Annotated in this window: 60 protein-coding genes and 8 pseudogenes (1 of these 68 only partly in view); 29 read left to right on the top strand and 39 right to left on the bottom strand. The window is 60.9% G+C overall.

Annotated elements, in window-relative coordinates; translation table 11 throughout:
• Positions 1-1,225 precede the first annotated feature (1,225 nt).
• The 6 genes and pseudogenes from NKJ15_RS17145 to NKJ15_RS17120 form a co-directional block, all read left to right on the top strand.
• Positions 1,226-1,477 (top strand): annotated as a pseudogene (locus NKJ15_RS17145) (Tn3 family transposase); the annotation flags it as partial.
• A gap of 245 nt (positions 1,478-1,722) precedes the next feature.
• Positions 1,723-1,974, top strand: coding sequence for a type II toxin-antitoxin system Phd/YefM family antitoxin (locus tag NKJ15_RS17140; protein WP_352773274.1), 252 nt, complete (start codon positions 1,723-1,725; stop codon positions 1,972-1,974).
• Positions 1,967-2,362: a hypothetical protein gene (locus NKJ15_RS17135; protein ID WP_352816357.1), complete on the top strand. Its 396-nt coding sequence runs from the start codon at positions 1,967-1,969 to the stop codon at positions 2,360-2,362. Before NKJ15_RS17140 ends, NKJ15_RS17135 begins: the two co-directional genes overlap by 8 nt.
• Before the next feature lie 492 nt (positions 2,363-2,854).
• Entirely contained in the window at positions 2,855-3,049 is a 195-nt protein-coding gene (locus NKJ15_RS17130) for a PIN domain-containing protein (protein ID WP_352618553.1), read from the top strand.
• Positions 3,046-3,282, top strand: a complete 237-nt coding sequence (locus NKJ15_RS17125; RefSeq protein ID WP_352816355.1) for a PIN domain-containing protein — start codon at positions 3,046-3,048, stop codon at positions 3,280-3,282. Before NKJ15_RS17130 ends, NKJ15_RS17125 begins: the two co-directional genes overlap by 4 nt.
• On the top strand, positions 3,279-3,530 hold the full coding sequence (locus NKJ15_RS17120) for a hypothetical protein (RefSeq protein WP_023722511.1): 252 nt from the start codon (positions 3,279-3,281) through the stop codon (positions 3,528-3,530). Before NKJ15_RS17125 ends, NKJ15_RS17120 begins: the two co-directional genes overlap by 4 nt.
• Here the strand turns inward: NKJ15_RS17120 and NKJ15_RS33020 are convergent.
• The 5 genes from NKJ15_RS33020 to NKJ15_RS17100 form a co-directional block, all read right to left on the bottom strand.
• On the bottom strand, positions 3,428-4,021 hold the full coding sequence (locus tag NKJ15_RS33020; protein ID WP_502906920.1) for a Y4oE-related protein: 594 nt from the start codon (positions 4,019-4,021) through the stop codon (positions 3,428-3,430). The two genes, NKJ15_RS17120 and NKJ15_RS33020, sit on opposite strands and share 103 nt — an antisense overlap.
• An 848-nt stretch (positions 4,022-4,869) precedes the next feature.
• Complete coding sequence (locus NKJ15_RS17115) at positions 4,870-5,955, bottom strand: MBL fold metallo-hydrolase (protein WP_352816353.1); 1,086 nt, start codon at positions 5,953-5,955, stop codon at positions 4,870-4,872.
• Positions 5,943-6,494, bottom strand: a complete 552-nt coding sequence (locus tag NKJ15_RS17110; RefSeq protein WP_352816351.1) for a hypothetical protein — start codon at positions 6,492-6,494, stop codon at positions 5,943-5,945. The genes NKJ15_RS17115 and NKJ15_RS17110 overlap by 13 nt, the downstream gene beginning before the upstream one ends.
• A gap of 38 nt (positions 6,495-6,532) precedes the next feature.
• Positions 6,533-6,982, bottom strand: coding sequence for a (2Fe-2S)-binding protein (locus NKJ15_RS17105; protein ID WP_352542524.1), 450 nt, complete (start codon positions 6,980-6,982; stop codon positions 6,533-6,535).
• Between the two features lie 13 nt (positions 6,983-6,995).
• Positions 6,996-9,185, bottom strand: coding sequence for a xanthine dehydrogenase family protein molybdopterin-binding subunit (locus NKJ15_RS17100; RefSeq protein WP_352816349.1), 2,190 nt, complete (start codon positions 9,183-9,185; stop codon positions 6,996-6,998).
• Between the two features lie 223 nt (positions 9,186-9,408).
• On the opposite strand from NKJ15_RS17100, the gene NKJ15_RS17095 reads away from it, so the two are divergent.
• From NKJ15_RS17095 to NKJ15_RS17075, 5 genes are all read left to right on the top strand, one after another.
• On the top strand, positions 9,409-10,290 hold the full coding sequence (locus NKJ15_RS17095) for a LysR family transcriptional regulator (protein WP_352816347.1): 882 nt from the start codon (positions 9,409-9,411) through the stop codon (positions 10,288-10,290).
• Positions 10,291-10,962: 672 nt separating this feature from the next.
• Positions 10,963-12,282, top strand: a complete 1,320-nt coding sequence (locus tag NKJ15_RS17090; RefSeq protein ID WP_352503774.1) for a DUF2130 domain-containing protein — start codon at positions 10,963-10,965, stop codon at positions 12,280-12,282.
• A 187-nt stretch (positions 12,283-12,469) separates the two neighbouring features.
• The gene (locus NKJ15_RS17085; RefSeq protein WP_352473191.1) at positions 12,470-12,817 is read left to right on the top strand and encodes an ArsR/SmtB family transcription factor; all 348 of its coding nucleotides are present in this window, start codon (positions 12,470-12,472) and stop codon (positions 12,815-12,817) included.
• A gap of 1 nt (position 12,818) precedes the next feature.
• The gene (locus NKJ15_RS17080; RefSeq protein WP_352542528.1) at positions 12,819-13,325 is read left to right on the top strand and encodes an SRPBCC family protein; all 507 of its coding nucleotides are present in this window, start codon (positions 12,819-12,821) and stop codon (positions 13,323-13,325) included.
• 6 nt (positions 13,326-13,331) lie between these two features.
• Complete coding sequence (locus NKJ15_RS17075) at positions 13,332-13,784, top strand: MAPEG family protein (RefSeq protein WP_352473188.1); 453 nt, start codon at positions 13,332-13,334, stop codon at positions 13,782-13,784.
• 855 nt (positions 13,785-14,639) lie between these two features.
• Here NKJ15_RS17075 and NKJ15_RS17070 read toward each other — a convergent pair.
• The 7 genes from NKJ15_RS17070 to NKJ15_RS17040 all read right to left on the bottom strand — a co-directional run bounded on the left by NKJ15_RS17070 (position 14,640) and on the right by NKJ15_RS17040 (position 23,097).
• Positions 14,640-15,518 (bottom strand): SMP-30/gluconolactonase/LRE family protein, encoded by an 879-nt coding sequence (locus tag NKJ15_RS17070; RefSeq protein ID WP_352816344.1) that lies wholly within the window; start codon positions 15,516-15,518, stop codon positions 14,640-14,642.
• Positions 15,519-15,553: 35 nt separating this feature from the next.
• On the bottom strand, positions 15,554-16,516 hold the full coding sequence (kce, locus tag NKJ15_RS17065; protein WP_352542531.1) for a 3,5-dioxohexanoate:acetyl-CoA acetone transferase: 963 nt from the start codon (positions 16,514-16,516) through the stop codon (positions 15,554-15,556).
• Complete coding sequence (locus NKJ15_RS17060) at positions 16,513-17,460, bottom strand: 3-hydroxyacyl-CoA dehydrogenase (protein WP_352816342.1); 948 nt, start codon at positions 17,458-17,460, stop codon at positions 16,513-16,515. The genes kce and NKJ15_RS17060 overlap by 4 nt, the downstream gene beginning before the upstream one ends.
• Before the next feature lie 10 nt (positions 17,461-17,470).
• On the bottom strand, positions 17,471-18,277 hold the full coding sequence (locus NKJ15_RS17055) for an SDR family oxidoreductase (RefSeq protein ID WP_352542533.1): 807 nt from the start codon (positions 18,275-18,277) through the stop codon (positions 17,471-17,473).
• A 13-nt stretch (positions 18,278-18,290) separates the two neighbouring features.
• A complete protein-coding gene (locus NKJ15_RS17050) occupies positions 18,291-20,363 on the bottom strand; it encodes an ABC transporter permease (protein WP_352816340.1) in 2,073 nt (690 codons plus the stop codon).
• A complete protein-coding gene (locus NKJ15_RS17045) occupies positions 20,360-21,898 on the bottom strand; it encodes a sugar ABC transporter ATP-binding protein (protein WP_352542535.1) in 1,539 nt (512 codons plus the stop codon). The genes NKJ15_RS17050 and NKJ15_RS17045 overlap by 4 nt, the downstream gene beginning before the upstream one ends.
• A 71-nt stretch (positions 21,899-21,969) precedes the next feature.
• A complete protein-coding gene (locus NKJ15_RS17040) occupies positions 21,970-23,097 on the bottom strand; it encodes a sugar ABC transporter substrate-binding protein (protein WP_352542536.1) in 1,128 nt (375 codons plus the stop codon).
• Between the two features lie 230 nt (positions 23,098-23,327).
• Here NKJ15_RS17040 and NKJ15_RS17035 point away from each other — a divergent pair, with 230 nt between their 5' ends.
• Positions 23,328-24,008 (top strand): GntR family transcriptional regulator, encoded by a 681-nt coding sequence (locus NKJ15_RS17035; RefSeq protein ID WP_352473177.1) that lies wholly within the window; start codon positions 23,328-23,330, stop codon positions 24,006-24,008.
• Between the two features lie 41 nt (positions 24,009-24,049).
• On the opposite strand, the gene NKJ15_RS17030 is transcribed toward NKJ15_RS17035, so the two are convergent.
• The 8 genes and pseudogenes from NKJ15_RS17030 to NKJ15_RS16995 form a co-directional block, all read right to left on the bottom strand.
• The gene (locus NKJ15_RS17030) at positions 24,050-24,229 is read right to left on the bottom strand and encodes a hypothetical protein (RefSeq protein ID WP_352542537.1); all 180 of its coding nucleotides are present in this window, start codon (positions 24,227-24,229) and stop codon (positions 24,050-24,052) included.
• Positions 24,230-24,460: 231 nt separating this feature from the next.
• Complete coding sequence (locus tag NKJ15_RS17025; RefSeq protein ID WP_352542539.1) at positions 24,461-24,967, bottom strand: nucleotidyltransferase domain-containing protein; 507 nt, start codon at positions 24,965-24,967, stop codon at positions 24,461-24,463.
• Positions 24,968-25,563: 596 nt separating this feature from the next.
• Positions 25,564-25,794: a tyrosine-type recombinase/integrase gene (locus NKJ15_RS17020; RefSeq protein WP_352542561.1), complete on the bottom strand. Its 231-nt coding sequence runs from the start codon at positions 25,792-25,794 to the stop codon at positions 25,564-25,566.
• Between the two features lie 110 nt (positions 25,795-25,904).
• Positions 25,905-26,033, bottom strand: a pseudogene (locus tag NKJ15_RS17015) (phage integrase N-terminal SAM-like domain-containing protein); the annotation flags it as partial.
• A 146-nt stretch (positions 26,034-26,179) separates the two neighbouring features.
• A complete protein-coding gene (locus NKJ15_RS17010; protein ID WP_352456374.1) occupies positions 26,180-26,896 on the bottom strand; it encodes a pentapeptide repeat-containing protein in 717 nt (238 codons plus the stop codon).
• Between the two features lie 1,502 nt (positions 26,897-28,398).
• The gene (locus NKJ15_RS17005; RefSeq protein ID WP_352542932.1) at positions 28,399-28,617 is read right to left on the bottom strand and encodes a hypothetical protein; all 219 of its coding nucleotides are present in this window, start codon (positions 28,615-28,617) and stop codon (positions 28,399-28,401) included.
• Positions 28,618-28,651: 34 nt separating this feature from the next.
• Positions 28,652-28,897: a hypothetical protein gene (locus NKJ15_RS17000; protein WP_352542936.1), complete on the bottom strand. Its 246-nt coding sequence runs from the start codon at positions 28,895-28,897 to the stop codon at positions 28,652-28,654.
• Between the two features lie 244 nt (positions 28,898-29,141).
• Positions 29,142-29,303: a hypothetical protein gene (locus NKJ15_RS16995; protein ID WP_167522729.1), complete on the bottom strand. Its 162-nt coding sequence runs from the start codon at positions 29,301-29,303 to the stop codon at positions 29,142-29,144.
• Positions 29,304-29,527: 224 nt separating this feature from the next.
• Between NKJ15_RS16995 and NKJ15_RS16990 the strand changes: the two genes are divergently transcribed.
• The 6 genes and pseudogenes from NKJ15_RS16990 to NKJ15_RS16965 all read left to right on the top strand — a co-directional run bounded on the left by NKJ15_RS16990 (position 29,528) and on the right by NKJ15_RS16965 (position 32,786).
• Complete coding sequence (locus NKJ15_RS16990) at positions 29,528-30,199, top strand: Crp/Fnr family transcriptional regulator (protein ID WP_029356805.1); 672 nt, start codon at positions 29,528-29,530, stop codon at positions 30,197-30,199.
• Between the two features lie 222 nt (positions 30,200-30,421).
• A pseudogene (locus NKJ15_RS16985) lies at positions 30,422-30,885 on the top strand (DUF4062 domain-containing protein).
• Between the two features lie 517 nt (positions 30,886-31,402).
• Positions 31,403-31,672, top strand: a complete 270-nt coding sequence (locus tag NKJ15_RS16980) for a hypothetical protein (protein WP_352542933.1) — start codon at positions 31,403-31,405, stop codon at positions 31,670-31,672.
• Positions 31,627-31,884, top strand: coding sequence for a hypothetical protein (locus NKJ15_RS16975; RefSeq protein WP_352816374.1), 258 nt, complete (start codon positions 31,627-31,629; stop codon positions 31,882-31,884). The genes NKJ15_RS16980 and NKJ15_RS16975 overlap by 46 nt, the downstream gene beginning before the upstream one ends.
• Before the next feature lie 225 nt (positions 31,885-32,109).
• Entirely contained in the window at positions 32,110-32,538 is a 429-nt protein-coding gene (locus NKJ15_RS16970) for a putative toxin-antitoxin system toxin component, PIN family (RefSeq protein WP_352816335.1), read from the top strand.
• The gene (locus tag NKJ15_RS16965) at positions 32,535-32,786 is read left to right on the top strand and encodes a hypothetical protein (RefSeq protein ID WP_023722511.1); all 252 of its coding nucleotides are present in this window, start codon (positions 32,535-32,537) and stop codon (positions 32,784-32,786) included. The genes NKJ15_RS16970 and NKJ15_RS16965 overlap by 4 nt, the downstream gene beginning before the upstream one ends.
• 192 nt (positions 32,787-32,978) lie before the next feature.
• Here NKJ15_RS16965 and NKJ15_RS33015 read toward each other — a convergent pair whose 3' ends face one another.
• Positions 32,979-33,245: a Y4oE-related protein gene (locus NKJ15_RS33015; protein ID WP_502906918.1), complete on the bottom strand. Its 267-nt coding sequence runs from the start codon at positions 33,243-33,245 to the stop codon at positions 32,979-32,981.
• A gap of 215 nt (positions 33,246-33,460) precedes the next feature.
• Between NKJ15_RS33015 and NKJ15_RS16960 the strand changes: the two genes are divergently transcribed.
• The 4 genes and pseudogenes from NKJ15_RS16960 (at position 33,461) to NKJ15_RS16945 (ending at position 34,997) form a co-directional block, all read left to right on the top strand.
• Entirely contained in the window at positions 33,461-33,715 is a 255-nt protein-coding gene (locus tag NKJ15_RS16960; protein ID WP_352507621.1) for a type II toxin-antitoxin system VapB family antitoxin, read from the top strand.
• Positions 33,715-33,816 (top strand): annotated as a pseudogene (locus tag NKJ15_RS16955) (type II toxin-antitoxin system VapC family toxin); the annotation flags it as partial. The gene NKJ15_RS16960 and the pseudogene NKJ15_RS16955, both read left to right, overlap by 1 nt.
• Positions 33,817-34,184: 368 nt before the next feature.
• Positions 34,185-34,628 (top strand): annotated as a pseudogene (gene adh / locus NKJ15_RS16950) (aldehyde dehydrogenase); the annotation flags it as partial.
• 3 nt (positions 34,629-34,631) lie between these two features.
• Positions 34,632-34,997 (top strand): DUF779 domain-containing protein, encoded by a 366-nt coding sequence (locus NKJ15_RS16945; protein ID WP_352542776.1) that lies wholly within the window; start codon positions 34,632-34,634, stop codon positions 34,995-34,997.
• Positions 34,998-35,031: 34 nt separating this feature from the next.
• Here NKJ15_RS16945 and NKJ15_RS16940 read toward each other — a convergent pair.
• A pseudogene (locus NKJ15_RS16940) lies at positions 35,032-35,205 on the bottom strand (coproporphyrinogen III oxidase); the annotation flags it as partial.
• Between the two features lie 448 nt (positions 35,206-35,653).
• Positions 35,654-35,791 (bottom strand): annotated as a pseudogene (locus tag NKJ15_RS16935) (exopolysaccharide biosynthesis protein); the annotation flags it as partial.
• A 5-nt stretch (positions 35,792-35,796) separates the two neighbouring features.
• Between NKJ15_RS16935 and NKJ15_RS16930 the strand changes: the two are divergent.
• The 4 genes and pseudogenes from NKJ15_RS16930 to NKJ15_RS16915 form a co-directional block, all read left to right on the top strand.
• Positions 35,797-35,948 (top strand): annotated as a pseudogene (locus tag NKJ15_RS16930) (EAL domain-containing protein); the annotation flags it as partial.
• Between the two features lie 156 nt (positions 35,949-36,104).
• Entirely contained in the window at positions 36,105-37,187 is a 1,083-nt protein-coding gene (locus NKJ15_RS16925) for a sensor histidine kinase (protein WP_352542777.1), read from the top strand.
• A 148-nt stretch (positions 37,188-37,335) separates the two neighbouring features.
• Entirely contained in the window at positions 37,336-37,557 is a 222-nt protein-coding gene (locus tag NKJ15_RS16920) for a spore coat protein U domain-containing protein (protein ID WP_352816333.1), read from the top strand.
• A 226-nt stretch (positions 37,558-37,783) separates the two neighbouring features.
• On the top strand, positions 37,784-38,236 hold the full coding sequence (locus NKJ15_RS16915; RefSeq protein ID WP_352816331.1) for a Csu type fimbrial protein: 453 nt from the start codon (positions 37,784-37,786) through the stop codon (positions 38,234-38,236).
• Positions 38,237-38,343: 107 nt separating this feature from the next.
• On the opposite strand, the gene NKJ15_RS16910 is transcribed toward NKJ15_RS16915, so the two are convergent.
• The 15 genes from NKJ15_RS16910 to NKJ15_RS16840 all read right to left on the bottom strand — a co-directional run bounded on the left by NKJ15_RS16910 (position 38,344) and on the right by NKJ15_RS16840 (position 50,499).
• A complete protein-coding gene (locus tag NKJ15_RS16910; protein ID WP_352542754.1) occupies positions 38,344-39,036 on the bottom strand; it encodes a hypothetical protein in 693 nt (230 codons plus the stop codon).
• A gap of 649 nt (positions 39,037-39,685) precedes the next feature.
• Entirely contained in the window at positions 39,686-39,949 is a 264-nt protein-coding gene (locus tag NKJ15_RS16905) for a DUF982 domain-containing protein (protein ID WP_352816329.1), read from the bottom strand.
• A gap of 292 nt (positions 39,950-40,241) precedes the next feature.
• Positions 40,242-40,400, bottom strand: coding sequence for a hypothetical protein (locus NKJ15_RS16900; RefSeq protein WP_352816328.1), 159 nt, complete (start codon positions 40,398-40,400; stop codon positions 40,242-40,244).
• Positions 40,401-40,408: 8 nt separating this feature from the next.
• Entirely contained in the window at positions 40,409-40,525 is a 117-nt protein-coding gene (locus NKJ15_RS33010; RefSeq protein ID WP_352923083.1) for a DUF982 domain-containing protein, read from the bottom strand.
• A gap of 212 nt (positions 40,526-40,737) precedes the next feature.
• Positions 40,738-40,965: a hypothetical protein gene (locus tag NKJ15_RS16890; protein WP_352542756.1), complete on the bottom strand. Its 228-nt coding sequence runs from the start codon at positions 40,963-40,965 to the stop codon at positions 40,738-40,740.
• A gap of 289 nt (positions 40,966-41,254) precedes the next feature.
• Entirely contained in the window at positions 41,255-41,509 is a 255-nt protein-coding gene (locus NKJ15_RS16885) for a DUF1344 domain-containing protein (RefSeq protein ID WP_352542757.1), read from the bottom strand.
• 303 nt (positions 41,510-41,812) lie between these two features.
• Positions 41,813-44,467, bottom strand: coding sequence for an ABC transporter permease (locus NKJ15_RS16880; RefSeq protein WP_352816326.1), 2,655 nt, complete (start codon positions 44,465-44,467; stop codon positions 41,813-41,815).
• Positions 44,464-45,141 (bottom strand): ABC transporter ATP-binding protein, encoded by a 678-nt coding sequence (locus tag NKJ15_RS16875; RefSeq protein ID WP_352542759.1) that lies wholly within the window; start codon positions 45,139-45,141, stop codon positions 44,464-44,466. Before NKJ15_RS16875 ends, NKJ15_RS16880 begins: the two co-directional genes overlap by 4 nt.
• The gene (locus tag NKJ15_RS16870) at positions 45,134-45,796 is read right to left on the bottom strand and encodes an ABC transporter ATP-binding protein (protein ID WP_352816323.1); all 663 of its coding nucleotides are present in this window, start codon (positions 45,794-45,796) and stop codon (positions 45,134-45,136) included. Before NKJ15_RS16870 ends, NKJ15_RS16875 begins: the two co-directional genes overlap by 8 nt.
• 1 nt (position 45,797) lies before the next feature.
• Positions 45,798-46,364: a hypothetical protein gene (locus NKJ15_RS16865; protein ID WP_352816322.1), complete on the bottom strand. Its 567-nt coding sequence runs from the start codon at positions 46,362-46,364 to the stop codon at positions 45,798-45,800.
• A gap of 145 nt (positions 46,365-46,509) precedes the next feature.
• A complete protein-coding gene (locus NKJ15_RS16860; RefSeq protein WP_352816320.1) occupies positions 46,510-47,928 on the bottom strand; it encodes a sensor histidine kinase in 1,419 nt (472 codons plus the stop codon).
• Between the two features lie 41 nt (positions 47,929-47,969).
• Positions 47,970-48,647 (bottom strand): winged helix-turn-helix domain-containing protein, encoded by a 678-nt coding sequence (locus NKJ15_RS16855; RefSeq protein ID WP_352542763.1) that lies wholly within the window; start codon positions 48,645-48,647, stop codon positions 47,970-47,972.
• A gap of 119 nt (positions 48,648-48,766) precedes the next feature.
• Positions 48,767-49,276 carry a cytochrome b gene (locus tag NKJ15_RS16850; RefSeq protein ID WP_352542764.1) on the bottom strand — a complete coding sequence of 170 codons (510 nt, stop codon included), beginning with the start codon at positions 49,274-49,276 and terminating at the stop codon, positions 48,767-48,769.
• A gap of 131 nt (positions 49,277-49,407) precedes the next feature.
• Entirely contained in the window at positions 49,408-50,202 is a 795-nt protein-coding gene (locus NKJ15_RS16845) for a COG4705 family protein (RefSeq protein ID WP_352542765.1), read from the bottom strand.
• Between the two features lie 39 nt (positions 50,203-50,241).
• Positions 50,242-50,499, bottom strand: a complete 258-nt coding sequence (locus NKJ15_RS16840) for a hypothetical protein (protein WP_352542766.1) — start codon at positions 50,497-50,499, stop codon at positions 50,242-50,244.
• Between the two features lie 255 nt (positions 50,500-50,754).
• Here NKJ15_RS16840 and NKJ15_RS16835 point away from each other — a divergent pair, with 255 nt between their 5' ends.
• The 3 genes from NKJ15_RS16835 (at position 50,755) to NKJ15_RS16825 (ending at position 53,729) form a co-directional block, all read left to right on the top strand.
• Positions 50,755-51,387 carry a methyltransferase family protein gene (locus NKJ15_RS16835; RefSeq protein ID WP_352816317.1) on the top strand — a complete coding sequence of 211 codons (633 nt, stop codon included), beginning with the start codon at positions 50,755-50,757 and terminating at the stop codon, positions 51,385-51,387.
• Positions 51,388-51,673: 286 nt separating this feature from the next.
• Positions 51,674-52,348: a response regulator gene (locus NKJ15_RS16830; protein ID WP_352542768.1), complete on the top strand. Its 675-nt coding sequence runs from the start codon at positions 51,674-51,676 to the stop codon at positions 52,346-52,348.
• Positions 52,338-53,729 carry a sensor histidine kinase gene (locus NKJ15_RS16825; RefSeq protein ID WP_352542769.1) on the top strand — a complete coding sequence of 464 codons (1,392 nt, stop codon included), beginning with the start codon at positions 52,338-52,340 and terminating at the stop codon, positions 53,727-53,729. The genes NKJ15_RS16830 and NKJ15_RS16825 overlap by 11 nt, the downstream gene beginning before the upstream one ends.
• 24 nt (positions 53,730-53,753) lie before the next feature.
• On the opposite strand, the gene NKJ15_RS16820 is transcribed toward NKJ15_RS16825, so the two are convergent.
• Positions 53,754-54,482, bottom strand: partial view of an ABC transporter permease gene (locus tag NKJ15_RS16820; protein WP_352816314.1) — the 3' portion only. 150 nt of this gene lie beyond the right edge of the window; 729 of the gene's 879 nt are visible here — the last part of the coding sequence; its start codon lies beyond the right edge, outside the window; it ends in the stop codon at positions 53,754-53,756.

Below are 54,482 nucleotides of genomic sequence, written 5' to 3'. Positions count from 1 at the left end.
TCACGCTTCGCTGCAGGACTTCAGAGAGCATTGAGTAAGGCCGCAGCGATCACTGAGACTATCATCCGCAAGCCGATCTGCGCATAGCAGCCGAGGGGAGTTATGGCCTTCTCTTTTTCATCAGAGCGCGGACTTTAACAATCATCGCTGCATTAGACCTCAATTGAGAGGCATGTATTTTGCGCATGTATCTGTCGGCGATCACCTTGTAACGAAGGGACAATCGCACCACGCGGTCGTACGTTGCGTCTTCTCCCGCGCACAATTGCTGCGCTTTTCTTGCTAAGGTACTCGGGGCGCCAGGCTGGACCGCTAGTTTTGCGGCCCACCCCAAATTACATCTGATTAGCGCGCTCTGTTCGGCCTTGATCATTGGATCGACTGCGGACCTAGCCTGAGAACTAAGAACCACAGATGCGACCAGAACCGCGATAAAAAGCCGCTTCACAGTTGCCTTCAAACGCTGCATAGGCAGCCCAGTGATTAAACATTGACTCCAAGTTTATAGCGCGCCGCCCGTTATGCGCAGCCGCCCACTCCGTTATTTTCGCCCCTGTTTCTGCCGGAAACATGTGATGACTTTGGAGACCATCGCCATCACAACCAGAACTCCGAATAGAATAAGAATCGGAAAATCGGTAGATTGCCGACAAGGTTCGTCATCTGGCGCGCAGTACGACAGGGCGGCCGCGGAATTCATCGTGGTTAGCAGCGCGGAAGTGGAAAGACCGAGTAACTTCATACGCAGGTTTTTGGGAATATCGGCCTGCACCGGTCGGGCCGAGCCCGCGGTGCCGCATTTACTCGCAGCTATGGCGTACCTGATCAGCCACCATGCCCGCGGGACCCAACATAGCCTCGTTGAGCCCGGTGTAGCCATCTGTTTTGTCAACCTCGTTTATAGTGGTGACGGCCGCGGGCTAATGGAGCCGATCGCTGACAATGCCACGGATTCGGGGCGCGCTCTCAACCGGCGCGTGGAAGTGAAAGCCGTGAAATAGTGCGAACGCGAGCAGATTCGGCCATGCGCTGCAGGTATTATAGCCCCGGCTGCCTTAGCCATGGATGATGAGCTTCCGGAGGAATATCCGCTTGTTCGGCAATAGCAGAAGTTCTGTCTATGGTTAATCGGTCCTTAGGCTCATCTACATCGTTCCAGCGCACGTCACGGCGGTCAGCCGCTCCGATACGATCGATGGCTGGCGCGACCGGCGCGGCGACGGCGGCGGTCCGCGCCTCCGGCCTCAACCTCATCGTTAGCGCGATCGTGCATTGGAATACGGTCTATATCGAACGGGCCGTCACCCACTTGCGCAAAATGCACCGCGAGATCCCGGATCATCCGCTCAAGCACGTCTCGCCGCTGAGCTGGGAACACATCAATCTGACCGGCATCTATACCTGGGATACAGAACATCAGATGCGTGAAAGCTTCCGGTCGCTCAGACTTCCGGCTCGGTTACGCCACGCCGCATGACGTTCATGCTCCGTTCAACCTCGTGTCGCTGGGAACTGTTCTTGCTCCGACCCCAGGCTGGGAGGCATGGAAGGATTGGGACGGCCACACGTTCCAGACCAACCGCGCCGCACTCAGCAATGAACGGACAATGCCGCTCTTTCGAGCGGGTCGATGCTGATAGGAAAGGTGGCGCGTGGGCGCCACCATTCTTGCTTTTCTTACGTGAATTACCTATTGTAGGTACTTTAAAAGGAAGTACGGCGATGAAGCAATTCACATTCTCCGACATGAATCGCGTGTCAGGCGAAATCCTCGAAACGGCATTGATCGAGCCGGTGGCCCTGACCAAGCGCGGCAAGGAAAAGCTCGTCATCCTGTCCGCTGCTCAGTACCACCAGCTCGTCGGCCAGCCGCATTCGGTCGCCTATACGATCGAGGACGCACCGGATGAAGTCCACAATGAACTCATGACAGGACTGGATGCCATAATTTCCGGCGACACGCCCGATGCTTAAAGCTGGCGATCTGCTCCGATATTATTACCTATGGGCGCGGGAAGCAGACGCCGGCGAGGAATCCGGACGCAAGGCGAGGCCGGTTTGCATCGTTGTCCGGACGCTAGCAACGCCCGCAGCCTTGTTTCTCTTTCCGCTGACTTCGCAAAAACCCCACCGGTCGCGCCCGCATCTCGCCATCAGCGAAATCGAATGCCGCCGCGGCGGCCTCGACTATCCGTCATGGCTGATCCTGGACGATTTTAACCGGGTGCCGGTCGATGAAGCCTATGATCTGGTGACGACGACGCCGATCGGCGCGTTCAGCCCCGCATTTGTCCGCAAAATTGCTGGCGTGATCAAAGAGACGGCGGCGCAGCGTCGATTGCGCGGTATCGTTCGCAAATAGCCGGACTGATTTCTTGGCGGGCCTCCGGTCCTTACCCGCATCGAACGGGCCAGCACCGGAGCGCGGGGCGCCCTACGCCCTCTCCTCGCGCCCCACCCTCCCCTTCTGACGGTGTTTTCTCAAGAGGTGGACATTGTTGTCGTTGGCCGCCTGCAATTCCTCGAAATGCTCCCGAGCAGCCCGTCGACCCAACAAACGGGCGATCGACAGGACGGCTCGTTCAACCATATCTCGTGCCGACATGTCAGCCCTGTAATCGTGACTTGCGCTGTCGTTCCCAGGTTTGGCCTCGTCCACCATGGCATGCCCGCTCTTCTGTATAGATCGAGGGCATTGAGCGGCGTGATGATCGGCAAGACAAGTTCAGTTGCCGCGCGGCCGTAGTGTGGCGTGCAAATACTTGCGCGCTGCGATTTGGGATCCCGAAGCCGGGCCAAATTACCAAAAGCTCGGTCCTCTTGCAATATCGCACGCGATATCCAATATGCCTGCATGAGACTGCTTCTCGATACGGCGACCATGGTGGCGGCGATCCGAAGTGACGCTGGTGCCTCGCGCCAACTGTTGGTGGCGGCTTTGGAGCGCCGGCTGACGCTCATCGCTTCGGTGACGTTGATGATCGAGTACGAGGCGGTCATGACGAGGCCCGAGCACCTTGGGCTTCTGGCCTGTCGGCTGAGGATGTGAACGCGTTGCTAGATGCCGTGGCGGCCGTCGCGGAGCCGGTTCGCCTTCTCTTCCTCTGGCGACCCGCCGCTCGCGACCCGGACGACGACATGGTGCTGGAAGCTGCGGTAAACGGACGGGCGGATGCTATAGTGAAGTTCAACCTACGCGACTTCGGCAAAGTGGCCGAGCGCTTCGGTATCTTGGTCCTGTCGCCGGGCGAGGCGCTGAGACGATTGGAGAGAAAGACATGAGGAGAAGCAATTTCGCACTGCGGCTTCAGCTCTCGCTTCTGGATGAGGCGCGCAAGGTGGCGGAGAGCGAAGGCGTGCCGCTCAACCAGTTCATTAATGTGGCAGTCGCTGAGAAGCTTTCGGCGCTGCGCACGGAAAGCTACTTTCAGGAACGCGCCGCCCGTGCCGACCTTCCCAAGGCGCTGCACATCCTGAAGCGGGCGGGCAAAGGGAAGGCGCCGATCAAGGGCGATGAATTGCCGGAGTAATGTACCCCGAGGGGTAGAGCGGTACGGCTCGTACCGGAGTTTTGCCTGCGTCCAAAGCGGCCGCCGGGCGGAGGACTGCCAGTCAAGGCTGGCGCAGCACGCGCCACAGCGATGCGGCTCTGGCCTTGACGGGCTGGCTTCGGTCCGGCGTTCTCTCGACAAGCAGGCAGTTCCCTCGCCGGACATGATTTCCCTATCGGGAAAAGCCTGGACGAACCTTCTCCGACTCTGCTCCCACTTCGGCAAAGATAGGCGAATACCCGAAACCAGAACCGGTACTCCCGTATCCGCCCGTAGCAATACGCCGACACCGCGCACCAGGCGATTGCGGTTGCGGCTGTCTTTCCCCACAGGGCAGTCGCTGCCTCTGCAGCTTCAGGCACGGTCCGTTTCTGCACGGCGGCATCGCGGTTGAAGGCATCCAACAGATTGGGATCGCTCACCGCCCGATGGTGAGATGCCGCAAGAGGGCTCTGCGCTGGCAATTCCATGGCGGTTGAAGGGTGACGTGAGGCAGACGCTTCACTGCAAGCTGAGGGGTTCTCGGCTGAAGCCGGAAGTTGGGTTGGACGGGATCTTAATATCGCGCCTCCATTTTTCAGCCGCGGAAACAGCAGCCAGCCCGCCGCCTCAGGATCTTAGGACGCTGCTCGCCGTGAAAAGAACTGTTCCGGCATGTTCTGCCGGGCGATGCGCACCAGATCGCTAAGCGCCGAGCGGATTTGCGGCCAGGGGAACTCGGAGCATCCCCCCAGGCCTTACCCTCGTGCAACACGGCCTCAAGCTTGCCCGCCACGCCGGCGACAGTCGTGGCAGGCGTCGTTGAGAACGCTTCCAGCAGATCCTTCGCCCGGTCGCCAGCCTCGCACTCGGCCTTGAGCGCGGCGGTGTCCGCTCCAAGCGGCCGACATCCTTTGCCCGCAGCTCAAGCGCCGGCAAATCTCCGCCGCCAGCCTCGCGCCGAAAGACTGTGTGAGATATCCGGGCTAGATATGCGCCACATTGATGCGCGCCTGCCTTGGGTGACTCCGAAGGCTGTGACAATCCACTTTGGTCTGCTACGTCGGTCCAGCATAGCTGCAGAAACGACTTCATGTCCAAGTTCACGCAGCTTGCGCGCGAAAGGCGTGATCTCACAGCCTCCATGCCAGCCGCCCGCCACGATAACAACGTTCGCCATCCGTCAACTCCTCGTCAATGCCCTGCCGTGGGGCACGTCAAGCCCTGCCGCCGTGCAATTGCGAAGGCTTTTGCTGTGGATAGGTTCTGACGTTCGACCATTGCCAATACCTGCTCAGGTTCACAGGCCGTGAAGGTTGAATCCACAAACAGTATTGCGTTACAGCCCGGAGATATCCGGCTTGCCCTGGACGACGAATGTTTCGAGCATCGCCCAGCAATTGTCGCGCAGGTAGGTTTCGGTCCCGGCGAGCCTGTCGCGCCATTTCGTTAGCAGCCCATCATGCATCTGGGAGACCAGGGCCTGCTCATAGCCCTGATGAAGGTCCCAGGCTGTTTTGCCACTGCGCCCTGGCGGATGCTGCTTCAGGAAGGCGGGAAAGGACAGGCTCGCGTAGGCCTGTTCGGCCGCCTCGACGAGGTCCTTCACCAGTTCGACCTGGGTCTCGACATCCGCGCGGTTTCCAGGACGACTGACGTGGCCGGCGACCAGCGTCTCGAAGTCGTAGGCAAGAACAGTGCGGTGTGCTTCGACGAAGCCGGGAATATCGACGGCGACGCCGAGATTCTTGTAGGGCATCCAGCCGGGATAAACGACGTCGATGAACATCAGGGTCTTCTGGCGTGGCGCGAAGATGAAGATGTTGTCGATCGAATGGTTGATGCCCTTGTAGGCCAGTTCGAGGCGTTGGTTTCCCTGCTCAAGGGTATAGGTCGTTTCGAAGGTTACAGTTGGAGCCGGGCGCCGCTGGTCCTTCCGCGATGAGAGCAGTTCGGCTGTCCGGGCGTGGGCGACGATCGTAACGTCCTTTGCAAACAGATGCGCGCCGGCGATATGGTCGACATGTTCGTGGCTGTAGACCAGATGCGTCACCGGCTTGTCCGTGACGTCCGCGATAGCCCTAAAGTAGTTTTCCCCAAGGCTGGGTGGCGCATCGCAAGCGATCACCCCGGTCGAAGAGACAAGAAACATGGTGCTGTAGGCACCATCCGTAACCCAATAAAGCCCATCGCCAATCTGCTGGACAAGGTAGCCTTTGCCAGGGTCGACCACAGGTCCCGCACCAGGCGTCGTAGTCGTGCTGCTGGCCGCAAGGGCGGGATGAATGCCGCACCCGCACAACCCGGCCCGGGCGGCTGTCGCACCGGCCACATATTGCAGGAAGTGGCGGCGATCTCGGTCGGCGGCGCCTTTGTTCAGTGTGTTGCGATCCGGCAGATCCTCAGGGTTGGCTATTTCGGACACTCAGCTCCGCTCCTCATCCAGGTTTCGGCATCCATCACGAATTCCTCATAGGGGATCGGCGGGGTCGTTCGTGCTTGCCCGGTCCGATCGGTACCTGGTGACCAGGCCCATCTCACAAGCGCCGATCTGAGATGGTTGATGACCTGATCGCCAGTGCGGTTTCCGTTGTGCCGCGGGTCTTTCAAATGTTCGCAGAGCTCATTTGTCGAAAGGCCGTCCCAGCCCATGCTGAGTGGCGCGAGGCGCCAGTTCTCGTCGGCGCCGGGGACGCCGCTGGCCGCATTGTTCGATTTTCCATGACAGGATGAACATGGCAGGCCCGCCGCACCATGATCCGCGGGTCCACGCGCCACACGAAACAGATGTCGATGCCGGTCGTCGCCCTGGCGCGGATAGTCAGTCAATGTGTGGCAATTCTGGCAACGCGGGCTTGTCATGACGCGGGCGACCGTCGCGAAGGCGTCGGCTGAGGCCGTACTGCCGCCGTTCGTTTGCGACCACAGCGGCTGCACGAACGCCGAGACGGCGGCAATCGTCACGCCGACGAGCGCTCCCAGCGCAAGCCGATGGCCAGTCATCACGCATCACCCGCAGCGCGATGCACCGCGGCGCGGATGCGGGCATAGGTGCCGCAGCGGCACAGATTGGTGATTGCCGCATCGATGTCTTCATCCGTCGGATGCGGCTTGTCGTTGATCAGCGCGGCGGCGGCCATGATCATGCCGGACTGGCAATAACCGCATTGTGGAACCTGCTCTGCGATCCAGGCCTGCTGCAAGGGATGCGAGCGGTTATCCGAAAGTCCCTCGATCGTCGTGACATGTTTGTCCTCAGCCTCACCGAGCGAAAAGGAACAGGAGCGCACGGGCTGGCCATCGACATGCACTGTACAGGCGCCGCAGGCAGCGATGCCGCAACCGAATTTAGTGCCCGTCAGGCCGAGGTGATCGCGCAATGCCCAAAGCAGCGGCATGTCCGGCTCGGCGTCGACCGTGACCGCGCGACCATTGACGGAAAATCGTGTCATTGCGTTGCTCCCGTCAGATCCGCTGGTAGCCGCTGCGCGAAATCGGCAGGGCTCGGATGCGCTCGCCTGTCGCGGCGAACACGGCGTTGCAGAAAGCGGCGTGCGTCGGCACGGGACCAATCTCCCCGACGCCTGTCGGCTTGGCGCCGCTCTCGACGAACTGAGTCGTGATGACAGGCGTCTCGGACACGTGCAGCGGGTCAAACTGATCGAAATTCGTCTGCTCGATCTCGCCGTCTGCGAAGGTTACCTCGGTGCGCAGGCCGGAAAGTCCCCAGACCACGCCGCCCTCGATGTTGGATTTGGCAATGCCTGGGTCGAGGGTCTGGCCGATATCGACGGCGCTCCAGACATGGTGACACTTGATGGTCTTGTCCTTGACGGAGAGTTCGACGACTTGCGCGATATAGCCGCCGAATGCTTTGGCGAGCGCCAGACCGCGGAATCGCCCCGCCGGTAATGCAGCCTGCCAGCCGCACAGCGCGCCGACAGCGTTCAGCACCGCGACCGCGCGGGGATCGGAAGCGGCAAGTCTCAGCCGATACGAAAGCGGGTCGGCATTGGCGCGGTGCGCCAACTCGTCGATGACGCTTTCCAGGACGAAATTGTTCGGTCCGTGGCCGGTCGTGCGCCAGACGGAAACCGAGAGCGGCGTGTCGACGCGATGTTGTTCGACCGCATAGTTCGCAATGGCGTAAGGCGTCTCAGTCAGGCCCTCGACGGCCATGCCATCGTATGCCGCCGGCGGCATGATCGGCCGCGCCCAGTCGCCCTGTGCCTTGATGACACCGCGCGGGAATATGTAGAGCATGTGGGACGGCGAGACGACATGATGCGTCATCGCCGCCGGCAACCCGTCATTGCCGAGAGACGCCTTCACCGCATGGACCATTGGCGGCCGGTAGGCGTCGTAGCGGAAATCCTCTTCCCGACTCCAGATGACCTTGACCGGGCGGCCGGCGGCCTTTGCAACCAGGATCGCGATCTTCGCGAAATCCGCGAGCAGCCGCCGCCCAAAGCCGCCGCCCAGCAACGTTCTGTGGATGATTATCTGGTCGTCGGCGAGACCCAGCATCTGCTTGGCGACAGCGTGGGTGATCTCGACGCCCTGTGTCGGGATCCACAACTCGCAACGATCGTCCGTCACATGGGCCGTGCAGTTCATCGGCTCCATCGTCGCGTGCGCCTGCACCGGGATTTCGAAGATAGCCTCCAGCGGGCTGTCGGCAGCCGCCAGAACGGCAGAAGCGTCGCCCGCTTTGACTTTCGTGTCGAACGACGCGGATTTCAGCAGCGCGCTATATTCGGCCCTTTGGCCACTGGTTGAATATCCGGCGAGTGGACCCGGCTTGAATGTAAGCTCTGCGCCATCGAGAGCGCGCTTCGCCGTCCAGTAGTCATTGGCAACGACAGCGAGGCCGGACGGAATTTCGACGACGGCAAGCACACCGCGCTCAGCCTTGATCGCCGTTGGGTCGAAGGCCGCCAGCGATCCCCCTTGCGAAGGAGCGCGGCGGATGGCGGCCACCGCCATGCCGGGCACTTTCACGTCGATGCCGAAAATCGCCGAGCCATCGACTTTCGAGGGTATGTCGACGCGTGGCTGCGGCTTGCCGATCAGTTCCAAGCTGCTTGTCGGCCTGAGATGAGGATCCTTTGGGATATCGAGCCTTGCCGCGTCAGCGGCAACCGAACCAAAACTCACCACCCGGTCAGTCGGATCATGATGGATGCGGCCCTGGTCGACGCGAAGGCTCGCAGCGGCAACCCCCAGACGCGTCGCGGCCGCGGCGACGAGCATCTCGCGTGCGGCGGCGCCAACGGTGCGCATGATCGGGAAGAAGGTCGAGATCGATTCGCTGTTGCCGGTGAACATCCATTGATATTGCGGGTGCCGGTATGCGGGATCGAAATCGGCCCATTCAAGCGCGACGCGCGACCAGTCGGCGCCGAGTTCGTCGGCGAGCACCAAAGGAAGGGTGGTTTGGATGCCCTGTCCCATTTCCGACTGGGAGAGCATGATCGTCACCATGTCGTCTGGATCGATGCGCAGCCAGGCATTGATGAATTTGTCGGGGAGTGAAGATGCGGCCCGCGCTTTGACGGTGACCTGCGCCGACAGGAGCAGAGCGCCGGTCGCGACCAGCAATTGCCTTCGATCCAGCGATCCGACCTTGGTCGGTGCGCCCAGTGGACTATCCATCAAGTTCAGCGATCCCTTCTTGCGACCGGCCACTGCCACGACCGAACCTCTCGCCTTCGATCATAGGATGAGTCATTATTCGTTCAACTGAAATCGCTGGATATGTGATATGAACAATTCGGATATCATGGCCGAACAGGATGGCTGGTGCAGCAAGTAGGAGATGCAGTTGACTAGCAAAGCCAACACCGATCAGCAGAAACTGCGCCGGCTCGACTTCACCATGCTGACGATCTTTCGGGATCTCGTTCGATTGCAAAAGACAACGCTTGTTGCGGCTACGCTGGGTGTCAGCCAGTCTGCCGTCAGCCATGCGCTGGCTCGGCTACGGGGACTCTTCGACGATCCCCTGTTCGTCAGGCGCCCGAACGGTCTGGAACCGACACAGCGTGCCTCACAGCTTCTCCCACAAGTCGAAGTCATTCTTCGACTTGCCCAGGATGCACTCAAGGTTCCCACGCACTTCGACGCCGAAACATCCACGCGCTCGTTCCGGCTCGCCGGCAACGACCTTGTCGGCGCCGTGATTGCCCCGCCGCTGATAAGGACGTTGCGTGCCGAGGCACCTGGATGCCGGGTGGCGTTTCAATTCGCTGTCGGAACCGAAAGCCTGAACGCCCTGCGCACCAACGAAATGGAGATGGCGATCGGGCGCGTCTGGGATCTGCCCGACGAGTTCCGGGCCGTGCCAGTCTTCGAAGAAGACTTTGTCGTTGTTGTCAGGAAAGACCATCCGGTCGCTCACGACGCGGCGATGTCGCTCGAAGAATACCTATCGCTCGATCACATCCTCGTCTCATTCAGGGGTGGATTTCATGGGATGGTCGATCAGGCTCTGAAGAAGCGCCGGCTTCGGCGCCGGGTTGTCGCCAGCGTCCCGATGTTCATGACGGCCATGGGCGTTGTGGCGAGCGGCGATCTCTCTTCAACGGTCCCGGCCCGGCTCGCCGCCAAATACGCCGATCAGTTCGGGCTTGCGGTCCTGAAAACGCCACTCGCCATTGATCCGTTTACGTTCAGCCTCGTGCGGCATGCACGATCGACGTCGGACGTTGGCCTGGATTGGTTGTCGGCAAGGATAATCGAGAGCGCCTGCCCGCCCTGACCCAAAAAGGAATAAGAGGAAACCATGGCCTTGTTTGGGATTTGACGCACACCGGACTCTTGGTCACGCTGGACCGATGACAAGGGGCGTGCTGCTGGACCTCGCAGGCGTCAACCATGGTGGTAAGACCGCTATACTAGGCGAGGTCGACGCCGTCGCGCAGTTGCGGCAGTCCGGTTTGGCCGACGCATAGTAAGCAATGCCACGCGCTCTGCTGGTTTGTCTACGCTCTTATAGCCGTGCAGTACGAAAACTACAACAACTTGAACATGTTAGTGGCAGCGCAATCGTACAAAGACCGGCATTGGGAAACAACAGTAAAGGTCGCCTGACAAACTCCTAATTTGTAGGTCACAGGTTCGATTCCTGTGGGATCACCACTCAGTCACAGCAAATATGGCCCAAGCTAAATTAGAGCAAGGCTAGGCGATTCCGTTACCGGCCATTCTGGTCGGTGACCCACGAGCTTTCAAAGCAGCCATCAGCATAGGCCCGACCGAAAACTCCCGGGCCCTCGCCTTCTCAGTCAGCACGCGCAGATACATCGCCGATCACATGGACTTCATGGAGCCGCAGAAAATTGGTTCACTTTTTGTTCTTTTCCGAAAACGCGTGGCGAGATATATAGTCTGGCGTGTCCTTTAACTGATTCCTCAGGGAGGCAGCGCGCAGATGACCGTCCAGCCCATCAATACCATGCTGCAGGGGGACAGGATTCTCAATGAACCGACAATCAGCTGCCCAAGCTGCAAGACGGAAATCAAGCTCAATGAGTCGCTCGCGGCCCCTTTGATTGCCGCCACGCGTGAAGAATACGAAATGCGCCTGGCGCAGAGCAAGGCATCGATGGCTGCCAGAGAAGAGGAGCTCAAGCGCCAGCAGGCCGAGATCGTCGCCGCCAAAGAGGACATCGCCAACCAGGTGGCTGGGCAAATCAAGCTTGAGCGTGCCGGAATCGCGGTCGAGGAAGCCCGCAAGGCAAAATTGCTGCTTTCGGTAGACCTGGAGGACAAGGATACGAAGCTTGCCGAGCTGGAGGCGACGTTGAAGGCGCGCGACGAAAAGCTCACCGAGGCCCAGCAGCAACAGGCGGAATTCCTGAAAAAGCAGCGTGCGCTTGACGACGAAAGCCGGGAGATGGCGCTGACCATCGAAAGGAAGATCCAGGAGGGGCTGGACGCCGTTCGCGTCAAGGCGAGGTCGGAAGCGGAAGACGGGCTCAAAATGAAGGTCGCGGAAAAGGAAGAACAGATCGCAGGCATGCAGCGTCAGATTGAGGAGCTGAAGCGCCGTGCGGAACAGGGTTCCCAGCAGCTGCAGGGTGAAGTTCTGGAGCTTCAGCTGGAAGCCCTCATTGCCGGCCGGTTCCCGATGGACGTCATTGAACCGGTTGCCAAGGGTGAGTTCGGCGGAGATGTCCTGCACCGCGTCGTCGGACCGGCCGGCCAGCCATGCGGCGCCATTTTGTGGGAATCGAAACGCACCAAGAACTGGAGCCAGGGTTGGTTGGGGAAGCTCAGGGCTGATCGGCGGGCCGCAAAGGCGGACATTGCGCTTATGATCTCGGAAGCTCTGCCTGCCGGTGTGGAAACCTTCGATCTTCTGGACGGGGTCTATGTCGCCCATCCCAAATGCGCGATGCCGATCGCAATCATGCTGCGACAATCACTCATCGAGCTGGCGAACTCCCGCCTCGCCCAGGACGGCCAAGCCACTAAAATGGAGCAGGTCTATGGCTATCTGACCGGTCCGCGGTTCCGCCATCGCGTCGAGGCCATCGTCGAAAAGTTCTCTGATATGCAGGAGGACCTGGCCAAGGAACGCAAGGCCACAACACGCCTGTGGGCCAAGCGGGAGGCTCAAATACAAGGCGTAATCGAGTCGACCGCGGGGATGTACGGCGACTTGCAAGGCATCGCTGGAAAGGTGATGCAAGAAATTGACGGCTTGCAGGTCCTGGCCATTGAAACATCTCCGCCCGGTGCCGAATAGGCAATCGGTATGCAGCTCAACAGGAAAACGATTGGCAATCTGGAGCGGCTTCCCCAGACATACCCATCGGACTCCTCGGATAGGGTAAGCAAAAGAAGCCCGCCCACCCGAGGCAATCGTCGTGCCTAGCCGACAGCCTCTTATCTAAGGTCTTGACTCGTTAATCGCCATATGGCTATATAGTCATATGGCAATATATGGACCCACCGGCGACCGTCTGAGCAAGGCATTCTCGGCCCTCTCCGATCCCACGCGACGCGCGATCCTGGCCCGCCTTGCGACGGGCGAAGCCACGGTGTCGGAACTGCTGGCACCATTCGAACTCAGTCAACCCACGATCTCCAAGCATCTCAAGGTGCTGGAGGATGCGGGTTTCATCGAACGCGGACGTGATGCGCAGCGGCGACCGCGCAAGCTGGTGACAACGGCTCTCAAGGATATTGCCGACTGGGTAGAGCCGTTTCGCAGCCAATGGGAAGACAGGCTCGACAATCTGGATCGCCACCTCGAAAAAATGGGCAAAAAGGAGAAGTAGCATGCTGGCAGGGATCGCGAACACCGACCTGATACTCGACCGGGACAAGCACACGATCATTCTGACGCGCGTGCTTGCTGCGCCCTGTGAACAGGTCTTCGAGGCATGGACGCGGCCGGAGCATGTGGCATGCTGGTGGGATCCATCAGGCGAACCGCTCGCACAATGCGAGATCGACCTGCGTCCGGGAGGGGCCTTCAGGTTCGTCAACCGGCACCCCCCTGGCGCCAACCAGTTCGCTGGCGTCTATCGCGAGATCGCACCGCCGCGTCATCTCGTCTTCGAAGCAATGGGGGCGATCGGGCGTGTCATTCTCGACGAGACTGGCGGCAAGACGTTTCTGACGGTGAGGATCGAGTGCGGCTCGGCGGAACGGTTGGAGCAATATCTGAAAATGGGCATCGACACCGGAACGGCCAAGACATTGGACAACCTTGCCGCACATATTGGCGCGATGGCACAACGGACATCCAGCTCTCCGTCAACTGCTCCGAGCAGCGGCGAGTAATATTAGATGCAACAATCAATCTGGACAGCGGCAGATGCGGCTCTGGTGGCGTATGCCATCACCTGCGTCGTTCTATGCCTTAATCTTCTGATGCTCTGGGCTTCCAGCGGGGCGATCCGCGCGAAGGGTGGCGTGGCAATCAATCCGGAGGATGGGGCTCGCTATGGTGTACCCGTGTCAGAAATTGACCCGCCAACTGTCGCGCGGCTCCTGCGCGCACACCGCAATGCCGAGGCCACGATCTATCCATTTCTGCTGCTGGGCCTGCTCTTTGTTTTCACGGGAGGAAAGGCAGCAATTGCAATTCCCATTTTCGCAATTTTTGTAGTCGCCAGGATCGTACATTCGATAGTCTATCTGAAGGCCATGCAGCCTTGGCGCACGATCGCTTTTGCAGTCTCCCTGCTCGCAATCGTTGTCCTGATGGGCGCCGTAGTCCACGATTTGCTCTTTGCCTGAGGTAGAACCGTATGTCAGTACCGAAAGCTCCAATCCTGTCGTTCACGGACGTCGTCGCCATCGAGGCCTGCGTGTCGACTAGCGAAAGACTGACGAGGACGTCTGTTTGGGGTCGAACTTGCCTATTGGGAGAGCGGACATTCGCGGACCGCCACACTGCTATAGTCAATGCTATGGATCGACTCCAGCACCTGGTGCACGCGCGGCGGCCGTGATGATTTTGTCGGGATCGTCGGTCCAGACGAAGGGCTATGACTGCAGCTTGTGGTCGATGACGAAGCGGTTGATAGCGGAAACCAACCTGCCCTCAACACAGGACTGGTGATAGCCGGCGCACCGCCTGTCGTGCTGCCGCCATCGGTGCTCTTCGTTTTCTGAAGCGCTTTTTCGTGGACTCAATCGTAAGAGCATCGTCAGGGCGACCTGCGGTTTTCCACTATTATGATCGGCTCGTGCCCGAATTTTCTACCAACGTCGCCGCGATTCGAGTATTAGGTTCGACTTATGGAGCGTCGACACGCCATCCGAAGGATCAAGGACGGGCTTTGGGAGGTCTATGACATAGACAATGAAAAGGTTGTCTTCGTGGACAGCGTAGCTCTGACCAATTTGCGGGACGAAGAGGCACTCGATGCATTGGAGTTGCTAATGGGTGGATTTCTTGTTGCGAGCAGGTTTCCAAGGCTCGCTTGATGGTTTCTCCAGGAACGCGCACGTCAGGCGAAAGCGCCTCAAGCCTCTCATTGTGGGTTCCATCAGAACCGCAGGGCACGAGTTTCCAGCGCCGGTTGCCCTGCGGCGGGAGGTTGGGGTGGCACCAAGCAGGCAGGAAGGACATCGCCATTACGCACCGATTTACGCGGCAAATCTTGGCTCGGGAACTCCCGTCACGCCGAGGCCGGTGATGGCAAAAAGGCTGCCTCGTAAAACTCCGTCGCCCGGAAAGCGCGGCAGCGGCGGCTTGGCCATCGAAGTGACGTACAGGGTGTCGAGCCTCGGCCCGCCGAACATGACGCTGGTGATGTTCTTGACGGGCATGTCGATGATGCGATCAACGCTGCCGTCGGGCGCGTAACGCACCAGCCTGCCGTCATAGACCAGCGCGTTCCAAAGGAATCCTTCCGCATCGACGGTCGAGCCGTCAGCCGCCCCGCCCCGGCTGGTATCGACACGCGTGAAGGTGCGCCGGTTGGTGGCGGCACCGGTTGCGATGTCGTAGTCGTAGGCCCAGATCTCGCCGGTCCAGGTGTCGGCGAAATAAAAGGTGCGGTCGTCCGGGCTCCAGCACGGACCGTTCGAGCAGATGATGCCGGAATCTATTCTGGTAACCGAGAAATCCGGATCGAGCCGGTAGAGTCCGCCGGAGGGTCCCTCTTCCATCGTGTCCATTGAGCCGGCGAAGAAGCGGCCGCGCCGGTCGACCTTGCCGTCATTGAGCCGGTTCATCGGCCTGTCCGGCTCCGGATCGTGAATCGGCGTCACCTCGCCGGTGGCGAAATCAAGCAGATGGAAACCGCGCTGCAGCGATACCACCGCGCCACCTCCGTCCTTGCGCAATGCCATCGAACCGATCTTCATCGGCACGTCCCAGCAACGGATCTCGCTCCCGTCGGCGGTTGCCCGAAACACACGCCCGTCGAAACTGTCGATCCAGTAGAGGCGCTCCTGTTCAACGTCCCACAGCGGTCCCTCGCCCAGCGTGGTCTTCACGTCCACCACGACTTCGATCTTCATGCCGTCCTCCTCTGTTCGAACCTTGCAGAAACCGGTCAGAACGCGACCTGATCGCCGCCCTTCAATGACAGGATTTCGCGGGCCTCGTCGGGCGTTGCCACTTCCATGCCGAGGCCTTCGACGATCTTGCGGGCGAGCACCACCTGCTCGGCATTCGACTTGGCAAGCCTGCCCCTACCGGCCCAAAGACTGTCTTCGAGCCCAACGCGAATGTTGCCGCCAAGCGCTGCCGATTGTGCCGCGATGCGCAACTGGCTGGCGCCCGCACCCAGCACCGACCAGCGGAACTGGTCGCCGAACAGGCGATCGGCGGTGCGCTTCATATGGGCGACGTCTTCCGGGTGCGTGCCGATGCCGCCGAGCAGGCCGAACACCGACTGCACGAAGAACGGCGGCTTCACCAGCCCGCGATCGGCGAAATGGGAGAGGTTATAGAGATGGGCGATGTCGTAGCACTCGAACTCGAAGCGCGTCCCATTGTCGTAGCAGGTTGCCAGTATGTATTCGATGTCCTTGAACGAGTTGCGGAAGACCAGATCACGCGTCGCTTCCAGATGCGGCTTTTCCCAATCGAACTTGAACGTCTCGTATTTGTCGGCGAGGTGATAGAGCCCGAAATTGATCGAGCCCATGTTGAGCGAGGCGACCTCCGGCTTGAATTGGGCGGCGGGGCGCACACGCTCCTCCACCTTCATGTACGGACTGCCGCCGGTGGTGATGTTGATGGCGGCATTGGTGCCTTGCTTGACGCGCGGCAGGAAACGCGCGAACGCCTCTGGCGTCTGGTCGGGCTTGCCGGTCTGGGGGTCGCGGGCATGCAGATGCAGGATCGCCGCACCCGCCTCCGCCGCCGCGATCGCCTCGCGCGCGATCTGGTCCGGCGTGATCGGTAGATAAGGCGACATAGTCGGCGTGTGGATCGCCCCCGTCACCGCGCAGGTGATAATGACCTTGCCGCTGGGTTGCTGGGCGCCGGGCTTGCGGCTTGTTTGCGTCATTGTCCAAACTCCTGATCCGACTTTTTCTTGTGCGCCGCCAGCGCCATCAGCCGGCGGTCGCGCCAGACCTGCCGTTCGCCGAGTTCTTCCCGCGGCAGGCGCTTGCGGCGCTCGGCCTCGATCGTCTCCATGACCTCGCCGGCCCAGTCGACGCGGCGCAGCATCTGCGGGAAGATGTTGGAATAGATCGCCTGATAGCGCTCGACATAGTCGCGCACACCACCGGGTGCATTGAGGTCGACCGTCTCGAACGGACCCATGAACGACCAGCGCAGCGCCAGCCCGTCGCGCAGGCCAGTGTCGACGTCCTCGACGCTGGCATAGCCGTCGGCGACGAGCCGAAACGCCTCCTCCAACAGCGCGCCTTGCAAGCGGTTCATGATGAAGCCGTCGAGCTCGCGCTTCATCACCAGTGGCGCATGGCCCGCCTCGACAAGAAACGCGCGGGTCCTTTCCACCGTTTCGGCGGAGGTCCATGGCGCCGGCACCACCTCCGCTGCCGGGATGAGATAGGGCGGATTGATCGGGTGCACGACGAGGCAGCGATGGCGCCCCTCAAGATGATCGGTGAATCTCGACGGCAACAGCGCCGAGGTGGAACTGGCGATCACCGCCTGCGGACCGGAAAGTGCGTCGATGCGGGAGAACACGTCACGCTTCACCTCGAGGTTTTCCGGCGTGTTCTCCTGGACATGGACGGCATCGGCCAGGGCCTCGCCAAGCTCCTCCACAATGGTGATGCGGCCAAGCACGGTATCGACCGCCTGTCCCCGCAGCAGATCGTTGGCGGCAAGGTCGCCGAGCACCCCAGCGATATAGTCGCGCGCACCGCTGGCCGCGGCCGGCGCCTGGTCCCACATGCGCACATCATGGCCGGCACGAGCGAAGCTGATCGCCCACGCTCGCCCGATGAAGCCGCTTCCGACAATTGCTACCTTCGCCATGATCTCCCCCTCAGAGTGTCTCGACGTTGCCGTCGACGCCGAGCGACTGGCCGGAAATGTTGATGCCCGCATCGGAAAGCAGGAAGGCCACCATCGCCGCGACATCGTATGGACTGGTCATGCGGCGCAGCGAGATGTTCTGCAGATAGCGTTGTGTCATCTCCTCGTTTGAAACGCCGAGCTGCTTTGCCCGGTCGGCAATGACCTTGTCGATGCGCGGCCCTTCGATGATGCCGGGCAAGATGGCATTGACCCTGATCCCATGCGGTCCGAGTTCCTTGGCAAGGCTCTGGGTCAGGCCGACAACGCCGAACTTGGCAGCCGAGTACGGCGTGCGGAACGCGTAGCCATGGCGGCCGGCGGCCGAAGACATCGAGACGATCGAGCCGCCGCCCGCCGCCTTGATCAGCGGCACGGCACGGCGCGCGCACAGGAACTGGCCGGTCAGGCAGATATCTATGCAGCGCCGCCAGTCTGCCGGATCGATCTCATCGACCCCGCCGGTCGGCCCGGCAATGCCGGCATTGTTGATCAGGGCGTCGAGCCCGCCGAGCTTCTCCTTTATGGTCTCGAACAGCCGGTCGACATCGTCGTCGCGTGAAACGTCCGCTTTGACTGCGCCGGCGAGTGTGAGCCTCTCTGGAGCGGCGGCCAGCGCCTCGTCGGAAATGTCGCAGATCACGACACGCGCGCCGAGCCTCGACAGCGTCTCGGCAATGGCAAAGCCGATGCCGCCGGCGCCCGCCGTGACCAGCACGCGTTGGCCTTTGAGCCCGGTCAGGAATTCGTCCGCCGATGCCGGTGCGCTGGAGCTCATTATTCCATTCCTTTCATTGAATCCGCCTTTCGCGCAGCGCCATGACCGCAGCGAGCACCACCAACCCGAACAGGATCGCCCGCGTTGCATAAGGCAGCGTCGTGCCGGCGAGCAGCATCTGCAACGCCGTCAAAAGCAGCACGCCCCCCAGCATTCCGAGATAGTGGCCGCGCCCGCCGGTGATCAGCGCACCGCCGACGACGACTACGGCGATCGAGGGCAGCAGATAGTCGTCACCCATGCCGAGGCTGGCCTGGCCGGAAAAGCCGGTCAGCATGATGCCGACGAGCCCCGCGCAGACCGCCGACAGCACATAGACGAGGATGAGCGTGCGCCCGACCGCGATGCCGGAGAGCTGGGCCGCGCGCAGGCTGTTGCCGATGCCATAAACCCGGCGGCCAAAAGGGGTGCGGCCAAGCAGCAGCACGGCAAAGACGACGAAGGCGATCATGAACAGCACCACCGGCGTCACAACGAATACCTTCCCGGTCATGAACCAGCGCAGCATCGGCGAGGAGAAGCCGGCCGGCGTACCCTGCGAGTAAAGCAGCGCGACGCCTTGCAGAATGCCGTTGGTGGCCAGCGTCATCACGATCGGCGAAATGCCGAGGAAGACGATGCCAATGCCGTTGGCAAGACCGATCAGGCAAGCTGTGAGCAGCACCGCCGGCAGTGCATAGGCAAGCGCACCATCCGAGCCGTTGACCATGCCGGCAAGCAGGATGCCCGAGAGACCGATCGTCCACGGTACAGACAGGTCGAGCCCGCCGGTGAGGATTACGCTGCCTTGCCCAAGCGCCAGGACGGCGAGGAAGCTCGACAGCACGAAAAGCGAGTTCCAGTAGGTGACGTTGACGATGGCGCGTCCGAGCCAGATCTGGGTGACGATCACGACGACGGCCAGGCAGACATAGGCCGGCAGCGCATAACGCAGCGTCTCGGCATTGCGTATATGGAAGGCCGGCTGCGGCGCCTGCTGATCGTCGGTGCTGCCACGCGCGATCCATAGCCGCCGGTCGGTGCGATCGATCTGCGAGGGCAGCATTCCGGCGCGCCATGCGGCCGACCGCGCCCGCAGCGCACGCAGTTGGCGGGCGAGCACGGAGCCATGCGACAGCGAGCCGGCAAGCACGGCAAGGATCAGGATCGTGCCCTCGGCGATCGTCGAATAATAGGCCGAGACGTTGAGTACGAGCAGGATGTTGACGACCATCATCAGGATGTAGGCGCCAAAGACGGTGCCAACCGGCCCGCCTTGACCGCCGCCCAGCCTTGTACCGCCGACGACGACCGCCGCGAACATCGACAGCAACAACGGGTTACCGACGAGCGGATCGCCGCTGCCCGTCTGTGCGCTGATGAAGACGCCGGCGAGCCCGTAGCAGCCGCCGGCTATGACATAGACCAGGAAGCGCACGAGAACGACGCGCACGCCGACTGAAGCGGCCGCGTCCGGATCGCTGCCGACGGCATAAAGCGCCGTCCCGAAGCGTGTGCCTTTTAGCCAGAACCAGCCGAGCAGGACGACGCCGATGGCCACCAGCGGCATCGGTATCCAGCCGGCGATAGCATCACCGAGATAGAAGGCGCCAAGATCGGGCGAGACGAAGCCGCCCGGCTTGTCCATGACCAGCAGTGTTACCCCCTGCAGGATGAACATGGTCGACAGCGTGACGACGATTGGCTGCATGCGCAGGACGGCGATGAAGAAGCCGTTGAAGGCGCCGACCAGCATGCCGACCCCAATTCCGGCCAAGGTCCACAGCGCGACACTGGTGCCGGTCGCCATCGGATCCATACCTTTTGCCAGGACGACATTGACCAGCGAGATCACCGCGCCGGCGGACAGGTCGAAACCGCCGGACAGGATGACCACCGTCTGGCCGATCGCCGCCAGCGCCGAGGTGGCGCCGCCGCTGGAGAGAAACGAAATGTCGAAATAGGTGAGCCGCCCGGCACTGACCAGATCGACGATGAGCAGGAGCACCGCAAAGACGATCGCCGCGATGATCGCGCCGCTGTGCCGCGCGAGAAGCCGCGTCAATGTCGCGGCCGGTGCCGCGGCGGGCAAACTCGTCACGCTCATTCCGCCGCCTCCCGGACCAACTCGCCTTGCCCCAGCGCCGGTCGCATGATCGCGCCTTCCGTGATGTGGTTGCCGGCAAGCTCCGCCACCAGGCGACCGTCATAGAGGACGAGCACTCGGTCGCATTGATGGACCAGCTCGGGAATTTCGGTTGAATGCAGAAGGATCGAGCCGCCGGCCGCCACATAGTCGCGCATCATCACATAGAGCTCGTGCTTGGTGCCGACGTCGATGCCGCGGGTTGGGTCGAAGAGCAGCAGGATGCGGCTCTCGGCGACCAGCCATTTGGCGATGGCGATCTTCTGCTGGTTACCGCCCGAAAACGCCCCCGCCCTCGTCCACATGGCGCGGTGGTCGACCTCGACCGCCGAGAAGGCGGACTGGACGGCCCGCGCCTCCTCGTGCCTGCTGATCAGGCCAAATCGGGTAAAACGCGCGACGACCGGCAGCGATACGTTTTGCCGGCCCGAGAGCTTCAGGAACAGGCCTTCGGTCTTGCGGTCCTCCGGCACCAGCCCGATCGCCATGTTGGCCTTGAGCGCATCGGCGGGCGAGCCGAGCCACACTTCGCGCCCGTCGACCAGTATATGGCCGCGCTCGATCTCGGCCATGCCGAAGCAGGCGAGGAACAGGTCGAGCTGGCCCATGCCCTGAAGCCCGGCAATGCCGAGAATCTCGCCCTTGCGCAGGTCGAAACCGACGCCGTCGAGCTTCATGCCGGTCTTGAGATCGCGTACGCCGAGCACCGGCGGACCGAAGACCGCCTCGCTTTCGGGTTTCGGCGGAAAGGTCTGGGCGATGCTGCGACCGATGATCTTTTCGATCACTTCTCCATCCGGGACGTCGGCCACCGGCGCCGTCACGATGTGACGGCCGTTTCTGAGAATGGTCAGCGTGTCGCAGAAGGCCCGCACCTCTCGTATGCGGTGGGTGATGAACACGACCGTCGTGCCGGCGGCGTTAAGTCGCGCGATGATGCCGCCCAGCCACTCGACATCGCCGCCCGACAGCGTCGAGGTCGGTTCGTCGAGCAGGAGGATGCGCGGCTTGCGATAGAGCGCGCGCGCGATTTCGATCTTCTGGCGGACGGCGAGATCGAGGGTTGCGACCTCGGCGTCAAGATCGACCGAAAAGCCGAGATCTGAAATGTGCTGGCGCACCGCCCTGCGCGCGCTCGCCCGCCTGATCAGGCCGCTCGAGCCGACAGGCGCGTAGGGCAGCAGCATGTTGTCGAGAACGCTGAGATCGCGCACCAGCGTCATTTCCTGGAAGGCTGTCTGCACGCCTTTGGCGTGCGCGGCGCGCGGCGAACCGAGTGGCGCCGGTTCACCAAGAATGGTGATTTGCCCTTCGTCGGGCCGCACCAGTCCCGACAGCAGCTTGACGAGCGTCGACTTGCCGGCACCGTTTTCGCCGAGCAGCGCGTGCACGCTGCCCGAAACGATCTCAAAGGAGACGCCATCGAGGGCGACCGTCGCACCAAACGCCTTGCGGACGCCCTCTATGCCGACAGCTGTCGATTGCGCTGACATCATGATCCCAGTCCCGGCCTGCACGGGGTGCGTGGGAGGGCCTCCAAAGCACCCCACGCCCCATTCGGAGAGCCTTACTCCTCGGGCTGGCCGACAAGGGCGGCCGCGAGACCGATTTCAGGTGTCTGGTCGGAGAAGATCGAGGCGAACCAGCCGGGGTTGGAGACCAGCGACGGTTTGAAGGCGTTACAGCCAGCCTTCATCTCTGCCCAGGTGCCTTCGTTACAAAGCTTTATCGTGTCGTTGGTGACGACCGGCAGTGGCAGGATCGTCTTCTTGGCAACCTCCTTGCCGTCAAGTGCCTCGACTGCAAGCTTAAGGGCAAGCGCGCCGGAATAGGGCGGCGATGCATAGGAGATACGCGGCGCGCCGAGCGGCGCATAGGGAGAGGCTGCGCCCTCGACCTCCGTGCCCTCCGGCAGCATCTGGATGCGCCCGCCATTGGAGCCCTCGCCGGCGCAAGGCAGCAGTTCGCTGCTCTTCTTGCCGGCCTCGAGCTGCATGGAATTGGCGGTGAAGCAGCCGACCTGCATCCACAGCCCATTTATGTCGTCCCAGCTGCGCGTCGCCAATATCTTGGAAAGTTCGGTGCGGGCCACCGCCTGGCTCCACATACCGACAGCCTCGCCCACGATCTTGATGTCGGGATGCTTGGCAAACACCTCCTTTGCGGCCTTGGTGCGCAGATCGTCGACCGAGGTGCCGGGAACGCCGGTCACTGCGATGATGTTGCCCTTGCCATTGAGCTTCTTGACCAGCCACTCCGCCGTCACGCGGCCAGCCTCTTCCTGATCGATATGGACGTTGTAGGCGCAGGGCTCTGTGATCTCGGCATCGTAGGCAAACACCTTTACCCCCTTGTCGCAGGCGTTCTTCACCACCTGGTTGAGCGCTGTCGGCGAGATCGGGAAGATCACGATGGCTTCGGCACCTGCCTGCACCATCGCGTTGATCTGCTGGATCTGGCGCTGTGCGTTCGGCCCGGCCACCTGAACCTGGAGGTCGACCTTGTCGGCCATGCTCTTGTGCGACGCCATCGCCTTGACCATGTTGGCGGCCTCGGCCTGCCAATCATTGCCGATGAAGCTCATGCTGAGAAATATTTTGTGCTTTCCGGCCGCCTCGGCCGCCGACATCCCAAAGGCGCAAACAGCCATGCCGGCAAGCAGCGCGAGCCGCCGGGCTTTCGATCCGATACCCATTCGAAACTCCTCCCAATTCAGACGACCAAATGCCTCCCAAGGGCACGAAACGTGCTCCTTGTCATTCGACGCAGCTGACCGTATCATGATTTGATCAAAGATCAATGATGAAATGCTAATGGGTAAAAGCCGGATACGCCGGCGCTTGACGCGGCAATCCGAACCTTGCATTCCGGGCACAGGCGCCGGGTAGGACAAGAGCGTCGCCGTTTGGGGAAAGGTAGGCACAGATGGCTGGGGCGGCATTCAGGAAGCCGGGCGTCGAGATTACGCCGCTGTCCAGGGAAACCCTGCAGGACAGGGTCTACCGGCACGTCACCGAGTTGATCCTCGACGGCAGTATCGTTCCAGGTGAAATGGTGACGGTGCAGAGCCTCGCAGACGCTTTCGGCGTCAGCCCGATGCCGGTTCGCGAGGCACTGCGGCGTCTGAGCGCCGCCAACGCATTGATGGTGGTTTCTGGCCGTTCGATCGGTATCCCGGCATTAAGCCGCGCGCGACTCATCGATCTCAGGAACGTCAGGTTTGAGATCGAGGCGATCGCCGCCGCATGGGCGGCCGAGCGAATGGACGATCCCAGCGTGGCGCTGCTGCGCCAGCATCTGGACGCACTCGAACAGGCCAATGCCGCCGGCGACGTCAAGTCCTACCTCAGGGCCAACTACGCCTTTCATTTCTCCATCTATCGAGCCGCGGGTTCGGAAAACATGCTCAACATCATCGAGAACCTGTGGCTGCAGATCAGTCCCTATTTCAACATGCTGCACGATTCTGGAAACTATTCGACCGCCAACCAGCACCATCAGCAGATGTTTGCAGCGCTGCGAGACCGCAACGCGGAAGCTGTCCGGGCCGCGGTTCGCGCTGACATCGACGCGGCTTTCACAGTGCTGATCAAACTGCTGAAGTAACATTCAGGTCGCCATAAGCGACATGCCGCCTCCATTGCTGATCAGACTTCCAGTTCTTTTTCCGCCCACTCCGCGAACTCTTCCAACTTGTCGAGCAAGCTCTCGGCTTCGGGTAGTGATTTTGCCCTGATTCCGTATTGAGCTTCGTCCTTCTCATGGAGAATGCTCCGCAACCGGCTGGCCTGCGCTGCAGGAAGGCGATTTCCAAGCGCATCGCGCATGGTTTTCACCACGGCCGCATGATCCGCGCGGTTGATCGTTCCTGCAAATCGGGCAGTGAGCGCACGGCGTATGCTATTGCCGCATTCACGATCTGCGACATAGCCGGATTGCCGATGTTACCCGTTTCAGACATTGCACCTCCAAACGGGCAGCCTTCAAATATGAGCGGGCGATGCGCAATCGCTCCTCGCCAAAGCCTGTCTCGACTACTTTCGTCGCACCTCTTCTGGTCATGCCAACGCCTTCTGGCGAGTTTTTGTTGCGAGTTCGTCCGGGCGTGGACCCAAGACGAGCAGGGCATTTGCTTCGACGCCGCCCCACCAAGGGTCTCCCGTGCTCGACAGCCTCGCCACATCCTGCGGAGTGAGTCCCACCACCGAGGGATTGAAGCCAAGCTCTTCACCGTGGGTCACCAGTGCCTCACGGATCTCTTGGAGCGCGCTTTCTAGCTTTTCGGATGGCGTAACCACTGCGATGTCGAGATCGCTGTCTGGACGGTCCTCGCCCCTCGCCACGCTGCCGTAAATCCAGGCCGCGAGTACGTTCGGCCGAACTGCGGAGACCGCCTCAGTGACTAAAGCGCGAATGTTGGAATACCTAAGCGCCTCCTGCTCAAAGAGGGCTTCCAGTGATGTCGCCAGTGGATGGCGATCATTCAACCGATAAAGACGAGCCCTGCCCGTTCCCTCTGAAGATACGATGCCAATCCCCTCCAAGGTTGCGAGAGCAGACCACACGCTTGCCCTCGCAAGCCCGCTACGAGCCGCAAGCACGTCGACTGCCGGATATCAAATCCGATGTTTTGTTTTCTAAACAGATGTCCTGTTATCTGAGCCTTGGCGGCTGCTGCGCCGCAATCACGAATGTATCCGAAAGATGTTGATCGCCACGTTCATCCAGTCCATCGCAGGAGCAAGAGCAAGATGCCGCTCTATCTTATCCATTTCATTATCTTTTTTTTGCTTCAGTCCGTCCAATGCCCGGTCGGAAAGACTGAATATTTCGTCAGACGGCGCTTACTCAGACATAACCTATTTTACGATTGCGCCGCCGCGACCGAAAGCCATTTGGCCACATCACATCTCTCAATGCACACACAGTGCACACGAAAGCCAACGCAGGGCCAAATCATGAATCGTTAACCGGCAAGGACGGCTTGGCGGTAGGTCGGGTTCATGAGGTCTTTGAGGCGCTTACGCTTGAGCGAGTTTGAAGGCTCGCGACGGAGCATGTTGAGCACCCCGCGGCGGATCATGGCGAGGTTGCGCGCCGAATGGTCTTTACGGACGCGGCTCTCGTCTTTGCCGTGCGACAATCAAGGCAACACGCGCTCTCAACTTGATTGTCGCGCGGCACTGCGTCCCTTGCCCTGTTCGACGCAGATAAGCATGCGTGTCGAGTCGATGTCGTCGATCTTGAGTTGCGCGACTTCGGACACGCGCAGGCCCGCGCCATAGGCGACGCCAAGTGCCGCCTTGTACTTGATGCCTTGATGCTGGATGCGGCTTCGAGCAGCCGCGCCGCTTCCTCCACGCTCAGCACGTCGGGCAGCTTGCGCTGACACCTCATGATCACCAGCGCACGCGCCAGATCCCGACGCTTCAGCGTCACGAGGGACAGGAACGGCAGTGCCGAGACCGCGCCATTGATCGTCGCAGAGCCGACGCCGCTCTCATGCTGATGCAGCTGGAATCGACGGATGTCCTCAGCCGTCGCAGTGTCGGGCGAGCGGCCAAGGAACACAGCGAAGCGCCGGACGTGACGAACGTAGTCCTGCTGGGTATGGGAGCCCAGGCCACGCATGAGCATGTCGTGCTGCATGCGCTGGCGAAGCGGAGAGATTGGTGCATCGGTCGACAGGGTAGCCATGGCGAGTTCCTCTCGCGAAGGCAGAAGTTAAAGGTTCAAATCCTGTCGGGTGCAGCATTGCACAGTTCGCTTGCCGACAACTATTCCTGCTGGAATTGACAGGGCCAATCTTCAGGCCTCGTCAAGCCAGAAGGCAACTCGGTCCGGGCGTCTCCGCAAGCCATGTTGAGCTGCCACTGGGACAGACCCGCCGAATTGGAAAGATCGACGCCCTCGATACGGGTCAGAAAGAAAAAGGCGCGGTCAAAGTCTATCGGCGCGGTGAACGTCGCTCCTCGGAAGTCCGCCCGTGCGAGATTGGCAAACGAGAAGCGGCTGCCGCTGATATCGGCGTCATGGAACTGCGCACGCCCCAATTCTGCCTTTGTGAAATCAACATTGGTCAGATTGGCGCCCTGGAAATTCGAGCGCTGTATTTCCGCGCTCGCAAACACAGCGCCCTGCGCGTCCATACGGCTGAAGTCGGTCCTGTAGGCCTCGATTCTGTCGAACCGGGCGCCTTTGGCGGTCGAGTCGGCCAGGGAAGCACGCACAAGCGTTGCCTTCTCAAGATTTGCCGCAAGGAGATTGCTGTTCCTGAGGTCGGTCGAAGTGAAATCAACACCGAACAGGTTCGCCCCGCTCAGGTCTTGTCCTTCTAGGATGAGAAGCTTCTTGTCACACTCATGCCAATTGACGCCAGGCGTCGCGGCTGCGTCGCAATTGTGAGCAGCAGTGGCGTTCTGCCAAGCAAACACAGTGCAAACCGCTAGAACCAAGCCGGATGCGCCGTAAGCTCTGGTTCGCCTCAAAGTCATTGTTGCTGGACCTCTGCTACTCGCCGACACTCAACCTTACCACATCTGCTGACACTCGAGCCACCGTGACCACCGCCGTCACAGTTAGCGCATTTCTCATATTCAAGCTTTGATGTTGATCAACCGATCAACCCGCGCGTAGGGCGCGATTTGCGAGCGCCTCCCCATATCATCGGAGGCCAGCAGAGATTCATTTGTCACCGGCCAGGCGCATCATTCCGTAGGTATGCTTGACTAAGCCGAGGAGAGCGGTCGTTCAGGCTGGCGAAGTCCCTCCGCTCTGGACGTTTGTCTCGCTAATTGGGAGCCTGCTCGGATGCTGACCGCCACCGCCGCCGTCCGCTGCCGACAAGCGTGAATCCGCTCGGTTCCGCACCGATCGGTACTTCCCGACGGCGAGGTTGACCCGGCACGGGGTGCTCGTCGCATATCCTAATTCCGCTGTCGCATGAATCCCACGACTTCGCTTAGCGAAGCCGAAGTTGATCTCTGCCATCTCCCAGCTCGAAGCATCAACCCCGCATATTTGTGTCGTAAGCTGACGTGCCGCGAATACGCCTTTTTCGGTTGGCGGGCTTTATGGCGGACGCGCAATCTATTCTTGTATTTTTATCAACGTAAACAATGTCGTATGGCGGAGAGGGAGGGATTCGAACACCGCGCTTGGAAAAGGGTCCCTCTCGCGTGCAGGCCGCTTACTCTGGGCGGCAGAGTGCCCTTCCGCGCTTCGCCAAACCTGCCGTGGGAAATGCCTTGCCGTTTTTTCCGGCGGGGCTTTGATCAGATCGTGACTATTAGTGATTTATGCTGGAACTGGTTGCGGAGGTTAGAGTCGGACCTATTTGCGCCGATTAAGAAGTCCCGTCAGCAAACGAACTCGGTTACAGCACTGTATCGGCGGTATCCCTCTACCGACTCGAACCGCGACCGTTTCTTAGTCGCGCCTACCGTTTTGCACGCCCTCCTCTGCCCAGCCGTGGCGGAAGGTTGAACCAGTTGGGCGACTGCTAGGTTCCGGACTGGAGGTAAGGTCGCTCGCTGAAAGCACGGCAGGTGGCATGCGGCACATGCGCGACAACGGCGGCGGAGGGTTTGAGAGGGCCGGAGCCCCGACAGCTTTCGGCAGTTCGAACGATATAGTCGAACTGCCGAAATCGGGGCGCAAAGCTGCCATTAAGCACAAAGATAACAAATAGCATCGGCGATCGGCTGAAGCCGCTCCTTCTCAGTCTGCTGGCGAACCGCGTAACCGGGGCAGATTTCCGGGCGAAGGGGTTTGCAGGCGAGCGCGTTCGTGATTCACCCTATGCGTGACGCTACCACCGACTGATTCGTTTGAAGGCTGTCGCTCGCGGAACTCCGCGGGTTGGTTACTGCGCTGATCGGCGAAGTGCGCGGTCCAAACATGTTCGAAGTGGTCGATCGCAGGGCCGCGTCGCACGGTGCAGAAGGCCATGCATCGTTGATTATGCGCAAACTGCTATCGCGCGCCTAGTCGGAACTCACGCATCGAACAGTACATCACGTCTTCCGTCCCCAGCGCACCGGCGGCCTCCCCGCTCGCAATCCAAATAGACGTCTTTCAGCTGTTTGATTGGCATGTCAGCGTGAGCGAACGCAAGGTCCTGAGCGTCAGAAGCCGACAATGAAGCCGGACTGATTGCGATCAGCACGGTGCCGAGCGTCACAGGCGCGAGGGACTTAACAACTGACATGATCATTTTGAGATCCTCCCCAGCTCCCGTCGGTCAACATTCAGTCCTTGGGGTCGCAGGTGTAGTGCCGTTCGAAGGTCCCGTCCGCGCGCCGCTGCTTGTCGAAGCCGATGTAAGGCTCGATCGCGCGCTCGTGGACCAGCCAAAGGGGATCTCGGCCGAGGTGTAGCCACTGCCGGCGGCCAACCGTTTCGGGATCGAGGCCGAAGCGATCCTGGTGCGCTCGATCGTCGTGCCGGCCGCGCCTGCCTCCGCATGACGGATGGCGCGGCTTCGCAAATCGCACATGATTTCGTCACGTGAGATGCCGATGTCGCCAAGGACGTCATCGGGTAAACGGCTCAACTGGTCCGTTGCCGACAAGAGAGCTTTTCGCTCGGCGCGGAGGCGTAACCACCTGCGAAATGGACCAATGGCGGCAGCATGAATCATAACCATGATCAGATCGTCCCTTCATTGATCTGAATTGACCGGTACGGAACGGCGCGAACGGCACTCCGGGCGAGAGCGTCAGCCGTCCGCGAGGCAAATTAGGCGTAGTGGTCGATGGATTGGTTTTGCCGCGGCGTGCCCATACGGCGGGCGGTGGCTGGCCCCGGGCCACGCATGTAATAAAGCTCCGGGCGGTAGCGCGGCGCGACGAATTTGCGAAACCCCGCAGCAAGTTTTGTGACGGGAGCCAAGAATTTCATGACTGTTCCCTTTCCCTTCGCCGGCTTTCACACGAGCCGGCGGGCCTGACGTTGCAACAAGGATATGACAGTCGAACCAAGCTCGGCTGTGGGAATTCCCACACCGGGGAAAACATTGGCGAAATCCGCTCCCAGTTTGCATCCCGGAAAGCGGGGCCTGCGGCCATCAAATTTCCTTGGATAGGGAGTAAGGTGAAGTACACTTGATTGAACAAGAGACCGTTGTGACAGGCTCTCTGGCCTTCATCTCAAGACTTTGCGATGCCGACCTCGCCGCGCTGACCAAACGGTGGCACGAGCGCAGCTATCGACACAACGAGCTAATCATTTCCCACGGCGACACTGGTCGCGATGTCTTCTTCCTGCTGGAAGGACGGGCTCGCGTGACACTGGTTTCAGCGGACGGCAGGGAGATAGCGTATCGCGATGTCGAACCGGGCGACATTTTCGGGGAGCTCGGAGGCATTGACGGGATTGCACGCTCTGCCAGCGTAGTCGCGCTGGAGGCAACCCGCGCTGCACGGCTGTCCGGCACAGCATTCCGGGATATCGTGATGACCCACCCGACTTTTGCCTGGATGCTGCTTGAGCATCTGTCTGCCCAGCTCCGGCGCATGACCGAGCGGGTATTCGAATACAGCACTCTGGTCGTGCGAAAACGGCTGATCGTCGAGCTCCTGCATCGGGCGGAGAAAGCCGCACTCGTGGACGGCGAGGTGTCCATAAGCCCGGCACCGACGCATTCCGAGCTGGCGGCAACGATGAGCACGCACAGGGAAGCGGTCTCGCGCGAAATGAGCGACCTCGCCAAGAGAGGCCTGATCGAAAAGCGCGGCAGCAGGTTATTGCTGCATGACGTCTCGGCACTACGGGCGCTGGTCGACAAGAAGGAATAGCGAAGGCTGTCGCTGCGGCGGGGGGCACCGCACGTTTCATGCTCCTCGGCCGCAAGTGATTATTCCTTCCGGCAAACCGGGCAACCTAGCGTGCCAGCGCGCGGGTCGGGCTTTGATCGCTTCACCCCTTGCAAGAATCATGACTCGGCTTCTTGATGCGGGCACGGCGTTATCCCCAGCCTGCTTGCAGACTTACAAGGGCGGATCGAAGGGTGAAGCCGCATGGACGTTAAATACCAGATCTTCGTCAGCTCGACCTACGCCGATTTGGTGGACGAAAGACGGTCGGTCATCGAGTCCGTTCTTAACCTCGGGCATATTCCTGTGGGATGGAGGCATTCCAAGCCAGCGACGACACTCAATGGGATTACATCAAGCGGCGCATCGATGACAGCGACTACTACGTACTCATCGTAGCAGAGCGGTACGGCTCAGAGTTGAAGGGTAAGAACTACACCCAGAGGAGTACGAGTACGCCGTCGCCCAAGGCGTGTCTACCGGTGGCGTTTTTGCTCGAAGGCGGTGCTCGCAAGACGTGGGCCGCGGAAAAGGTCGAGTTCGATAAAAAGGCCAAACTCGAGAGATTCCGAAAGCTATATGAAAAGAAGCTCGTCAATATTGGCGCAACAAGGACGATTTGGCGGGTAAGGTTGCGATGGCTATTAGACGTTATGACCGTGGTCTGAGCGGCCGCCCGCCCTTAGTCTTTGCAGCTGTTAAGCAAACGGGGGTTGCTCGGGAGTGCCGAGCCGAGCCCCAAGCGAAGAAAGGACGAGCCATGGAGCAAGATAACGTTTTTTACGTCGGTGTCGATGTGTCGAAAGCCAAGCATGCTGTCGCGATTGCCGAGGGCGGACGCGGTGGAGAGGTCCGGTATTTCTGCGAGGCGTTCCCCGCGCGCCGTCACGGAACGTCGTAGCCGTGAAGCCGAACCGTGCCGGTCCCGTCATCATGAACAAGCGTCACCTCGCCAGTCATCGTGATCGTGTCGCGTTCGGACAGTTTCGCCATCGGCATCGCCCTCGCAAAGGCCGCCGCTGAACTGGACGTGGAAAGCGCCATCATCGACGGTGAGATCGTCGTATTGAACGAGACTGGCCTGTCTGACTTCGGAGCCTTGCGGAAAGCCATCACCCGACGCCAGCACGACCTCTATTCGTCGCCTTCGATCTTCTGCATCTCAATGGTCACGACCTGCGCGACATGGCGCTGGAGGACCGCCGCGAGATCCTTGCCGAGATGATCCCGGACGGTGGCCGTATCCAATTCAGCCAGGCGCTTCCCGGCGAGGCTAAGGCGATCTTCCCACCTGATAGACCAGGCGGGGCTCGAAGGCATGGTGTCGAGGCGCAAGGACAGCAAATACCGGAGCGGCAATTCGACGGCTTGGCTCAAGACCAAAGGCTTACAGCATCGATGAATACGAGTTGCTCGGCGTCGAGCGTGAACCCGGAAAGCCGGCTTTCGCCCTAATGGCCGAGCGTGGCACAGGCCGCTATGTCGGGAGCGACTTTATCACCTTGAACCGGGAGATGCGGGAACGCCTCTGGGAGCGCGTACAGGAGCATTCTGGGCCCGCGCCAAATGATCGGCTAATGCTCATGGACAAGGCCGCCTATCTGGACTTCGTGGTCGAGGTCATCCGCCGATCAACCATATCTCGTGCCGACATGTCAGCCCTGTAATCTTGTCGTTCCCAGGTTTGGCCTCGTCCAGCATGGCATGCCCGCTCTTCTGTGTGTATCGAGGGCATTGAGCGGCGTGATGATCAGCAAGACAAGTTCAGTTGCCGCGCTGTCGTAGTGTGGCGTGCAAATACTTGAGCACTGCGATTTGGAATTCCCAAGCCAGGCAATTTACGAAAAGCTCGGTCCTCTTGCAATATCGCACGCGATATCCAATATGCCTGCATGAGACTGCTTCTTGACACGGCAGCAATGGTGGCGGCGATCCGAAGCGATGCCGGCGCCTCGCGCCAACTGTTGGTGGCGGCTTTGGAACGCCGGCTGACGCTCATCGCTTCGGTGCCGTTGATGATCGAGTACCAGGCGGTCATGACAAGGCCTGAGCACCTTGAGGCTTCCGGCCGGTCGGCCGAGGATGTGAATGCGTTGCTAGATGCCGTGGCGGCCGTCGCCGAGCCGGTTCGCCTTGTCTTCCTCTGGCGACCCGCCGTGCGCGACCCGGACGACGACATGGTGCTGGAAGCTGCGGTAAACGGAGGGGCGGATGCTATAGTGACGTTCAACCTACGCGACTTCGGCAAGGTGGCCGAGCGCTTCGGTATCATGGTCGTGTCGCCGGGCGAGGCGCTGAAACGATTGGAGAAAAAGACATGAGGAGAAGCAATTTCGCACTGCGGCTTCAGCTCTCGCTTTTGGATGAGGCGCGCAAGGTGGCGGAGAGCGAAGGCGTGCCGCTCAACCAGTTCATTAACGTGGCAGTCGCTGAAAAGCTTTCGGCGCTGCGCACGGAAAGTTACTTTCAGGAACGCGCCGCCCGTGCCGACCTTCCCAAGGCGCTGCATATCCTGAAACGGGCCGGCAAAGGGAAGGCGCCGATCAAGGGCGACGAATTGCCGGAGTAATGTACCCCGAGGGGTAGAGCGGTACCGCTCGTACCGGAGTTTGCCTGCGTCCAAAGCGGCCGCCGGGCCGAAGACTGCCGGTCAAGGCTGGCGCAGCACGCGCCACAGCGATGCGGCTCTGGCCTTGACGGGCTGACTTCGGTCCGGCGTTCTCTCGACAAGCAGGCAGTTCCCTCGTCGAACATGATTTCCTTATCGGGAAAAGCCTGGACGAACTCTCTCCGACGCTGCTTCCACTTCGGCAACGGGCGAACCCGCTTGAAGATAGGCGAATACCCGAAACCAGAACCGGTACTCCCGTATCCGCCCATTGCAATACGCCGACACGGCGCACCAGGCGATTGCGGTTGCGGCTGTCTTTCCCCACAGGGCTGTCGCTGCCTCTGCAGCTTCAGGCACGGTCCGTTTCTGCACGGCGGCATCGCGGTTGAAGGCATCCAACAGATTGGGATCGCTCACCGCCCGATGGTGAGACGTGCCCGCCACAAGATACGGTCGTCATCAGCTGCGAACATCCTTCGGCCGAGCAACGGCAGGCAATGACGGTGCGCCGGCTGAAACGAATTTACTATGTCCGCAGCGTCGAATATTACGCCGCCCCGCGCCGTAGCGACCGAGCACTGAAAAAAGCTACACGATAGCGTAATGGTGGATACGCGATTGGAGCTACACATATGACCTTGAACATCCGAAACGACGAGGCTGACAAATTGGCGCGGGAGCTTGCCCGCCTCGACCGCACCAATATCACCGAAGCGGTGATATCCGCTCTCCGTGAGACAATCCGAAACCGGATGCAAAAGGAGCGGCCGCGCGAGACCGCACAGAAGATTCTGGCAAAACATGGCCTGTCTTTCCAACCTGATCGAAAGCCGGTCCCACAAGAAGCCTATCACGACCTGGATCACGATCTGCAGGGCGACGAATAATGTTCGTGGATGCCTGTGCCATCGTGTCGATGATGGCTGGCGAGGACACGGCCGATAGCTATGAAGCCGCCTTGCTGGAAGCGCCCTCCCCCTTCACATCGACGCTCGCCGCGTGGGAGGCGATTATTGTTCTATCCCGGCCGGACCAGCTGAATTGCCCGTACAGCGCCGCCGAGGCGGTCGTGGTCAAATGGCTGGAAGCAGAAGAATCGCGCTTCGCGAGCCAGGATCGCCGCTGCGAGTACTGTCCTATGCCGTCGCGGTTGCCGAAAAACACGGAATTGGCAACGCTACCTCAGCAATTTCGATTGCTTTCACTACGCCTATGCCATGACAATGCGCGCGCCGCTGCTGACGCTCGACGGGCTTTTGCGCGAAACCGAAGTGAAGATCCTGCCACAAAGCACAACGGCCCTTTCCGCGGAAAAAAAGCCATAGCCGGAACGCGCCCCCAGAGCGCGCTGTGTGTATTGGCGATCTGCTGCCGCCGGGCGTGCTCAACATCGTCAACGGCTTTGGTCTCGAGGCGGGCAAGCCACTCGCGTCGTCGCCGCGCATTGCCAAGATCGCCTTTACCGGCGAGACCACGACGGGCCGGCTGATCATGCAATATGCCAGCCAGAACCTTATCCCCGTAACACTGGAATTGGGCGGCAAATCGCCAAACATCTTCTTCAAGGATGTTGTCGCCGAGGACGACGATTTCTTCGACAAGGCGATCGAAGGCTTCGTCATGTTTGCGCTAAACCAGGGCGAGGTCTGTACCTGCCCGAGCCGCGCGCTCATCCATGAATCGATCTACGATACGTTCATGGAACGCGCGCTGAAGCGCGTCGAGGCGATCGTACAGGGCGATCCGCTCGATCCGGCGACGATGATTGGCGCTCAGGCCTCGTCCGAGCAGTTGAGAAGATGACTGGAAACCGGATTAGACTATGCATGCAAAAAAGTTACGGCGACGCCGGAAGCCCCTGAACTGATCGCGGAAATTGTTGCCGAGCACGGACCAGTGCTGTTCCACCAATCCGGCGGCTGCTGCGACGGGTCTTCGCCGATGTGCTATCCGCGTGCTGGCTTCATCGTCGGCGATCAGGATGTGTTGCTCGGCCACATCGGCGACGCGCCCTTCTATATCGGGGCTTCGCAATTCGAGGTCTGGAAGCACACCGACCTCATCATCGACGTAGTGCCTGGCCGCGGCGGCATGTTCTGCCTCGATAACGGACGGGAGAAGCGATTCCTGACACGGTCGAAGATCTGCGCTGTTCAGATCGGGACGTAGCCTTCCCATCCGACTGCAGCCGATGCTCAGACCGCTACCGAACGCCCGCCTTGCCGGTTTCGAAATATTTGTCGAACTTTGTCGCGATGCTCCTGACAAAGGGCCGGCTTTCCGCAGGCACGACGAAGCGGTCACCATCAAGTTCAAGCAACCGCGCAGGATCTTGGAGGGCCGTGGAACTCGCTCGGACGAGAAGTCTTTGGCCGGCTGCGCACCGATATTCTTCCTTGGCGCATCGAGGGCGATGTCCTAGAGGTTGTCGGCAATACACCGGTTTTCGGCGGCGAAAAGGCGATCACTTACGCCGATGCCGCTCTGGTCCTTCGCGCTTTGTGCGTGAAGCGGCTCCGGAGCGGCGACGTCGGCAACTAACACGTGACGCTGCGTAGGTTCCCGTCAAAGCCGGAGGAGCCGGGCACAAGGGCAGCTCGGCTCCGTATCATCCACCCAGTATGCGTCACGATTTGCCCTGATCGCCTCTATTTGCCGCGCCCGACAAAGCGCTTCAGTCGACCTCACCTCGTCCCCTTCGGCAAGACGTGGCGAGCGTCTGCGCGGCCGGCGAATTCATCCAACCCGACCCGCTTGCTGACACTGAAGAAGCAGGGCCAGGTGCCGAAGCGCATGATCCCCGACAAGCCTCGGCTCCTATGGAGCAGCGCGACCCTCCGGCTGCCCGCAACGATCTGGAGCGAGGCCAGCGCGAGCCCGCTGCCGAAAACCACGCCGAACGGCCCCGGGATCGGCGTCAGCGCCGGAATGGCCAGAAATAGGATTGTGAAGCCGATGCCGGTTTGGCGAAACGGGCCTCTCGCCAGGGCGGTTGGAACTCGAAATCACGGAAGGGGTTCTGATCCGCGACCCGACTACTGCGTTGTTCTTCGTCGGCTAAAGTCGTTTGGTGTCAAGATTGCCATGGATGATTTTGGGACGGGGTATGCTTCACTCGCGTCTGGCGCAGAAGTCTGCGGCGCAGGCGAGCGTGCGGGCGTGCAATCAATCGTTCGTCAGATATTTCATCCGCTACTTGGAGACGCGGCGCTCAGCGATGGCGTGGCGTCCGCATCGCTGATATTGTCTCGCCAGACTGTAGGACGGCAGCATACGATGAATAGCGACCCCGAGAATCCCGAGTCCGTTGAACAACTACTCGACGTACCGGACCTCGCCAATGCTTTGGAAAACGAACAGTTCAGAAAATTTCTCGATCAAGTGCCGATTGCGATCGCAGTGTCGGACTTGCGAGGCGACGAACGTGTGGTCTACGCCAATCCCGAATTCGAGAAGCTGTCGGGTGTAAAGGCGGAAGAGCTTGCTCGGGAGGATTGGGCGGTCCTTTCCGCCAGCGGTCTCAATGAGCCGGCGGACCAGTCGCTGACCGAGGCGCTCGCGGACGAGACAGATTTCGTCGGGACGTTTCGGCTTCACCGCGGCGAGGATGAGCCCGCTATCGTGGACGTCTATTCGAATCTCATTCAGGAAGACAATGGCAAAGTCTGTTTTCGCCTCGTTGCCCTTGTCGACGTTTCGGCCCACAGCGAGACTGACACCCGCCAGACCGAGGAGCGTATCCGTGAAAAAGACGTTCAGCTGCGCGAACTACAGCACAGGGTAAAGAACAATTTGCAAATGATTACCGCCCTGATCCGAATGGAAGCTCGAAATGCGGTAGAGCCTGACCAAAAGCGTTTCGACCGCCTGGCAGGCCGCGTCAATGCCCTCGCGATGCTCTACCAAGCACTTTCCGGCGGCGAACCAAAGGACGAGGTCGATCTCGGCGTCTATCTCGGTCAGATCGCCTCGGCAGTCATGACGTCGCATGCTACCGAAGGTATCCGGCTTGATATGAGCGTGGACTCGTACCCGGTTTCGATCAATGTCGCCATGCCGGCGGGACTGGTTGTGAATGAACTGCTGACCAATGCACTGAAGCATGCTTTTCAAGGACGCGAAGGCGGCACGATCACTCTGCACAGCACCGTTGAAGGTGACGGGTGTCGTGTGGTCGTTGCCGATGACGGCATCGGCCTGCCAGCAGGCGAGACATGGCCCAGGCATGGCAAGCTCGGTGCGCTAATCGCGCGCTCGCTTATCGAAAACGCCAATGCGCAATTCCATGTGAGCTCCAGCCCGAATGAGGGCACGAAGGTAACTATCCTGTTCAGGCGGTCCGCCGCCGCCGCTCCGTAGATCGGACCTTGTCCAGACGAACCGCGCTGGTGGCTGGAGAGCGAATTCCAAGACTCTTGCCCGCAGATTTCGACGCGCCTTCTTCGATCGCTGACGGCCGCTAACGTCAGGGGAGCGGGTCCTTCAGCTTGCGGTTTTTGCCTTCGCGGTGAGAGCCGTTCCGCGGCAGCCCTGTTGGATCAGACAGCTTGTGGAGGAGCTTTCGCGTCATTTATTCAGAGCCAGCGCGCCCGTCGACAAGGTCAGTTTCGAGCGCCTGCTGAGTGGTTCGAACGTTCTCAACTATCAGCTTTATTCGGACTCAGCCCGTAGTGTCGTCTGGGGCTCTTACTTCTGGGGTTCCCGGCTGGTGCGCCGGCATTTGAGTTGACGTTGAACGCATTTGGAACCGGCGGAGGGGCCGCAACCATATACGGCGCAGTCCTTGGCAGCCAACCAACGGCGCCCCTGGAAGCTATCTCTCGGCTTTCTCCGGTAGCAATGTCGAATTTCGCTACCGGTATACTTCTTCCAGTTCGTGCAGCACGGGAACGGGCGCGATCTCGCGGCCAAGCTTTAGCGTAACGGCTATCGTACCGGCCAACTGCCTGGTCGCCATGCAGAACATCGATTTTGGATCTGTGGGAACGCTAGGCGCAAATGTCGACGCGACGGGGCAGGTGTCGGTCACGTGCACGCCGGCTACCGCCTGTACTGTCTCCTTGAATGGAGGCACCACCGGCTCCACGCCAACAGCGCGCAAAATGTCGAAAGGCGCGGAAACAGTCACCTATGGCCTATTTAAGGATGTCGCGCGGTTGCAGCCATGGGGTGATGCATCGACCCCGGGAAGCACGGTGCCGGGGACCGGAGACGGTGCGACCCAAAACCTGACCGTCTATGGACGGGTGCCGCCGCAGGCGACACACTGTGGTGGTGACGATCACTTACTGAACATGCCCGGTACCATGTCTTGCGAAATGACCCAAGACGACCCTGTCGGCGCCTCAACGTGCCGAATCTATGGACGGGTGTGCGTGGTGGATAGCCCCGCAGCGCTGCGATCCTGACCAAGAGAAGCCCGCCACCTTGCGGGTGACGGGCCGGCCGCGAGGCCAGGAGAGTGTTGTCAAAGCCTCACGGCCGATTCGACGCTCCCGTTAACGCCGCACTCTCCTCAGCGGCGCGCGATCAGCATGCAAAGCTGACGCAGATCGCTGTCATACGTGCCTTCGCTGCTGAGCACGTCGGCGCAGCGCTTCTTCATGCGAATCAGCTGGCTGCTGGACAGCTGAGCAACAACGCTCGGCGGGGTGCCGGGCGTCCCTGGCGTTCCAGGTGTCCCCGGCGTTCCGGGAGTCCCAGGGGTGCCGGGAACGGCACCGCCACCAACGCCAACGCCGACACCACCCGTGCCACCAACGTTGGCGCCGACCCCCGCTGTAACGCCGCCCGCGCCACCTACATTTGCGCCTGCGCCGGCAGTGACACCACTCCTGCCGCCTATATTAGCGCCTGCCCCAGCGGTCACGCCGTTCGTGCCACCTATGTTGGCGCCAGCACCGGCAGTGACACCACTCCTGCCGCCAATATTAGCGCCGGCACCGGCGGTAATGCCCCTGCTGCCGCCTATGTTAGCACCAGCGCCGGCATTCACTCCGCCGCGCCCACCGATCGAGGCGCCGGCTCCCGCTCTGATGCCGCCACTACCGCCGATCGAAGCGCCGAGACCAGCGTTGATGCCGCCTGGGCCGCCAATTGATGCGCCGGCACCGACGTTAATTCCCGCCGCACTGGAAGGAAATGATAGAGATAAAACAAGTGCACCACCGGCTAAAGCTGTGGCGAAACTCTTGACGAAATTTGCCATGACACTCTCCTTTGATACTTGCCTCATAGTAGCAGTTTCAATGCCCGCTACTTCAGCGATAACGAGCTCAGAGAGTTAGTGGATTGCTAACCCGGAACTATCTTTAAGATTGTCACTTACGATTAGAAAAATATTCTGAAACAATTTGAAATGAATGGAGCGAGTACATTCTCGGCCCAGGCTCTTTCGTATTCGGCGATGAAGTTCACATGAGGGGTGTCACGCGCAGAGGCGCAAGTGTCGAGAACGGCGGGCACAATCGACCTCCTTACGAAGAGGATAACAGTGCCACGCGGCTTCCTACTCCAGAACGAGCACGCCCTCCTCCTTGGCGGCCTCCTGCAGGACTGCACCGCCAGCGTCCACTTCGGTCCCCTCTTGGCCCACTTCATGAGTTCCTCGGCGGCACCCTCGACATGGCTAACCCCGTACCGGATGCCAGGTCCGTCGGTCCTGACGTACACCGGAGGGGAGAACCAATGGGTTGCCATGGGGGGAACTTAGAGCGGCACAGGCCTGCCGACCAACGCAGGTTATAGGGAACGATGTAGGCCCTCGCGGGTTTAGAACTCGCAGCGCTCGGTTCTTCTCTTGGATGTGCAGCGCTGTTGGGGCCCGTCGCCTTTCTCATGGGCGACGGGCCTCTTGGTTAGAACAGTCCGCTGGTTGCCATTGGGGGGAGTAACGCCCCCTCCTCTTTTGCAGCAGCCGGGAATGCCTTACCAGCCACTTGAGGTGACACCTTATCGGCCAGCGCGGCCGTGCAGATACGTACCGCAACGTTCCACCGATGTCCCCGGTTAGTCCACTTCATGAGTTCCTCGGCCGCACCCTCGACGCGGCTGATCGCGACGCGGACACCTGGGTGGTCGGTCCTGACGTAGACCGGAGGGGAGAACCAATGGCGAGACATAGAGGAAACTTAAAGCGGAACCAGCCTGCCGATCAACCCAGGTTGTAAGGGAACGATGTAGGCCCCTCGCGGGTTTAGGGGTTGCAGCGGGATTCTTCGTGATGTGCAGCCGCTGTTCGGGTCCGTCGCCTTTCTCACGGGCGGCGGACTCCTTTCGCGAAGGCGGTGTTGGCCAGAGAACGTTTACCGCAGTTCAAATTAGCTAGTTGTCATTGGGAGAGTAATGTCCCCTCCTCCATGGCAGCGGCCAGGAACGCCTTGCAGCACTCCTCAGGCTCCATCTCGTCGAATATCACGGCGTGGCAAACGCGCAACTGCCGTCCCAGCAAGGGCCACGCTTGGTCCACTTCATCAGCTCCTCGCCGGCTGTCTCGGCGTTGTTGACGTTGCGGATTTCCCCTGGACGCCCGGTCTTGACGGGGACCGGAGGGTTGAACCAGTGGCGAGCCATGAGAACTCCTATTCAGGAAAGATCATGCCCTCCTCCTTGGCAGCTTCCTCGAACGCGTCACGGGCCTGCTGTGGAGACACCTTGCCGCTGATGGCATCATACAGGCGCGCTCCGCCTTTTGCCACTTACCACGCTTGGTCCACAAGACGAGTTCCTCGGCCGCAGCCTGAACGTGGTGGACCCGTAGCGGAAGCCGTCATGCTCCGTCTTGACGTACACCGGAGGTGAGAACCAAAGGATTGCCATAGGCGGAACCTAGGGACGGACTTGCTATGCGGCCAGCTTCCGGTCGGGAGTATTGGTTCTGACGTGGGGGCAACCAGGGAGAGCCATGCGGCTATTCCCGAAGATCGAACGCGACGAACAGGCCAAAGGCTGGTGCAACATCAACAATAAGAGCGACCAGCTCGCAGTCACTTACCACCAGATGTGGCCCGTCGCGGCGCACCGCCGCAATAGTGTCATTGACGGAGACGATTTGGCCCCGACGGGCTTGTAAGATCAGCTCTTCAACAAGCTCGTGGGCAGTCATTTTGCTGGGTCGGCAGTTCGTCCAAATGTTCATACCAGGCCTCCCACCTCAGCGAGAACCCAAGCCGCTATTCTGTAGGTCCCACAAAAAAATCAATGTTCCGATCGTACGAAGTAAAGGGGCGGAACGTTTGGCAGAATTTCTGAGCGGGGATCGGATAACTGGCTCGCGCGAAGAGCCCCCGACCTGCTAATCAGGGAAAGAGCCTGCCCTCCTCCTTTGCTGCCTCCTCGAACGCGTCACCGGGCCTGCTGTGGGGACACCTTGCCTCTTATGGCATCCACACAGGCGCGCTCCCGCGCTCGGTCCTCGTTTTGCTGGTTTATTTGGCCTGATGAATGCTCGAAACCGCCAGCTTGCCGGCCTTGATCGAGTAGGTGACAACGACCTTTTCACCGACCTTGAGCGTCTCGGCCTCGATCCCTTCCGGCAAGATGAACGTCTTGCCGTCGGACAGCGTGATCGAGTCGCCACTCTTGTCGACGCTTGCGATCGTGCCGGTGGTTGCCTTGGCGAAGGCACCGGTCGAGGATGCAAGGGCCAGTACCATTGCGGTTGCGATAACTGATTTTTTCATGTTCGTTTTTCCCGTTTGGTTTCGTTGCGATGCCGAAAGGGCCCGTTAGGCCCTGAGCGGCAACGGTGACGATCCGGAGCGGTAGGGCTTGCCGGATCATTTCTCTCATTCGAGAGAAGATGGATCGAACTTAGGCGGCGGAGTTTGCGACAGGATGGCCGCTACTTTACAAATAGGTAAGCCCGCCGCTGCGCACCCCTGAGGTCAAGCCCGAGGGCAGCCCTTTGCGCGACATCCCTCTATCTCTTTGTTTTGACGCAATTCCGGACGGAAAAACCGTTTCACACTTTTCCTGGAATTGCTCTAGAAATCGCGCAGGTGCTCGGCGTCTCGTCCGGACGAAGGCCTGGCCGACAGGACGGCGGCGACGACCGAAGCGGCGACAAGGCCGAGCACGACCCCAAGATAACCCCAGGGGATCGACAGCGCCTCGGGCGGAGGGTCGAACACGCCAGTCAACAGCTTCACCAGCATCCACGCCGTCAGGAACCCCGACAGCAGACCGAATGCGAAACCACCGACGAGGATGAGGAGGCCTTCGCCCCACAGGAAGGCCGCCAATTGCCGGGGCTTGGCGCCGATGGCGCTCAGTATGGCGAAGTTCCTGCGGCGCTCGATGAACCCCAATGCCAGCATCAGGCCGGCGGCGGCAGCCGCCATGACAACAGAAAACCCCAGTTCGATCGTGGTCAGCCCGCCGAGGTCGACCGCCGTCAGGCTCGAGCCGATGAGATGAGCGGCTTGTGCGATGTCGGCAACCTTCAGCGACGGATCGAAGGAAAGCACCGAAACGGCCTGTCGTGCCAGCGCTGACGGATCGGCCTTTGCCCGCATCAGGACGTATTCGGATGCATCCGACCCGGTCATGCGGCCCACGTAGGCGGCGTTGGCGACGAGGAAGGAGTCCTTCGGCGCGGTCGGAAACTCACGCACAACACCAATGAACCTGAAGGCGATGGGATGGTACTGGTGATCCTTTGCATCCATGAGCCGAAGATTGATCGTATCGCCTTGCTGGAGCTGGAAGTCTTGCACGGTCTCTTCCGACACCAGAACACCGTTGGGAGTCAGGGTGAGCTGGTCGAGCATGCTGGCCGCGCTGGCGCCGCTGAAATAGGCATCGGAAAGGCTCGTTGCGCGTTCGATGCGCATGGGGTCGATGCCATAGAGATCCTGCAGGTCGGCGCCGACATAGGCGAAACGGTGCTGCATGGGCTCTGCCGCTGCCGCCTCGGGCAGTGCGGCCAGCGCTGCCAGATGTGTCCCGGCCGGCCTGCCCGATGTGCCGAAGACGGTGACGTCGGAACCATTGGTCAATTCCGCGTCGATGCGCGCCTGTGCGTTGTAGGTGGTGTTGAAGATCGCGGTCGACGTGGCGAAGGAGATCGCCAGCGCGGTCATGGCGATGCCGACGGTCAGGCGTCCCGATTGCCGAGACAGCGCCGCCGATACGACGTTCGCGAGAGGCCCGGCGACTGGCGCGATGATCGCCCGAAGGCCCGCGCCGTTGCGCGCGATGATAGTGCCCGACAGCCGCACGGTCAGCAGCGCCATGCCCAGCCAGAACAGCGCCGGTGCGATGAACGCCTTGTAGTCCACCGAGGTTGCGGCGACGCCTTCGGGTGCCAGCACGATCTGGTATCCGGTGCTCGCCGACTGCCAGAAGAAGAGCCCGGCTGCCGCGAGCAAAAGCATGTCCAGCCATAGGCGCTGCCAGACCGGCGTCCCCGAGCGGCTGACGGCACGCCGCGCGGCACTGACAGTCGCCCAGCGCGCGTCACGCCAGGCAAGAAACAGAAAGGCGACGAAACCGACGAGCAGCCCGAACAAGGCGACAAGAAGCAGTGTCGGACCGCTCGTGCTCGCCGTTACATGCTGGCCCGAAGCGATGCGGCCGAAGAGCAACGCCGCGGCTATGCCAAGCGCGGTTCCGCCGACAGCGGCGATCGCGGCCTCGGCTGCCGACAGGGACAGGATTGTCCTTGTCGTGGCGCCGCGGACGCGCAGCAGCGCCTGCTCCATCCGCCGGCGCGCCGCACCGGACGATGTGACCGCAAAGGTGAGCGCAATGGCCAGCGCAATGCCGGGCAGCCCGAGAAACAGGAACAGCACGGAGGCGTAAAGTGCGTCCTCGCGGACTGCTCCGAGGCGGGAGCCGAGATTGTCGGCGACCAGAGCCTGACCCACGGTCCGCGCCTCGAGGTTGCGCTTTGCACTGGTGACGAATGTATAGGCCGTGACAGGATCGGTGGGCAGCGCCTCATGGGCGAGCCGAACATGCCATTGCAGCCTGGTGGTGTCGGGGCGCATTTTCTGCTGCGGGTCGAACAATTGCTGCCAGTCCTGCCGTGACAGCACAAGCACATTGTCAGGCGGCGCCTGCGGAGCAGCCTGGGGCGGCAGGCCTACCGCCTGGAACAGCGAATCGGCGTCGGGAAGGTCGATCACGCCGGCAACTTTCACTTCTGCCGGGGGCAGCCCGATTCGCTTGATCGACACCGTGTCGCCGGGGCCGACATGTAGGTTGGCCGCCGTCTGCTGGGCAATGAGAACACCGTCGGTCTTGCCGGAAAGCGGCCGGACTTCGGCCGGAAAGGCCCGGGAATAGCCGCTATCGAAGGCGATGACCTGTCCCGGTCCGGTGGTCTGCGTGGTGCCGCCGGTCTGGGCCTCGAAACCGGCGACATCCGCATAGCGGACCTGGTAAACGGCCTTGACCGGCGTGGCTTCGCTCACCGCCTTACCCATCAAGTCCGGATCGGCACCGGAAATCACCTGGACCTGCCAGTCGATCGGCACGGCCGATATGGCGCGAGCCGTCATAGAGGAGCTGGCGCTGGCCAGAAAAAGCGCCATCGCCGCGAGAAGCGCTACGCTGAGCGCGACGCCCGCCATCGAGCCGGCGATACGAACGAAACGACGGGCGAGTATGCCCCGAAGCCAAAGCAAAAGCATCATGCTGTGACGTTCCACGGCCGACCGGTGACCAGCCGGCCGTGATCCATTGTCCAGCGCGTTGCCATGCGAGCCGCGACCGCTTCGTCATGCGTCGCCACGACCAGCGCCACGCCGGTGTCCTCCAGCCGGTCCAGCACGGCGTCGAAGAAGAATTGCGCCGTCCGGCTGTCGAGCTGCCCGGTTGGCTCGTCGGCAAGAACGAGTTTCGGTCCTGTGGCCAGCGCCCGGGCCATGGCAATGCGCTGCGACTGTCCGCCGGACAATTCCTCCGGCAGTTTGTCGCCAAGCTCGCCGAGGCCAAACGATTCCAGCAGTGCTGCCGCGGTTTCATCCGCGGCGCTTTCGCCGGCCAGCACCATTGGCAGGCCGACATTCTGGGCCGCCGTAAGGGCGGGAAACAGGCTGGGCGACTGGAACACGAATCCGACCTGACGCGGCCGCAGTTCCTCGAACGGGCCGAGCCCGGGCCATTCAATGGTGCCGGTCGTCGGTCTGTCCAGCCCGCCAAGAATATGCAGCAGCGTTGTCTTGCCGCTGCCGGAAGGCCCGACCAAGGCAATGCGCGCGCCCGCCGCGATCTCGCAGTCGACATCGCGCAAAACGGTGATCCGGCCGGCGTTCCCATCATGAAAGTCGCGGCCAAGACCTTTGCCGACAACTAGCGTCCTACTCACCCTCGATCCTCCCGTCTCTCAGACGGATGATCCGGTCGGCTCTTTGCGCCAGCGCTTTGCTGTGGGTTGCGAGCAGCGTCACCAGTCCGGCTTCGCGTCTGGCCTCGAACTGCTCGATCAGCCCTGATTCAGTGTCGCGGTCGACCTCCGCGGTCGGCTCATCGGCAACCAGAATGGGGGGATCCGCGGCCAGCGCCACGGCAAGGCCGGCGCGCGCCGTCTCGCCGCCCGAAAGCTCGGTTGGAAATGCATTTCCGCGATGCGACAGGCCGACGCTTTCCAGCAGGGCGCCAATTCGTTTCTCGTCCTGCTTTCCCGCCAGCAGCATCTGCAAACGGATGTTCTGCTCGACGCTCAGGTGGCCAAACAGGTTGCCGGACTGTAGGAGGATGCCGAAATTGGCGGTGCGAATGCGCGTGCGCTCGGCCTCCGATCGTCGGGTCAGGCGCAGGCCGGCCACCTCGACATGACCACCATCCGGCTCGTCCAGCCCGGTTACGCAGGCCAGCAAGGTGGACTTGCCGCTGCCGGACGGCCCGGTCAGGGCGACGATCTCACCGGGCGACATCTGAAAACTTACACCGCGCAGTGCAGCCGTCTCGTCGTCGCCGATGTGATAGAACCGATAGAGTTCGTGCGCGTCCAGCGCGTGCATCTCACTTCCACCGCAACGAGTTGGACATCAACTGCCACTGGTCGACATTGTCGGCGCCCTTTGGCGCATAGAGTTCGAGCGTGACGAGCTTGCCGTCCTTGAAATAGAGGTAGCGCTCATTTTCCAGGCGGACCTGCCTGTTGGTCACCGCGTTCGGTTCGGAGTTGGACGTGTAGACGATGCGGATTGCCGGCCCCGCCGGCAGCTTGACCTGCTTGACCGCCGTCACCCGGATGGCTCGACCGGTGGATTGCAGCTTCGGAACATAGTCCGCCTTGACGCTGTCGACGGTCGGCGCGGCGTCCGCCTTCGCCACGGAGACAACGACGCCGTCGAGCTTGTCGACGAAGCTGGCGCCGTCGGCATGATCCGACCGCGCCCAGCCCTCCGGCACCTTCATGGTGAAACCTTGCGGCGAGGCATAGTCGATGAAGACCTGCGTATCGGGAATGTCCCCAGGAGGGTTCTTTTCCGCGGGGACGACCTTCTCGGCCGCCAACGCCGGCAGATTTCCGAAACCTGGAATGAGCGCGCCGGCAGCGCCCAGACATGCCGCGACAGTAAGCATCGGCAGGATCCGGCTGATTTTTCGATGAGCGGACATCATTTGAGCGGCCTTTCGAGTTGGCACGGCGGATGCGCTCACTATCGCGCATCAAGCTTACAGGCATGTCGCCTGGTTCATACGGATTGGTAAGCTTGGAGGGCAGTGGCTAGCCAGCCGATGATTTAGCAGCGGGGAAACTGACCACCACCGCGAGGCCTGGATGACGGTCCTCCAGGGCAATGGATGCGCCGTGCAGATCGGCTATGGCGCGCACCAGGCTAAGCCCAAGGCCGCTGCCGGGCGTCGAGCGGCTGTTGTCGAGCCGGTAGAGCCGTTGGAACACTTTTTCACGCTCCTCAATAGGAATCCCCGGGCCGTCGTCGCCGACTTTCGCAACAATGCGGTCGTCCTGCCGGGTCACCGACAATTCGATGACGGTGCCTGCCGGGCAATGCCGCAAGGCGTTCTCCACCAGATTGGCGAACATCTGCGTCAACAATTCCCAATCGCCTTGGATCTGACATTGTGCGCCTTGAAAGATCTTTGCCGTCAGCGACTTTCCGTCATCCTCGGCAACGTCCGCATAGATTTCGGCAATGCTCTCAACGACGCCATTGACGTCCAGATCGATGAAGCGCGCCTTGCGTGCTCCAGCCTCGATCTGGGCGATGCGCAGCAAGGCATCGAACGTCTCATTGATCTGGAGCCCTTCCGCCCGCGCGTCCGCCAAATCATCGGAAACCGCTTCGCCCAAAGCGGTCTTGTCGGCGGCGGCTTCCAAAATCATCTGCAGGCGGTTCAGCGGCGTCTTCAAATCATGCGCGATGTTGGCGCTGACCTGCTTCATGCCTTCGACCAGCGCCGACAGCCGGTCGAGCGCAGCGTTGACCTGTGCGGAAACCCCGTCAATATCGTCGCCGTTGCCAACCAGGGGAATGCGGGCGTCAAGCCGCCCATGCGACACATCGACCATAGTGGCGGCGATACCGTCGAGGCGGCGCTGGACACGCGAGGCCAGCAAGGCGCCGCCGGCCACCGCCAGACCGGTGATGATGAGGGTTCCCCAGCCGAAGCTCATCAGCACAATGCTTTCCAGCTCTTCGGTCTCGGAAAGGCTGAAAGCGACCGTCAGACTGTTTCCGCCAACCGAACCGGACCAGGCCCTATAGACGGTGTCGGCTGGCACGCCGGGCATGGTGGCCTCAAACATCGAGAAGCCGTCGGGAAGGTCCGCCGCGGTAAAGTTGCCGGCAAGATGATTGCCGGCCGGACCGGTCAGCGAGAACAGCTGCTCTTTCTTAGTTGAGAGCGCCGCGTGGCTGTCGACCGTGGCAACCAGATCCTCCAGGTCGCTTTCGGCATAAGTTACCGCCACCACGGAATAGGTCTCTTTGATGGATTCGTCGAGCCGCTGGGCAAGGTCGGCGCTCATCAGCTGATAGACGATGGCGCCCGACAGGATAAAGGCAAGCACGAACAGGAAGCCGAAGGTCAATGCAAGCCGGAAAGGCGTGCTGCGCAGCAGGCTGGGGCCCGATCCATCCCGGTAGAAACGGGATGGGACTCTATCTTCTTGTTTGGCCATGATCTTTTCCAACAACCGGGCCCACTTTTTGGGATCATGGTCTAGATAGGCGCATGCAGACTGTAGCCGGTGTTGCGGACCGTATGGATAAGCTGGGTTTCGAACGGCTTGTCGATCTTGGTCCTCAGCCGGCTGATATGGGTTTCGACGACGCTCGTCTTGGGATCGAAATGGAAATCCCAGACGCGTTCCAGCAGCATGGTCCGGGTGATGACGCGGCCTTCGCCACGCATCAGCACTTCGAGCAGGCTGAATTCCCGCGGCTGCAGGTCGATCACATGCCCCTGCCTGGTGACGCGGCGCATGATCAGATCCATTTCGAGATCGGCGACCCGCAATGCGGTCTTCTGCTCCTGCGCCGGCGGCCGGCGGCCAAGGGCGTTGATGCGGGCGAGCAGCTCGGAAAAGGCGAAAGGCTTGACGAGATAGTCGTCGCCGCCGGCCTCCAGTCCTTCGACCCGGTCATCGACGCCACCGACCGAGGTCAAAAAGATCGCCGGCGTTCGCACCCCGGCGGCACGCACCGCCTTGATCATCGACAGGCCGTCCAGGCCGGGGATCATCCGATCCGCTATGATCACGTCATAGGCGTCGCGTGTCGCGGCAAACAGCGCGTCATGCCCGTTGCGCAGCAGATCGCAGACATGCCCGGCTTCGCTCAGTCCCTTGACGACGTAGTCGGCCGTCCGTGGGTCATCCTCAACAAGGAGAAGTCGCATCTCTGTTCCGGTCTGTTGCCGAGGCTTTGTCAGTGCGGCATGCTAGCACCGGCGGCGGTCCGTTCCTAGAATATCCGCCAGCGCCTGGTGGCTCGTCGTCGTTGCACATGCCCACAGTGTCATCCGACCGGATCGCGCGCAGGAACAAGCATCCTGCGCAGCACGGCGTCTTTCAGAATAAAATGATGGAAGAGTGCCGCACTGGCATGAATGCAGATCAGGACGATGAACACCGGCTTTGCCCAGGCATGGATATCGCCCATCCAGCCCCAGAGATGAAAGGCCAGAAGCCCGGAAACAGGAACAGCGACGAGAAAGCCGTAGAACAGTGCATGCGTTGCGCGTGAGGCGAAAGCCATCCATTTCGGCATTGTCGATTGCGGCTTGGGCGCACCGACAAAGAGGCGGACGGCCAGTCGCACGAACACCAGCAACAGGATCGCCAGGCCGACCCAGTAATGGGCGGACCCCATGGTCTGCTCGTAGGTTGACAGTCGGCGTCCTGCCGCTGCCGCATCGACGTAGGTTGTCATGTTTTCCCCGAACAGGAGCTGGAACAGGACAAGCGCCGCTATCGTCCAATGCAGGCTAATTTGGAGGCCGCTATAACCGGATTTCTTGGAGTTCATTCTTCTGTCCATGAGGTGAGCCTTCTGTCCATGAGGTGAGCGCGATAGCTGCCCATAGCAACCCACGGCAGGGATCCGTGACGTTTTGGCGCGTTCTCGTCGCGTCAGGCGGGTGTGCAGATGCTTGATTCCTACTCCGATTCAAGCAGGATTTTGTCGGCCTCGTCGGTGTCCTTCTTCAGGCTCATGTAGAGAACCAGGGCGATGATGCAGCCAAGGAAGAGGATGCTGGTCAAGGTGGTGCCAAAGCCTAGGCCGCCATATTCGACCGGCTGCGAGAGCAGGTCGCCGAATGAAGCGCCCAGCGGCCGCGTCAGGATGTAGGCGAGCCAGAAGGCAAGGATGCCGTCCAGTTTGAGAACATAATGGGCAAAGGCGATCAGCGCGATGACGCCGCCAAACAACAGGCCGGTGGTGAGGTAGCCCATGTCGAACTTTTCGGCGACCAGATCGCCTGCCGCGGTGCCCAGCGAGAAGGTGAACAGTATCGCCAACCAGTAGAAGATCTCACGCCTGGTGGTGAAGATCGTGTGGATGGACAGGGTCCTCTCGCTGGCGTACCAGACCGCGAATGTTGCGGCGAGCGCGATGCTGAATGCAATCGTCGTCGTTTCAAGCCGCACCCCGAAATTGTCGACGAGATTGTCGGTGATCAGCGTGCCGACAACGCTGATCAGCACGACCGCCAGCCAGTAGGCCCATGGCACATAACGTTTCTGCGCGAATTGAAGGATGAGCGCGACAATCAGGATGCCGGTCATGATCAGCGACGTAACGGTGAGCCCGAGGCCGAGATTGACGGCGAGATAGTCGGCCGCCGTCTCGCCCATGGTCACCGCCAAGAGCTTGATCAGCCAGAAATCGACGGTGACATCGGGAACCCGGTTAAGAGCAGGCGCGACCCATCGGGCGGCTGGCGAGAGCATGGCTGTATCCCTGTCGTTGATGGAGAAGGTAGGGTCGACTTACTTGCCCAGGATTTTCATGGCCTGAGCGAAGAAGTCGTCGGCGCGCTTGTCGTCGTCGGCGTTGCAGCGCTCAATTCCCTTGGTCTCCAGCTCGGAAACCTTGGTCTTGTCCGTATCGCTGAGTTTCGCCGTTGCTTCTGCTGCCCTCAGATCCTTGAGCGAGGTTTCGCAAGGGGTCGTGGCTGCGGATGCTGATAAAATCGGGTTGGCGATGGCAACTGTACCGAGCGCGAGGGCGAGAACCAGTCTGTTCATGTGATATCTTCCCTATTTGGCGCCGGGGTTCCGGCAGTGTCGATCAAGCTCTGGCCAGTCGACCGGCAGCAGCGACTACCGGCAGCAGCGACCATAGGGAGGCGAGTTCGCCGGCATCTGTCCGGTGGTTTACTTTTTTGTAAGAATTCGAGAAAACCCGTCGATTGCCTCGCCATCAGGCGGCGGAAAGAGTAGCTGGTTACGCGCAACGACACTTCGGCCCACCCATAGACTTGCCAGAGCCGCGGGAAACCAATGACCTACGCCTCCCTCAAACCTTCACCAAAGGCATTCGACCAGCACAAGCGCCTCATCGTTCTCCAGGTAGCGGCCGTCCTGGCCATAGCGCTGCTGCTGTTTGTCAAGCCCTTCCTGAGCGAAGGGTCGAGCGGACACGAGTTCGTCGAACTGCTGGGCGGCGTCCTCATCCTCATTTGTGTCGGTGGCCGTCTGTGGAGCATTCTCTATGTCGGCGGCAAAAAGAACGAAGAGTTGATTTCCGCCGGGCCATTTTCGATGACCCAGAACCCGCTCTACTTCTTCTCAACGATCGGCGCGGTGGGCATTGGGCTGATATATGGATCCGTCGTGGTGGCCGTGGCACTTGGCCTAGCCAGTTTCGTCGTTTTTCGGGTGACGGCGCGCAAGGAAGCTGAATTCCTGCTGGGAAAGTTTGGCCCCGCTTATCTGGCGTATGCGGAGCGAACGCCGCGCTTCTGGCCGAACCCGCTGTTGTTTGCCGACCAGGCCGAACGACAGTTCTCAACGCATGCCTTGAAGCGAACATTCTATGACGGGCTTTATTTCCTCGCCCTTTTTCCGGTGATCGAAACGGTCGAGCATTTTAGGAATGGCGGCTTCCTGCCGACACTGTTCACCCTCTATTGATCAATGCATAAATCTGCTGCCATTCGCCCACGCTCGTCGCTATCAACTGGGACAGTAGCGACCGTTTTCGCTAAAGACATAAGAGCATCGACTGATTTTCGGCACTTGGCGCAATACAGACCGGGAATTTGCGATATCGGATGGTCATTTACCGGAAGGGCACTAGCGGGACGGCGGCCAACGGAAAACCCATCTCCCAACATTGGCCAAAACATTTTCGCCGGACCCCCTTGTAGACGCACTCTTTCGCGATGTGGCTGTCGGCCGTTGAGACGGATTGCATTGAATGCGTATTTTACTTGCTGAAGACAATCGCGAATTGTCGACATGGCTTGCCCGCCTGCTGCGGCGCGATCATTACGTGATCGACTGCGTCTATCGCGGCGACGATGCCGACCTCGCACTCGCCAGTCAGGACTATGCGCTGGTCATCCTCGATCTGGCCTTGCCGCATCTTGATGGCATCGAGATCTTGCGGCGGCTGCGAAGTCGCGGCAGCACAACGCCCGTCATCATTCTCACCGCCAACGATGCCGTATCGAGCCGGGTGCGTGGCCTCGACAGTGGCGCCGACGACTATCTGGTCAAACCGTTCAACGTCGATGAATTCGAGGCGCGCGTCCGCGCGCAGCTGCGGCGTGGTCGGGCAAACTTCGACCCGATGGTGCGGTTCGGCACGCTCGCCTTCGACACGCAGGCACGTGCCTTCACCCTCGGCGAAAGCCCGCTTCACTTGACCGCTCGCGAACATGCCGTGCTTGAAACGCTGATCATGCGCGCCGGTCGGCCGGTCCAGAAGACTATGCTCGCCGAGAGTATCTTCGGCTTCGACGACGAGACAAATCCGAACGCCCTGGAAATCTGCGTTCACCGCGTCAGGAAGAAGCTGGAGGGCAGCGGCATGGCGATCACCACTCTTCGCGGTCTCGGCTACGCCCTGCGAATCGACGATGGCCACTAGAAGCCTCCAGCGTGAACTGCTCGCCTGGCTCGTCGTGCCACTGACGGCCGTCGTCTCGTTCAACGTGTGGACGACCTACAAGAATGCTGAGGAAACCGCCAATCTGATCACCGATCGAACCCTTCTGGCATCGGCTCGGGTAATCGCGGAAAACATTCGCGAAAACGACGGCGTGCTGGAAGCGCCGATCCCGCCGGCTGCGCTGGAAATGTTCGCATCCGATCAGCCCGACCGCGTCGTCTACCGCGTGACGACACCACGTGGCCAAGTCATTGCCGGCTATCCCGATGTCATCGCACCGCCTGGCCAACCCGCCGATCTCAATCCGGTCTATTTCGAAACGACGTTTCGCGACCAGCCTGTCCATGCGGTTGCCATTGCCCAGCCCATGGTCAGCAAGCAGAACCCGGGCAATGCAATGGTGGCGGTCGGTCAGACGTTGAGGGGGCACGACAAGCTGATGACCGGCCTATGGCTCAAGGCGCTGCGCGACCAGGTGCTGCTCGTCGCGGCTGCCGGCCTGCTCGGCGTTTTCGGGCTGCGCCGTGGCTTGGCGCCGATCCTGCGCCTTCGCAACGATGTGATGGAGCGCGATCCGGCGGAACTGAAGCCTTTCGCCGCCGACACTGTCCAGAGCGAATTGCGCCCGCTTGTCGAAGCGCTGAACGAGGCCTTCAACCGCATCCAGCGCCAGATGGCCACGCAGAGGCGCTTCGTCGCCAACGCCGCGCACCAGTTGCGGACGCCGCTGGCGCTGTTGAAGACGCAGGTCAGCGTCGGCCTGCGCGAACGCGATATCGGCACCAAGGATGAAATTCTGGCCGCGGTCGACATGTCTGTCGATGGCATGGCGCGGCTGTCGAACCAGCTTCTTTCACTTGCCCGCGCCGAGCAGGGTAGCTCTTCGCTGATGAAATCCAGCGTCGATTTCAGCGCCGTGGCCAGGGATGCTCTCGAGGGGTTGGCGCAGGCGGCGCTGTCGCGCAACATCGACCTCGGATTCGAGTCCGAGGGAGATGATCTCATCGTGTGGGGACATCCGACCTTGCTTCGCGAACTTGTCGTCAACGTGGTCGACAACGCCCTGCGCTACACCCCACAAGGCGGCTCGGTCACCGCAAGGATCGGCCGCGATGCGAGCTGGATCGTGCTGCAGGTGGAAGATACGGGACCGGGCATTGCCGAAGGCGACAAGGAAAAGGTGTTCGAGCGCTTTTATAGAGGGTCCGAACCGGACAGCGAAGGCACCGGCTTGGGTCTCGCCATCGTGCGCGAGATTGTCTCGTCGCATGACGGCGAGATCGCGCTCGCCAACCGCAAGCCGCTGCCCGGATTGAGCGCCCAAGCCAAGCTGCCCGCCTACCAGGCAGCCCAAGCCTGATTCAGCTTCCCGACTTGGTTCAGGTCATTGCGTCTCGTGCAGGGGCTGCGGACGCCATTTCGCCAGCCGGTCCTCGACCATCGTCATCAGATATTCCGCACCGAGCGCCACCACCATGACGATGACGATCGCGGCATACATGCCGGCCGCGTCAAAGGAGCCCTTGGCGATGTTGATAAGCAGGCCGATGCCGTAGCGCGAGCCGACGAACTCGCCGACGATGGCGCCGATTATGGCGAAGCCGAAGCTGACATGCAGGCTGGCGAAGATCCAGCTCATCGCCGACGGCACGATCACCGAGCGTGTCAATTGCCAGTCGGAAGCGCCAAGGATACGGGCGTTGGCGATCATCGCCCGGTCGGCTTCGCGCACGCCCTGGAAGGCGTTATGAAAGACCACGAAAAAAACCATGACGAAGGCGAGCGCCACTTTCGAGGCCAGCCCCAGGCCCAGGATCATGATGAAGATCGGCGCCAATACCACGCGAGGAATGGAATTGATCACCTTGATGTAGATGGAAAAGATATCCGCGGCCATGCGGTTGCGGCCAAGCGCGACGCCGATGATGATGCCGGTAACCGAACCGGTCACGAAGCCGATAGTGGCTTCCTCAATGGTGACAAAGAGATGGTACCAGAGCGGTCCTTCCGACGTTCCTTCCGTCGTCCATTCGTAGAGCCTGGCCGCGATCGTGCTCGGCATCGCGTAGAAGAACGGATCGATCCAGGCGAGGCGGCCGGCGATTTCCCACAA

It is taken from the genome of Mesorhizobium sp. M0207 (assembly GCF_040321995.1).
In the GTDB taxonomy this organism is placed as follows: domain Bacteria; phylum Pseudomonadota; class Alphaproteobacteria; order Rhizobiales; family Rhizobiaceae; genus Mesorhizobium.
This window is presented reverse-complemented; position numbering and strand designations above follow the sequence as displayed.

Excerpts from the sequence above, each read along its gene's own strand:
- NKJ15_RS17140 (WP_352773274.1), top strand. The coding sequence starts at position 1,723 with ATGAAGCAATTCACATTCTCCGACATGAATCGCGTGTCAGGCGAAATC.
- NKJ15_RS17135 (WP_352816357.1), top strand. The coding sequence starts at position 1,967 with ATGCTTAAAGCTGGCGATCTGCTCCGATATTATTACCTATGGGCGCGG.
- NKJ15_RS17130 (WP_352618553.1), top strand. The coding sequence starts at position 2,855 with ATGAGACTGCTTCTCGATACGGCGACCATGGTGGCGGCGATCCGAAGT.
- NKJ15_RS17120 (WP_023722511.1), top strand. The coding sequence starts at position 3,279 with ATGAGGAGAAGCAATTTCGCACTGCGGCTTCAGCTCTCGCTTCTGGAT.
- NKJ15_RS33020 (WP_502906920.1), bottom strand. The coding sequence starts at position 4,021 with ATGGAATTGCCAGCGCAGAGCCCTCTTGCGGCATCTCACCATCGGGCG.
- NKJ15_RS17105 (WP_352542524.1), bottom strand. The coding sequence starts at position 6,982 with ATGACACGATTTTCCGTCAATGGTCGCGCGGTCACGGTCGACGCCGAG.
- NKJ15_RS17100 (WP_352816349.1), bottom strand. The coding sequence starts at position 9,185 with ATGGATAGTCCACTGGGCGCACCGACCAAGGTCGGATCGCTGGATCGA.
- NKJ15_RS17095 (WP_352816347.1), top strand. The coding sequence starts at position 9,409 with ATGCTGACGATCTTTCGGGATCTCGTTCGATTGCAAAAGACAACGCTT.
- NKJ15_RS17090 (WP_352503774.1), top strand. The coding sequence starts at position 10,963 with ATGACCGTCCAGCCCATCAATACCATGCTGCAGGGGGACAGGATTCTC.
- NKJ15_RS17085 (WP_352473191.1), top strand. The coding sequence starts at position 12,470 with ATGGCAATATATGGACCCACCGGCGACCGTCTGAGCAAGGCATTCTCG.
- NKJ15_RS17080 (WP_352542528.1), top strand. The coding sequence starts at position 12,819 with ATGCTGGCAGGGATCGCGAACACCGACCTGATACTCGACCGGGACAAG.
- NKJ15_RS17075 (WP_352473188.1), top strand. The coding sequence starts at position 13,332 with ATGCAACAATCAATCTGGACAGCGGCAGATGCGGCTCTGGTGGCGTAT.
- NKJ15_RS17070 (WP_352816344.1), bottom strand. The coding sequence starts at position 15,518 with ATGAAGATCGAAGTCGTGGTGGACGTGAAGACCACGCTGGGCGAGGGA.
- kce (WP_352542531.1), bottom strand. The coding sequence starts at position 16,516 with ATGACGCAAACAAGCCGCAAGCCCGGCGCCCAGCAACCCAGCGGCAAG.
- NKJ15_RS17060 (WP_352816342.1), bottom strand. The coding sequence starts at position 17,460 with ATGGCGAAGGTAGCAATTGTCGGAAGCGGCTTCATCGGGCGAGCGTGG.
- NKJ15_RS17055 (WP_352542533.1), bottom strand. The coding sequence starts at position 18,277 with ATGAGCTCCAGCGCACCGGCATCGGCGGACGAATTCCTGACCGGGCTC.
- NKJ15_RS17050 (WP_352816340.1), bottom strand. The coding sequence starts at position 20,363 with ATGAGCGTGACGAGTTTGCCCGCCGCGGCACCGGCCGCGACATTGACG.
- NKJ15_RS17045 (WP_352542535.1), bottom strand. The coding sequence starts at position 21,898 with ATGATGTCAGCGCAATCGACAGCTGTCGGCATAGAGGGCGTCCGCAAG.
- NKJ15_RS17040 (WP_352542536.1), bottom strand. The coding sequence starts at position 23,097 with ATGGGTATCGGATCGAAAGCCCGGCGGCTCGCGCTGCTTGCCGGCATG.
- NKJ15_RS17035 (WP_352473177.1), top strand. The coding sequence starts at position 23,328 with ATGGCTGGGGCGGCATTCAGGAAGCCGGGCGTCGAGATTACGCCGCTG.
- NKJ15_RS17030 (WP_352542537.1), bottom strand. The coding sequence starts at position 24,229 with ATGCGCGATGCGCTTGGAAATCGCCTTCCTGCAGCGCAGGCCAGCCGG.
- NKJ15_RS17010 (WP_352456374.1), bottom strand. The coding sequence starts at position 26,896 with ATGACTTTGAGGCGAACCAGAGCTTACGGCGCATCCGGCTTGGTTCTA.
- NKJ15_RS17005 (WP_352542932.1), bottom strand. The coding sequence starts at position 28,617 with ATGATCATGTCAGTTGTTAAGTCCCTCGCGCCTGTGACGCTCGGCACC.
- NKJ15_RS16995 (WP_167522729.1), bottom strand. The coding sequence starts at position 29,303 with ATGAAATTCTTGGCTCCCGTCACAAAACTTGCTGCGGGGTTTCGCAAA.
- NKJ15_RS16980 (WP_352542933.1), top strand. The coding sequence starts at position 31,403 with ATGGCGCTGGAGGACCGCCGCGAGATCCTTGCCGAGATGATCCCGGAC.
- NKJ15_RS16970 (WP_352816335.1), top strand. The coding sequence starts at position 32,110 with ATGAGACTGCTTCTTGACACGGCAGCAATGGTGGCGGCGATCCGAAGC.
- NKJ15_RS16965 (WP_023722511.1), top strand. The coding sequence starts at position 32,535 with ATGAGGAGAAGCAATTTCGCACTGCGGCTTCAGCTCTCGCTTTTGGAT.
- NKJ15_RS16960 (WP_352507621.1), top strand. The coding sequence starts at position 33,461 with ATGACCTTGAACATCCGAAACGACGAGGCTGACAAATTGGCGCGGGAG.
- NKJ15_RS16925 (WP_352542777.1), top strand. The coding sequence starts at position 36,105 with ATGAATAGCGACCCCGAGAATCCCGAGTCCGTTGAACAACTACTCGAC.
- NKJ15_RS16915 (WP_352816331.1), top strand. The coding sequence starts at position 37,784 with ATGCAGAACATCGATTTTGGATCTGTGGGAACGCTAGGCGCAAATGTC.
- NKJ15_RS16910 (WP_352542754.1), bottom strand. The coding sequence starts at position 39,036 with ATGGCAAATTTCGTCAAGAGTTTCGCCACAGCTTTAGCCGGTGGTGCA.
- NKJ15_RS16905 (WP_352816329.1), bottom strand. The coding sequence starts at position 39,949 with ATGTCTCGCCATTGGTTCTCCCCTCCGGTCTACGTCAGGACCGACCAC.
- NKJ15_RS16900 (WP_352816328.1), bottom strand. The coding sequence starts at position 40,400 with ATGGCTCGCCACTGGTTCAACCCTCCGGTCCCCGTCAAGACCGGGCGT.
- NKJ15_RS16890 (WP_352542756.1), bottom strand. The coding sequence starts at position 40,965 with ATGAACATTTGGACGAACTGCCGACCCAGCAAAATGACTGCCCACGAG.
- NKJ15_RS16885 (WP_352542757.1), bottom strand. The coding sequence starts at position 41,509 with ATGAAAAAATCAGTTATCGCAACCGCAATGGTACTGGCCCTTGCATCC.
- NKJ15_RS16880 (WP_352816326.1), bottom strand. The coding sequence starts at position 44,467 with ATGATGCTTTTGCTTTGGCTTCGGGGCATACTCGCCCGTCGTTTCGTT.
- NKJ15_RS16870 (WP_352816323.1), bottom strand. The coding sequence starts at position 45,796 with ATGCACGCGCTGGACGCGCACGAACTCTATCGGTTCTATCACATCGGC.
- NKJ15_RS16865 (WP_352816322.1), bottom strand. The coding sequence starts at position 46,364 with ATGCTTACTGTCGCGGCATGTCTGGGCGCTGCCGGCGCGCTCATTCCA.
- NKJ15_RS16860 (WP_352816320.1), bottom strand. The coding sequence starts at position 47,928 with ATGGCCAAACAAGAAGATAGAGTCCCATCCCGTTTCTACCGGGATGGA.
- NKJ15_RS16855 (WP_352542763.1), bottom strand. The coding sequence starts at position 48,647 with ATGCGACTTCTCCTTGTTGAGGATGACCCACGGACGGCCGACTACGTC.
- NKJ15_RS16850 (WP_352542764.1), bottom strand. The coding sequence starts at position 49,276 with ATGAACTCCAAGAAATCCGGTTATAGCGGCCTCCAAATTAGCCTGCAT.
- NKJ15_RS16845 (WP_352542765.1), bottom strand. The coding sequence starts at position 50,202 with ATGCTCTCGCCAGCCGCCCGATGGGTCGCGCCTGCTCTTAACCGGGTT.
- NKJ15_RS16840 (WP_352542766.1), bottom strand. The coding sequence starts at position 50,499 with ATGAACAGACTGGTTCTCGCCCTCGCGCTCGGTACAGTTGCCATCGCC.
- NKJ15_RS16835 (WP_352816317.1), top strand. The coding sequence starts at position 50,755 with ATGACCTACGCCTCCCTCAAACCTTCACCAAAGGCATTCGACCAGCAC.
- NKJ15_RS16830 (WP_352542768.1), top strand. The coding sequence starts at position 51,674 with ATGCGTATTTTACTTGCTGAAGACAATCGCGAATTGTCGACATGGCTT.
- NKJ15_RS16825 (WP_352542769.1), top strand. The coding sequence starts at position 52,338 with ATGGCCACTAGAAGCCTCCAGCGTGAACTGCTCGCCTGGCTCGTCGTG.